At 57.1% G+C, this 57,191-nt stretch carries 53 protein-coding genes, 1 pseudogene and 1 riboswitch (1 of these 55 running past the window's edge); of the genes and pseudogenes, 26 read left to right on the top strand and 28 right to left on the bottom strand.

Going from position 1 to position 57,191, the window contains the following annotated elements; all coding sequences use genetic code 11:
* The 3 genes in view from EPE01S_RS14850 to bglX are tightly spaced (at most 50 nt apart) and all read right to left on the bottom strand, a layout consistent with a single transcriptional unit that may run on beyond the window.
* Positions 1–227: the 5' portion of a lysozyme inhibitor LprI family protein gene (locus EPE01S_RS14850; protein ID WP_245006688.1), read on the bottom strand. Its footprint begins 187 nt before the window's first position; 227 of the gene's 414 nt are visible here — the first part of the coding sequence; it begins with the start codon at positions 225–227; the stop codon falls past the left edge of the window.
* 28 nt (positions 228–255) lie between these two features.
* Positions 256–1,122, bottom strand: coding sequence for an oxygenase MpaB family protein (locus EPE01S_RS14845; protein WP_062746545.1), 867 nt, complete (start codon positions 1,120–1,122; stop codon positions 256–258).
* Positions 1,123–1,172: 50 nt separating this feature from the next.
* The gene (bglX, locus tag EPE01S_RS14840; RefSeq protein ID WP_062746543.1) at positions 1,173–3,470 is read right to left on the bottom strand and encodes a beta-glucosidase BglX; all 2,298 of its coding nucleotides are present in this window, start codon (positions 3,468–3,470) and stop codon (positions 1,173–1,175) included.
* A 188-nt stretch (positions 3,471–3,658) separates the two neighbouring features.
* On the opposite strand from bglX, the gene dld reads away from it, so the two are divergent.
* The gene (dld, locus tag EPE01S_RS14835; protein WP_062746541.1) at positions 3,659–5,380 is read left to right on the top strand and encodes a D-lactate dehydrogenase; all 1,722 of its coding nucleotides are present in this window, start codon (positions 3,659–3,661) and stop codon (positions 5,378–5,380) included.
* Positions 5,381–5,425: 45 nt separating this feature from the next.
* On the opposite strand, the gene EPE01S_RS14830 is transcribed toward dld, so the two are convergent.
* The gene (locus EPE01S_RS14830; protein ID WP_062746539.1) at positions 5,426–7,858 is read right to left on the bottom strand and encodes a DUF3772 domain-containing protein; all 2,433 of its coding nucleotides are present in this window, start codon (positions 7,856–7,858) and stop codon (positions 5,426–5,428) included.
* 187 nt (positions 7,859–8,045) lie between these two features.
* On the opposite strand from EPE01S_RS14830, the gene EPE01S_RS14825 reads away from it, so the two are divergent.
* Positions 8,046–8,561, top strand: coding sequence for a GNAT family N-acetyltransferase (locus EPE01S_RS14825; RefSeq protein ID WP_062746537.1), 516 nt, complete (start codon positions 8,046–8,048; stop codon positions 8,559–8,561).
* 53 nt (positions 8,562–8,614) lie between these two features.
* Here EPE01S_RS14825 and pbpG read toward each other — a convergent pair whose 3' ends face one another.
* Both pbpG and EPE01S_RS14815 read right to left on the bottom strand, forming a co-directional pair.
* A complete protein-coding gene (gene pbpG / locus EPE01S_RS14820) occupies positions 8,615–9,565 on the bottom strand; it encodes a D-alanyl-D-alanine endopeptidase (RefSeq protein WP_062746535.1) in 951 nt (316 codons plus the stop codon).
* Positions 9,566–9,732: 167 nt separating this feature from the next.
* On the bottom strand, positions 9,733–10,320 hold the full coding sequence (locus tag EPE01S_RS14815; protein ID WP_062746533.1) for a Yip1 family protein: 588 nt from the start codon (positions 10,318–10,320) through the stop codon (positions 9,733–9,735).
* Between the two features lie 223 nt (positions 10,321–10,543).
* Between EPE01S_RS14815 and EPE01S_RS14810 the strand changes: the two genes are divergently transcribed.
* Positions 10,544–11,113: a DedA family protein gene (locus EPE01S_RS14810; protein ID WP_062746531.1), complete on the top strand. Its 570-nt coding sequence runs from the start codon at positions 10,544–10,546 to the stop codon at positions 11,111–11,113.
* 26 nt (positions 11,114–11,139) lie between these two features.
* Here EPE01S_RS14810 and EPE01S_RS14805 read toward each other — a convergent pair whose 3' ends face one another.
* Positions 11,140–11,784, bottom strand: a complete 645-nt coding sequence (locus EPE01S_RS14805; RefSeq protein ID WP_062746529.1) for a DUF1028 domain-containing protein — start codon at positions 11,782–11,784, stop codon at positions 11,140–11,142.
* Between the two features lie 149 nt (positions 11,785–11,933).
* Here EPE01S_RS14805 and EPE01S_RS14800 point away from each other — a divergent pair, with 149 nt between their 5' ends.
* The 7 genes from EPE01S_RS14800 (at position 11,934) to EPE01S_RS14770 (ending at position 21,042) form a co-directional block, all read left to right on the top strand.
* Positions 11,934–13,505, top strand: a complete 1,572-nt coding sequence (locus tag EPE01S_RS14800) for an ABC transporter substrate-binding protein (RefSeq protein WP_062746527.1) — start codon at positions 11,934–11,936, stop codon at positions 13,503–13,505.
* A 15-nt stretch (positions 13,506–13,520) separates the two neighbouring features.
* Complete coding sequence (locus tag EPE01S_RS14795; protein ID WP_062746525.1) at positions 13,521–14,468, top strand: ABC transporter permease; 948 nt, start codon at positions 13,521–13,523, stop codon at positions 14,466–14,468.
* On the top strand, positions 14,465–16,234 hold the full coding sequence (locus tag EPE01S_RS14790; RefSeq protein ID WP_062746522.1) for a dipeptide/oligopeptide/nickel ABC transporter permease/ATP-binding protein: 1,770 nt from the start codon (positions 14,465–14,467) through the stop codon (positions 16,232–16,234). The genes EPE01S_RS14795 and EPE01S_RS14790 overlap by 4 nt, the downstream gene beginning before the upstream one ends.
* Entirely contained in the window at positions 16,231–17,046 is an 816-nt protein-coding gene (locus EPE01S_RS14785; RefSeq protein ID WP_062746520.1) for an ATP-binding cassette domain-containing protein, read from the top strand. Before EPE01S_RS14790 ends, EPE01S_RS14785 begins: the two co-directional genes overlap by 4 nt.
* Positions 17,047–17,059: 13 nt before the next feature.
* Positions 17,060–17,827 carry a FadR/GntR family transcriptional regulator gene (locus EPE01S_RS14780; protein ID WP_062746518.1) on the top strand — a complete coding sequence of 256 codons (768 nt, stop codon included), beginning with the start codon at positions 17,060–17,062 and terminating at the stop codon, positions 17,825–17,827.
* A gap of 40 nt (positions 17,828–17,867) precedes the next feature.
* Positions 17,868–19,688 (top strand): glycoside hydrolase family 15 protein, encoded by a 1,821-nt coding sequence (locus EPE01S_RS14775; protein WP_062746516.1) that lies wholly within the window; start codon positions 17,868–17,870, stop codon positions 19,686–19,688.
* 181 nt (positions 19,689–19,869) lie between these two features.
* Positions 19,870–21,042 (top strand): L,D-transpeptidase family protein, encoded by a 1,173-nt coding sequence (locus EPE01S_RS14770; protein ID WP_062746513.1) that lies wholly within the window; start codon positions 19,870–19,872, stop codon positions 21,040–21,042.
* 371 nt (positions 21,043–21,413) lie between these two features.
* Here EPE01S_RS14770 and EPE01S_RS14765 read toward each other — a convergent pair whose 3' ends face one another.
* On the bottom strand, positions 21,414–22,442 hold the full coding sequence (locus tag EPE01S_RS14765; RefSeq protein ID WP_062746510.1) for a CorA family divalent cation transporter: 1,029 nt from the start codon (positions 22,440–22,442) through the stop codon (positions 21,414–21,416).
* A gap of 194 nt (positions 22,443–22,636) precedes the next feature.
* Between EPE01S_RS14765 and EPE01S_RS14755 the strand changes: the two genes are divergently transcribed.
* The 3 genes from EPE01S_RS14755 (at position 22,637) to EPE01S_RS14745 (ending at position 26,074) form a co-directional block, all read left to right on the top strand.
* A complete protein-coding gene (locus EPE01S_RS14755) occupies positions 22,637–24,238 on the top strand; it encodes an inorganic phosphate transporter (RefSeq protein WP_062746505.1) in 1,602 nt (533 codons plus the stop codon).
* A 14-nt stretch (positions 24,239–24,252) separates the two neighbouring features.
* Positions 24,253–25,170: a polyphosphate kinase 2 gene (gene ppk2 / locus EPE01S_RS14750; protein WP_062746503.1), complete on the top strand. Its 918-nt coding sequence runs from the start codon at positions 24,253–24,255 to the stop codon at positions 25,168–25,170.
* Positions 25,171–25,327: 157 nt separating this feature from the next.
* Positions 25,328–26,074, top strand: coding sequence for an SDR family NAD(P)-dependent oxidoreductase (locus EPE01S_RS14745; protein ID WP_062746500.1), 747 nt, complete (start codon positions 25,328–25,330; stop codon positions 26,072–26,074).
* Positions 26,075–26,104: 30 nt separating this feature from the next.
* Here EPE01S_RS14745 and dusC read toward each other — a convergent pair whose 3' ends face one another.
* Both dusC and rhlE read right to left on the bottom strand, forming a co-directional pair.
* A complete protein-coding gene (gene dusC, locus EPE01S_RS14740; RefSeq protein ID WP_062746498.1) occupies positions 26,105–27,049 on the bottom strand; it encodes a tRNA dihydrouridine(16) synthase DusC in 945 nt (314 codons plus the stop codon).
* A gap of 55 nt (positions 27,050–27,104) precedes the next feature.
* Complete coding sequence (gene rhlE, locus EPE01S_RS14735) at positions 27,105–28,544, bottom strand: ATP-dependent RNA helicase RhlE (RefSeq protein WP_062746496.1); 1,440 nt, start codon at positions 28,542–28,544, stop codon at positions 27,105–27,107.
* 271 nt (positions 28,545–28,815) lie between these two features.
* Between rhlE and EPE01S_RS14730 the strand changes: the two genes are divergently transcribed.
* The gene (locus EPE01S_RS14730) at positions 28,816–29,955 is read left to right on the top strand and encodes an MFS transporter (RefSeq protein ID WP_062746494.1); all 1,140 of its coding nucleotides are present in this window, start codon (positions 28,816–28,818) and stop codon (positions 29,953–29,955) included.
* 33 nt (positions 29,956–29,988) lie between these two features.
* On the opposite strand, the gene EPE01S_RS14725 is transcribed toward EPE01S_RS14730, so the two are convergent.
* Complete coding sequence (locus EPE01S_RS14725) at positions 29,989–30,378, bottom strand: YbhQ family protein (protein ID WP_062746492.1); 390 nt, start codon at positions 30,376–30,378, stop codon at positions 29,989–29,991.
* A 182-nt stretch (positions 30,379–30,560) separates the two neighbouring features.
* Here EPE01S_RS14725 and EPE01S_RS14720 point away from each other — a divergent pair, with 182 nt between their 5' ends.
* From EPE01S_RS14720 to EPE01S_RS14710, 3 genes are read left to right on the top strand one after another with little or no spacing between them, the layout of a single operon-like run.
* Positions 30,561–31,322, top strand: a complete 762-nt coding sequence (locus EPE01S_RS14720) for an endonuclease/exonuclease/phosphatase family protein (protein WP_062746490.1) — start codon at positions 30,561–30,563, stop codon at positions 31,320–31,322.
* Complete coding sequence (gene clsB / locus EPE01S_RS14715; protein ID WP_062746487.1) at positions 31,319–32,563, top strand: cardiolipin synthase ClsB; 1,245 nt, start codon at positions 31,319–31,321, stop codon at positions 32,561–32,563. Before EPE01S_RS14720 ends, clsB begins: the two co-directional genes overlap by 4 nt.
* Positions 32,563–33,513 (top strand): lysylphosphatidylglycerol synthase domain-containing protein, encoded by a 951-nt coding sequence (locus tag EPE01S_RS14710; protein WP_062746485.1) that lies wholly within the window; start codon positions 32,563–32,565, stop codon positions 33,511–33,513. Before clsB ends, EPE01S_RS14710 begins: the two co-directional genes overlap by 1 nt.
* A gap of 76 nt (positions 33,514–33,589) precedes the next feature.
* On the opposite strand, the gene EPE01S_RS14705 is transcribed toward EPE01S_RS14710, so the two are convergent.
* Positions 33,590–34,300, bottom strand: a complete 711-nt coding sequence (locus EPE01S_RS14705) for a Bax inhibitor-1/YccA family protein (RefSeq protein WP_062746483.1) — start codon at positions 34,298–34,300, stop codon at positions 33,590–33,592.
* A gap of 248 nt (positions 34,301–34,548) precedes the next feature.
* On the opposite strand from EPE01S_RS14705, the gene EPE01S_RS14700 reads away from it, so the two are divergent.
* Positions 34,549–36,495 carry a methyl-accepting chemotaxis protein gene (locus EPE01S_RS14700; RefSeq protein WP_062746481.1) on the top strand — a complete coding sequence of 649 codons (1,947 nt, stop codon included), beginning with the start codon at positions 34,549–34,551 and terminating at the stop codon, positions 36,493–36,495.
* Positions 36,496–36,586: 91 nt separating this feature from the next.
* Here the strand turns inward: EPE01S_RS14700 and EPE01S_RS14695 are convergent, their stop codons facing one another.
* From EPE01S_RS14695 to moaA, 6 genes are all read right to left on the bottom strand, one after another.
* The gene (locus EPE01S_RS14695; RefSeq protein ID WP_062746478.1) at positions 36,587–37,675 is read right to left on the bottom strand and encodes a DUF1615 domain-containing protein; all 1,089 of its coding nucleotides are present in this window, start codon (positions 37,673–37,675) and stop codon (positions 36,587–36,589) included.
* 35 nt (positions 37,676–37,710) lie between these two features.
* On the bottom strand, positions 37,711–38,169 hold the full coding sequence (moaE, locus tag EPE01S_RS14690) for a molybdopterin synthase catalytic subunit MoaE (protein ID WP_062746476.1): 459 nt from the start codon (positions 38,167–38,169) through the stop codon (positions 37,711–37,713).
* Between the two features lies 1 nt (position 38,170).
* Entirely contained in the window at positions 38,171–38,416 is a 246-nt protein-coding gene (gene moaD / locus EPE01S_RS14685) for a molybdopterin synthase sulfur carrier subunit (RefSeq protein WP_062746474.1), read from the bottom strand.
* Entirely contained in the window at positions 38,409–38,894 is a 486-nt protein-coding gene (gene moaC, locus EPE01S_RS14680; protein WP_062746471.1) for a cyclic pyranopterin monophosphate synthase MoaC, read from the bottom strand. Before moaC ends, moaD begins: the two co-directional genes overlap by 8 nt.
* Complete coding sequence (moaB, locus tag EPE01S_RS14675; protein ID WP_062746469.1) at positions 38,895–39,410, bottom strand: molybdenum cofactor biosynthesis protein B; 516 nt, start codon at positions 39,408–39,410, stop codon at positions 38,895–38,897.
* A 14-nt stretch (positions 39,411–39,424) separates the two neighbouring features.
* Positions 39,425–40,411 (bottom strand): GTP 3',8-cyclase MoaA, encoded by a 987-nt coding sequence (gene moaA, locus EPE01S_RS14670; protein ID WP_062746735.1) that lies wholly within the window; start codon positions 40,409–40,411, stop codon positions 39,425–39,427.
* Positions 40,402–40,537, bottom strand: a riboswitch (molybdenum cofactor riboswitch). It overlaps the preceding gene by 10 nt.
* Before the next feature lie 165 nt (positions 40,538–40,702).
* Between moaA and EPE01S_RS14665 the strand changes: the two genes are divergently transcribed.
* Complete coding sequence (locus EPE01S_RS14665) at positions 40,703–41,611, top strand: gluconeogenesis factor YvcK family protein (RefSeq protein WP_062746733.1); 909 nt, start codon at positions 40,703–40,705, stop codon at positions 41,609–41,611.
* Between the two features lie 110 nt (positions 41,612–41,721).
* Here EPE01S_RS14665 and uvrB read toward each other — a convergent pair whose 3' ends face one another.
* A complete protein-coding gene (gene uvrB / locus EPE01S_RS14660) occupies positions 41,722–43,746 on the bottom strand; it encodes an excinuclease ABC subunit UvrB (RefSeq protein WP_062746467.1) in 2,025 nt (674 codons plus the stop codon).
* Between the two features lie 912 nt (positions 43,747–44,658).
* Here uvrB and EPE01S_RS14655 point away from each other — a divergent pair.
* The gene (locus tag EPE01S_RS14655) at positions 44,659–45,375 is read left to right on the top strand and encodes an ABC transporter ATP-binding protein (protein WP_062746465.1); all 717 of its coding nucleotides are present in this window, start codon (positions 44,659–44,661) and stop codon (positions 45,373–45,375) included.
* Positions 45,376–45,452: 77 nt separating this feature from the next.
* Here the strand turns inward: EPE01S_RS14655 and bioD are convergent, their stop codons facing one another.
* The 4 genes from bioD to bioB are packed head-to-tail and all read right to left on the bottom strand — an operon-like array spanning position 45,453 to position 49,035.
* Positions 45,453–46,121, bottom strand: coding sequence for a dethiobiotin synthase (bioD, locus tag EPE01S_RS14650; RefSeq protein ID WP_062746463.1), 669 nt, complete (start codon positions 46,119–46,121; stop codon positions 45,453–45,455).
* Positions 46,114–46,869 carry a malonyl-ACP O-methyltransferase BioC gene (gene bioC, locus EPE01S_RS14645; RefSeq protein ID WP_062746462.1) on the bottom strand — a complete coding sequence of 252 codons (756 nt, stop codon included), beginning with the start codon at positions 46,867–46,869 and terminating at the stop codon, positions 46,114–46,116. Before bioC ends, bioD begins: the two co-directional genes overlap by 8 nt.
* Positions 46,850–48,004 (bottom strand): 8-amino-7-oxononanoate synthase, encoded by a 1,155-nt coding sequence (gene bioF, locus EPE01S_RS14640; protein ID WP_062746460.1) that lies wholly within the window; start codon positions 48,002–48,004, stop codon positions 46,850–46,852. The genes bioC and bioF overlap by 20 nt, the downstream gene beginning before the upstream one ends.
* Positions 48,004–49,035, bottom strand: coding sequence for a biotin synthase BioB (gene bioB, locus EPE01S_RS14635; RefSeq protein WP_062746458.1), 1,032 nt, complete (start codon positions 49,033–49,035; stop codon positions 48,004–48,006). The genes bioF and bioB overlap by 1 nt, the downstream gene beginning before the upstream one ends.
* 89 nt (positions 49,036–49,124) lie before the next feature.
* Between bioB and bioA the strand changes: the two genes are divergently transcribed.
* From bioA to EPE01S_RS14615, 4 genes are all read left to right on the top strand, one after another.
* Positions 49,125–50,417 carry an adenosylmethionine--8-amino-7-oxononanoate transaminase gene (gene bioA / locus EPE01S_RS14630; RefSeq protein WP_062746456.1) on the top strand — a complete coding sequence of 431 codons (1,293 nt, stop codon included), beginning with the start codon at positions 49,125–49,127 and terminating at the stop codon, positions 50,415–50,417.
* Between the two features lie 86 nt (positions 50,418–50,503).
* Positions 50,504–51,550, top strand: a complete 1,047-nt coding sequence (gene curA, locus EPE01S_RS14625; RefSeq protein WP_062746454.1) for an NADPH-dependent curcumin/dihydrocurcumin reductase — start codon at positions 50,504–50,506, stop codon at positions 51,548–51,550.
* The gene (locus EPE01S_RS14620; RefSeq protein ID WP_062746452.1) at positions 51,547–52,227 is read left to right on the top strand and encodes a type 1 glutamine amidotransferase domain-containing protein; all 681 of its coding nucleotides are present in this window, start codon (positions 51,547–51,549) and stop codon (positions 52,225–52,227) included. Before curA ends, EPE01S_RS14620 begins: the two co-directional genes overlap by 4 nt.
* 56 nt (positions 52,228–52,283) lie before the next feature.
* Entirely contained in the window at positions 52,284–52,760 is a 477-nt protein-coding gene (locus EPE01S_RS14615; RefSeq protein ID WP_062746450.1) for a kinase inhibitor, read from the top strand.
* Positions 52,761–52,854: 94 nt separating this feature from the next.
* On the opposite strand, the gene pgl is transcribed toward EPE01S_RS14615, so the two are convergent.
* A complete protein-coding gene (gene pgl, locus EPE01S_RS14610; RefSeq protein ID WP_062746448.1) occupies positions 52,855–53,847 on the bottom strand; it encodes a 6-phosphogluconolactonase in 993 nt (330 codons plus the stop codon).
* A gap of 147 nt (positions 53,848–53,994) precedes the next feature.
* Between pgl and EPE01S_RS14605 the strand changes: the two are divergent.
* Positions 53,995–54,204: pseudogene (locus EPE01S_RS14605) on the top strand (HAD-IIB family hydrolase); the annotation flags it as partial.
* 166 nt (positions 54,205–54,370) lie between these two features.
* A complete protein-coding gene (locus tag EPE01S_RS14600; RefSeq protein WP_062746443.1) occupies positions 54,371–55,213 on the top strand; it encodes a pyridoxal phosphatase in 843 nt (280 codons plus the stop codon).
* A gap of 61 nt (positions 55,214–55,274) precedes the next feature.
* Here the strand turns inward: EPE01S_RS14600 and EPE01S_RS14595 are convergent, their stop codons facing one another.
* From EPE01S_RS14595 to EPE01S_RS23645, 4 genes are all read right to left on the bottom strand, one after another.
* Complete coding sequence (locus EPE01S_RS14595; RefSeq protein ID WP_157076021.1) at positions 55,275–56,081, bottom strand: hypothetical protein; 807 nt, start codon at positions 56,079–56,081, stop codon at positions 55,275–55,277.
* Positions 56,082–56,100: 19 nt separating this feature from the next.
* Positions 56,101–56,391, bottom strand: a complete 291-nt coding sequence (locus EPE01S_RS14590; protein WP_062746439.1) for a hypothetical protein — start codon at positions 56,389–56,391, stop codon at positions 56,101–56,103.
* On the bottom strand, positions 56,388–56,717 hold the full coding sequence (locus EPE01S_RS14585; RefSeq protein ID WP_062746437.1) for a hypothetical protein: 330 nt from the start codon (positions 56,715–56,717) through the stop codon (positions 56,388–56,390). The genes EPE01S_RS14590 and EPE01S_RS14585 overlap by 4 nt, the downstream gene beginning before the upstream one ends.
* Before the next feature lies 1 nt (position 56,718).
* On the bottom strand, positions 56,719–57,191 hold a 473-nt coding region (locus EPE01S_RS23645; RefSeq protein ID WP_062746436.1), incomplete at its 5' end, for a hypothetical protein.

The following is a 57,191-nucleotide window of genomic DNA, read 5'->3' as shown; positions in this document are numbered from 1 at the left end:
GCCGCCTGCGCCGCGGGCGACTGCCCGGCCAGCAACTGCTTATACTGGTTGTTCAGCTCACTGTCCCAGGCGGTGTTTGCCGCCTCATAGCACTGCAGATTCTCAAGCGTACTGACCGCCTGCTGCTGGCAGCGCTCCAGCTGCGTGTCCAGATCCTGCCGTAACCGTTCTGCACCGCTGGCCGTTGCGGCGATCAGCAGCAGCGCACCGGCAAAAAGAATTTTCATGATCATCTCCTTCGTCGTCAGTACACACTTATCGCCCTACCCGCGTCATTGCCCGCTGATACGCGCCGCGTGAAATTGCCCAGCGCAGCATTCTGGCGATGATGGCAATACGCAGCCGTATCAGCCGTCGCCGCAGCGGGGAAAAGTGCAGGCCAAACGCCTGTAGCGCCCAGTCCGGCAGCAGCTCGATACCGGCGACCAGCATCGCATTCATCGCCGGTCGCGCCTGCCAGGAGGGCGCGGGTGCATTCAGCAACAGCGACAGAACCTCCTGGGTGCGCTCATCGCACCGCAGCTGCGGCCGCATCGCCGTCAGGTACGTCTCCACTGCCGCCACGCTGTCCGGCACCTGTTCAGCCCCCAGCGCTTCGGCCACTAACGCCGCCTCAGCGTAGTAACGGTTCTGCTCTGCCAGACTCAACTGCGGATTTTTATAGCGCAGATGAGCTGCGAGGAAACAGCGCGTTTCTGCTACGTGTACCCAGGTCAGCAGCTGCGGATCGCTGGCAGCATAAGGCTGACCCCGTGCGTCCACGCCGGTGACGCGCAGGTGAATACGTTTCACCCGCGCGATCAGCGTATGGGCATCTGCGGTATTACCAAAGGTGGTGACGGCGATAAACTGGCTGGTCCGGCGCAGCCGTCCCATCATATCGTCGCGGAAGGTGGAGTGGTCCCAGACCCCGGCCAGTGCCAGGGGATGTTGCATCTGTAACAGGAGTGCGGCGATCCCACCGCATAACATGGACGGGAAATCACCGTGTACCCGCCATATCACGCTGTCAGGGCCATAAAGGCCTGGGTCACCCGGGGGTTGTGACAGATCAAACTCGTTCAGTGACAGCCCGTTTAAACGAAAAACCTGCTGCTGAATTCTGTCGCGTAAACTGACCATTCTTTTCGCCTGGTAAAACAGAACGGGCGGGGCAGCCCCCGCCCTGGGGTTTACAGATAATCAAACTCAGCGTTGACGGTCCGGGCAGAATCCAGCCCGATCATCACGCTAAATTTACCCGGCTCGGCCACCTGCTGCATTCTGGCATTCCAGAATTTCAGCGCGCTGACGTCGATCGGGAAGGTGACCGTCCGGGATTCGCCCGCCTTCAGCATAATGCGCTTAAAGCCCTTCAGCTCTTTCACCGGGCGGCTGATACTCGCCACCTCATCACGCAGATAAAGCTGAACCACCGTCGCCCCATCGCGCTTACCGCTGTTCGTGACGGTGACGCTGGCGTTCACTGTTCCGTTACGCGGCATCGTGGCAGATGACATCTTAACCGGGGAGAGGGTGAACTGCGTATAGCTCAGTCCGTAGCCGAACGGGAACAGTGGGCCATTTGCCTCATCGAAGTAGTGAGACGTGTACTTATTCGGGTTTTCGAAGTTATACGGACGGCCGGTATTCAGGTGGTTATAGTAGATCGGGATCTGACCCACCGAGCGTGGGAAGGACATCGGCAGCTTACCGGACGGATTGTAGTCACCGAACAGCACATCGGCGATGGCGTTACCGCCCTCGGTACCGCTGTACCAGCTTTCCAGCATCGCATCCGCCTGCTGCGTTTCATGGGTCAGCGTCAGCGCACGCGCGTTCATCAGCACCATCACCAGCGGTTTGCCGGTCGCCTTAATGGCATCAATCAGCTTCAGCTGGCTCTCCGGCAGCGTCAGATCGCTGCGGCTGGAGGCTTCATGCGCCATACCGCGTGCTTCACCAATGGCCAGCACCACCACATCCGCTTTCTTCGCGGTTTCAACGGCTTCATCCAGCATCTGTTGCGGCGATCGTGTATCCACGGTCATCGCTTTTTCATACAGATTGATAAAGTCCTGAATGCCTTTATCGTCGGTGACGTTGGCCCCTTTGGTGTACAGCAGCGTCGCCTTACCGGCAGTGGCATTTTTCATCCCCTGCAGCAGGGTCACGGACTGGGCGGCCACACCCGCAGCAGACCAGCTGCCCATAATATCAATCTGGCTGTCAGCCAGCGGGCCGATCAGCGCCACCGTGCCGGATTTTTTCAGCGGCAGCGTCTCCAGACGGTTTTTTAACAGCACCATACTTTTACGCGCCACATCCCGCGCTTCGGCACGATGCAGGCGGTTTTCCGCATTAGTATCTGCCGGATCGCTGCTGGCGGGCCCCAGATGGCTGTACGGGTCATTAAACAGGCCCATATCGTATTTAACGTTCAGTACGTGGCGCGCGGCGTCATCGATCTCTTTTTCACTGACCTGGCCACTTTTAACCAGCCCGGGCAGGTACTTGCTGTAGTACTCGTCGCTCATACTCATGTCGATGCCGGATTTCAGCGCAATACGCACGGCATCCTGCGGGTCGCTCGCCACGCCGTGTTTGATCAGCTCTTTGATCGCGCCATGATCGCTGATGGTGATGCCTTTAAAACCCCAGTCATCACGCAATACATCTTTTAACAGCCAGCTGTCGGCACTGGCCGGGACACCATTCAGTGAGTTCAGCGCCACCATCACCCCACCACTTCCGGCGTCCAGCGCCGCTTTATACGGCGGAAGATAGTCCTGGAACAGGCGCTGTGGGCTCATATCCACGGTATTGTAATCACGCCCGCCTTCAACCGCCCCATAGGCGGCGTAATGCTTGACGCTGGTCATCACCGAGTAGCGATCGGCCGGGCTTTTACCCTGCATGGCCTGCACCATGGTGCGGCCCATCACGGACGTCAGGTAAGTGTCTTCCCCGAAGCCCTCCGAGCCGCGTCCCCAGCGCGGTTCCCGGGTCACATCGACCATCGGTGCCCAGGTCATATTTAACCCATCATCGGCGGCCTCATAAGCGGCAATACGGCCCACTTGCGCCACGGCATCGGTGTCCCAGCTGGAGGCCAGCGCCAGCGGAATGGGGAACTGAGTGCGCTGACCATGGATCACATCATAGGCAAAGAACAGCGGGATTTTCAGACGGCTGAGCTGCATGACCTGATCCTGCATCTCACGGATATCATGACGGGTCACGGTATTGAAAATCGCGCCCACCTGCCCCTGCTGGATCATATCGCGGATCGCGGATTTGGGATTATCCGGCCCGACGCTGATCAGCCTCAACTGGCCAATCTTTTCATCCAGGGTCATTTTTTTCAGCAGGTCGGTGACAAAAGCGTCGCGTGCCTGCGGTGTGAGTGAGTGCGGGCCGATCAGATCGTCGGCAAATACTGGCTGAATCGCCAGCGTAACGGCAAGGCTGACAGAGCAAATCCATTTCATCAGAGGGTTTTCTCTCAAGTGACTGTGGCGTATCTATTATTTTACTGCCGGTAACACATGGCAGCAGTGTGTCATACCTTGAGAATAGCAGCTAGTTTTCAGGTGATGAATCACAGAGGTCTCAGACGAGACTTTATTGCCAGACAGTGAGTGCTACAGTAGAGCGGTGATACTGACAAGGACATGACATGCACACTTCCCAACACGCTGGACAAAAACTGATTGCTGAACTGGGCCGCATCGTTGGCCGCAACCATCTGCTCACGGACCCCGAAAAAACAGAGCGCTATCGCAAGGGCTTCCGATCGGGCGAAGGCGATGCGCTGGCCGTGGTGTTCCCCGGAACGTTACTGGAGCAGTGGCGCATACTGCAGGCTTGTGTTGCCGCGGATGTGATCATCCTGATGCAGGCGGCCAATACCGGACTGACCGAAGGCTCAACGCCGAACGGGAATGACTACCCGCGTGATATTGTGATTATCAGCACCCTGCGCATGGATAAAATCCAGCTGCTTGATGAAGGGAAACAAGTGCTGGCCTTCCCCGGCAGCACCCTGTATCAGTTAGAAAAAGCCCTGAAACCCCTGGGCCGCGAACCCCATTCGGTGATTGGTTCTTCCTGTATCGGTGCGTCCGTGCTCGGCGGCATCTGTAATAACTCCGGAGGTTCGCTGGTGAAACGCGGCCCGGCCTACACCGAAATGGCGCTTTACGCGCAGATAGATGCCAGCGGTACGCTGCGGCTGGTTAACCACCTCGGCATCAACCTGGGGTCAACCCCGGAGCAAATCCTGGGTAAGCTGGATGATGACAGCTGGCAGCAGAGCGACGTGCTGCACGACCAGCGCCACGCCTCCGACCCGGATTATGCCGTACGGGTACGCGATGTTGATGCCGACACGCCGTCACGTTTTAATGCAGATGCGCGCCGGCTGTTTGAAGCCTCCGGCTGTGCCGGTAAGCTCGCCCTGTTTGCGGTACGTCTGGATACGTTTGCCAGCGAAAGTGCCCAGCAGGTCTTCTATATTGGTACCAATGATACGGCGGTGCTCGATCGGCTGCGCCGCCATATGCTGGCCAGTTTTACCCATCTGCCGGTGGCCGGCGAATACATGCATCGTGATATTTTTGATATCGCGGAAACCTACGGCAAAGACACCTTTGTGATGATCGACAAGCTTGGCACCGACAAGATGCCGCTGTTCTTCACGCTGAAGGGGCGCGCAGATGCGCTGCTGGCGCGGATCAAATGGCTGAAACCCCACTTCAGCGACCGGATGCTGCAAAAAATCGCCGCGCTGCTGCCCTCCCACCTGCCGCCGCGCATGAAGCAGTACCGCGATCGTTTTGAACACCATCTGATGCTGAAAATGTCCGGCGAAGGCGTGGCCGAAGCGCGGGCCTATCTGCAGGAATTCTTCAAAGATGCCGACGGCGGGTACTTTGAATGTGAAGGAAAAGAAGGCGCACACGCGTTTCTGCACCGCTTTGCCGCCGCCGGGGCCGCCGTGCGTTACCACGCCGTGCATCATGAAGCAGTGGAAGATATTCTGGCGCTGGATATTGCGCTGCGCCGTAACGATCGCGACTGGTTCGAAAAGCTGCCGCCAGAGTTTGACGATGCCCTGACCCACCGCCTCTATTACGGCCACTTCCTGTGCCACGTATTCCACCAGGACTATATTGTGAAAAAAGGGGTGGATGCGCACGCGCTGAAAGAGAAGATGCTGGAAATTCTGCATGCCCGCGGCGCGGAGTATCCGGCAGAGCATAACGTTGGCCATCTGTATCAGGCCAAACCGCAGCTGAAGGCTTTTTACCAGCAGCTTGACCCGACTAATACGTTTAATCCTGGCATTGGAAAAACCACACGGGCGAAGCACTGGGGTGAGTGCGGGTGCGATAAATAGCCGTAGAAGAGGGCGACCGGAAAAAGGGTCGCCCCCTACGGGGGATTACTCCTCCGGCGCGTCCTTCAGTACCATCTGGCCGTTTTTACGCTCGATGATCATGGTCTGCGGCGCAGAGAGCATCACCCCTTCTTTGCGCAGTCGGGTGAGGATATCAAACAGCAGATCGCTTTTTGCGCCGCCCACCTGACGCGGGCTGGCCACATTCCCCGTCACCGACAGTACGATGCCGGTTGAGGTCAGATCCTTGAACGTGACCGAGGGCTCCGGATTCTCCAGAATACGTTCGTTCTCGTTATACACTTCCAGCAACAGCTGACGCACCTGCTGCGGGTCAATATCCAGCGGGAAGGTCAGCGTAATGGTGGCCACCCCCTGCGCATTGCCCATCGTGGCGTTGCGCACGTTCTGAGAGATCAGCTGCGAGTTCGGCACAATCACGGTGGATTTATCACTGAGCTGAATTTCGGTGGCGCGCACGTTAATACGGCGGATATCCCCTTCAATGCCGCTGATGCTCACCAGGTCACCCACTTTGACCGGGCGCTCCGTCAGCAGGATCAGGCCGGAAATAAAGTTCTTCACAATCTCCTGTAAGCCGAAACCGATACCGACCGACAGGGCGCTGACGATCCACGCCAGCTTGTTCCACTGCAGACCCATAATCGACAGTGTCATCAGGATCACCAGCACAAATCCAATATTGCTGAACAGCGTGAGCAGCGACAGCCGCATCCCTTTGTCCATGGTGGTTTTGGGCAGGAAATCATGCTCCAGCCAGCGTTTCACCGAACGCAGCACCCAGATGCCGACCACCATGCAGATCAGCGCATTGACCATATGCGCAGGCACGATATTCAGGGATTCAAGCCCTTTGCCGCCCCAGAATTCAATCGCTTTCTGCACCAGCTCAATCGGCGTCGAACTGCCGAAGGTGCCATTAAGCAGCGCCATCGCGGCCGCCAGTACAAGGAACGTCTTGCCAATGGCACCAAGCACCGCCGCCACCTGCCCCAGATGCCGCTCGTCGATATTCAGTGAGGTCTGAATACGCTTGCCGGAAGCATTGTTGGTGGAGAACAGGCTTTCGCAGCCGTCCGCTACCAGCTGGCTGCAGATGTAGAATGAACCAAAGACAATTCCCATCCAGATCAGCTCATAGCTGAGGAAGCGCGCCAGGGTGATATAACCAATCAGCAGCGCGATCATGATCGCCACGCCAATCAGCGTCAGCGCCATCTGAATCAGCCCTACCAGCGTGGATTTGGCCTCGGGTGGGTTACCCGCCTGGAGCATACGCCGGCGCACGCGATTGGTTCGCATGCTGATTGACAGCGCCGTGGCACCGATCAGCAGCGCCGTCATGCCGTTGGCAAAAATCGTCGTGCCGACGCTGGTGCTGGCGCTGCTGTTAAAGGTCTCTACCGTCTGGAAAATAAACACCAGGGCGGCGGTGAGCGGTGGATAGGGCTTTAAAGCCAATGCCACTTCATTGGAAATATTGGGCAGACGCCATGAGGGCCGACGGGTGGAGAGGAACGCCCGCCCTAATCCGGCGATCAGACCGCAGAACACACTCAGCCCGACCAGCTTATCGGCAAAATCACGGACGTCATCAATCACCTGATCGTGACGGGTAAAGGCCTGGTCGAGGAAATTAAATGCCAGCACCACCGCGGCCAGGGTGGTCACTGCCGTGGCGGCCGCCAGGAAACTACGGCGCAGACGCCCTTCGGGCAGATGATGGATCCCCACCCAGGCGAGAAACTCCTCCAGATAGCGGCGACCCAGCGTGGCGACCAGCCCGGCGGCCAGCACCCACATAATGGTGCCAAAACGCCAGCCTGACTCCCACGACAGTGCGGCGGTGGAAGTCAGTTCATCAATAAAATCGCTGATTTTAACGCTGTCATCGCTTTGCGTGTTATACAGCGGCGCCCAGAAGCGCGGGCCAAGAATACTGCCCGCGTTCAGTGCCAGCTGAGTTTTCAGCGCATCACGACGCAGGGTAACGATCTGCGCGGAAAGATTAATGGCCCCGCTCTTTATGGCTTCCGCCTGCTTGATCTGGGCATCCATTTTCCCCTTCTGGTTTTCCAGCTTATTTCTTTTGCTGGTCACCTCCGCGGTCTCTTTCACTCCGCTGTTGGCCTGCGGAGCCGGGCCAAGCACGGCCAGCTGGGCCTGCAACTGGGCACGCTGGGGAACAATACCCTGCATCAGCGTATCCGCATCGCCAGACAGCTCCAGCGCCAGTTCGTTGAGCGCCATCAGCTTGCTGTCGTTGGTTTCACCGGAAACCTGCTGTTTGATCTTGTCCAGCACCTTCTGCATTTTCGGCAGTTCAACGGCAGCATTGACCTTTGGAGGGGCATCGGTTTGCTGTGCGTCATCGCCCTCCGCAGCCATAACCAGCTGGGGCGATAGCGTCACGAGCGCCAGCAGACAAACGCGAAGAAAAGTTAACAAGCCAGACATGTGCAGGTTCCTGATACTAAGGCAGCGCCGGGCGGCGCCTGACAATTGCCGGCTAGTTTATGCTTTTGCCCTGGCCGGCACTATAGGATTTGTGATGTAAAAATGAGGTCGTTATCATAAGAATATTCTATGACTATCGTCGACGGTGAGTATGGCAAATTAAGAAGAAAATACGCATGGAGCAAACATGTCTCTTCCCCACGCTGACCTGACGGTCCGCGACGCCGTCCTCGCCGATATCGACGCCCTCACCCGTATTTATGCCTGGCATGTCCTGCACGGCTGCGGTTCCTTTGAAGAAACGCCGCCTGATGCGGCAGAAATGGCCGATCGCTATCGAAAAGTCGCTTCATTCGATCTGCCGTGGCTGGTAGCAGAGAGGGACGGCCAGGTGGTGGGATATTGCTACGCCACCCAGTATCGCCCCCGTCCGGCTTATCGCTTTACCGTCGAAGACTCGGTTTATATTGATGCCGATCAGGGCGGACGAGGCATCGGCACCGCACTGCTCGCCGCGCTGATTAGCCGCTGTCAGCAGGGGCCGTACCGGCAGATGCTGGCCATTATCGGCAATGGTGAGCGTAATGCCGGCTCACTTAACCTGCATAAGAAAATGGGCTTTGAGATCGTCGGCAACTTTCGCGCCGTGGGTTTCAAACACGGTGAATGGCGCGATACGTTATTGATGCAGCGGGCGCTATAACCGGGGCTATCGGGGGCGAGTGTAAAAAGGATCGCCCCCGACAGGAGCGCAGGTCACTCTACCGCGCTGTCATCGACCACACGGTTACCTGCCAGCTGTGAGGCTTTTTGCTTTTTATAACTCAAAGCTGCAGGCGGAACCGGGGAAATTTTACCGGTTTCAATCCACTTACGCAGGCGATTTGCGTCAGCAAAATGTGTGTATTTACCAAAGGCATCCAACACGACCAGGGACACCGGGCGGTGATTGATCACCGTACGCATCACCAGGCAGTGACCCGCTTCATCGGTATAACCGGTTTTCGTCAGCTGAATATTCCAGTCAGGCCGATACACCAGATGGTTGGTGTTACGGAACGGCAGGGTGTAGTTCGGATTACGGAACGTCGCCATATCTTCATGGGTGGTGCTCAGTTCACCCAGCAGCGGATAGCGTTTCGAGGCAATCAGCAGTTTGCTCAGATCGCGCGCCGTGGAGACGTTTTTAATCGACAGCCCGGTGGGTTCCACGTAGTGCGTATTACTCATGCCCAGCGCGCGCGCTTTGGCGTTCATGGCGCGAATAAATGCATCATAGCCACCCGGATAGTGGTGCGCCAGGCTGGCCGCTGCGCGGTTTTCCGAGGACATCAGCGCCAGCAGCATCATATTCTTGCGGCTGATCTCACTGTTAAGGCGCACGCGGGAATAAACACCGCGCATCTCCGGGGTATGACTGATATCAACCGCCAGCATTTCATCCATCGGCAAATGGGCATCCAGCGTCACCATCACCGTCATCAGCTTGGTGATCGAGGCGATCGGCCGCACCAGATCGGGGTGGCTGGCGTAGATCACCTTCTGGGTATTCAGGTCGACAATCATTGCACTGCCGGAGGCAATTTCAGGCTGGGCAGCGGTCGTGACAACGGCCGGTTGGGTACGCGCAACGGCCTGATTCAGCATGCCCTGAGCAGAGAACAGCAGAACCACACTTAATAAAGACAAACGAATTTTTGCAGGCATCGTAAACTTCAAGGCTGATAGTGGAGGGTGTGGAGGCCACACACCGCTTCCCGCGTCATTACGGGGGCTGGCGTACGCATAATACGTCGGATGTTAAGGATTTTCCTACAGGTTATTCGTTTCCGGGCGTTACCAACAGACCGCCGGTTTCCCGGCGGTACAGGCGGTCAGAAAAGCTGATAGCCATAGCCCCAGATCACCACGGTCATCGCCAGTAACACTTCAAACACCAGGATGCCAATGGCCAGCGTAGAGCCGGAAAGCCGCAGACTCTCTTCACGGTCAATACTCAGAAACAGCGGGATACCGACATACAGCAGATAGCCGGTGTAGGCCAGCGCCAGCGCGCCGACCAGTACACAGAGCCACACCAGCGGATAGAGTGCCACCAGCCCGCTGATAAACAGCGGCGTGGCCACATAGCCGGCAAACACCCGACAGCGCGCGAGCGAGGGTCGCTGCGGGTAGTCCCGCGCCATCCACCAGATAACCCTCCCCATCACCGCCACCCCCAGCAGGATCAGGGCGTAAAACAGCACCGCCAGGGAAAAAGCGGTGGTCAGTGACAGGGGGATAGTGCGTTCAATCCCAATATCCCAGCCGACCTGTGTGGTGCCGATAAAGGCGCAGAGCACCGGGATCAGCGCCATCAGCAGGACGTGGTGAGTGTAATGGTGCGAGAGCGTTTCATTCTCTTGCTTAATGTCGCGCATCTCCCGACCCGGATGCGCAAGCAGTCCCCAGACATGGTTCATAGCGTCACTCCTCTGTACGACGGACCGCCAGCAGGCACTGTTCAGGGCGGCATCTCTTCAAGTATAAGCGGCTCTGAATAGTTTGTTTTTTAACCCGTGATGAAATGTATTAAGCACTTCATTACATGCAAAAAATAAAGCGTCTGACAGCACTGAGGCTGCAAGATTTGTTAAAAGGGTTAGACTTAGCGGCACAAATACACTGAGGAGTACCGGTTTTCTGATGGATGTGAATGCGCTGATTTCCCAGTATGGCTACTGGGCATTATTTATTGGCTGTCTGGCTGAAGGCGAAACCTTTACCCTGCTGGGCGGTGTCGCTGCCCATGAGGGGCTGCTGCGCTATGGCTGGGTGGTGCTGGTGGCGATGTGCGGCGGAATTTTGGGTGATACAGCCCTGTTCTTTATTGGCCGCCGCTACGGGGAACCGATCCTCCATCGGTTCCGGAAACATCAGCAGCAGATCGATCGTGCTAACCGCTTAATCCGCAAACGCCCGGTTCTGTTCGTCATCGGCGTACGTTTTATGTACGGACTGCGCATTGTCGGGCCAATTATCATTGGTGCCAGCAGGCTGTCGCCGCGTAAGTTTTTACTGTTTAACCTGGTCGGCGCGGCGCTGTGGGCGGTCATTTTTGTCACCCTCGGCTATCTGGGCGGCCGGGTGATTGCCCCCTGGCTGCATCAGCTCGATCATCACCTGAAGCATCTGTTCTGGCTGCTGCTGGCGGTGGTCGTCGTGTGGGGAGTCCGCTGGGCGGTGAAACACCGCAACAAAACGCATAAACAGTAAAGATTAGCGACGCGGGATCAGGGAGATCAACCGCTCCCCGGCAGGTGCCGGAAAAAGTCCGCATAGGCCGGTGCCCTGACCTGTTCAAGCACTTCCGCCAGCTGTGTCAGCGGGGCATCCGACCAGTCAACGCGCAGATCAATCTCCGCATAAGGCCGTGTGTCCCACACTTTCAGCGCCGCAGAGCGGATGCCCCGCTCATCCCCTCCGGCCTGCTGCGCTGCGTTTAGCGCCGCCAGCATCCGATCGGCCAGCGGCAGGCTGGCGGCGCGTTCAAACGCCGTCTGCATGGATACCAGCACGCGATCGCCTGCCAGCATATTGCCCGCTACGGCCAGTTGCCCCCCCGCCACGCTGCTGAACCAGGCCCCGCACAGGCTGCCGCTCCAGTGCGCTGTTGCCCCGGCGTTATCAACGATCAGCAACTGCCGCCGCTCGCGCGCCTCATCTTCTTTCAGCAACAGGTGCAGCGTCTGCTCCGCACTCAGTCCCGCCGTCAGCAGCTCCAGACCGCGAATACCGTACAGCGGATTCGTCAGGGCCTGAGTTGCGATTGCCCCGGTGCGGGCCCGGCCGTGGATCACCAGCGCCCCTACCGCCGGGCCGCCCGTAGCAGCGGCCGCCGCCAGCGCGCCGCTCTGCGCATCGCGTGCCACAATGGAAAAGGTCATTGCACCCTCCTTCTGTCAGGCAGATCAAATTTATATGGATAAATTATTGCACTTAACCCTATTTATACGCATAAATAACAAACAGGACAAACTTTGTTCATCCGCATGTCACACTGGTGCGGTGATCGCTCTGCTTAACGAGGACCGCTATGTTCAAATCGCTACGCACCGGGTTGCACTGTCTTACCGCCTGCCTTGCCCTGCTGACGCTGGCCCCCCAGGCCGGGGCTGAGTCGCCTCCCGGCGTGCTGGTCGTAGGCCAGGTGGCCGAACCGCAGTCGCTTGATCCTCAGGTGGCGACCGCCGCTAACGATTCACGCATTCTGGTGAATATTTACGATGGTCTGGTCCGTAATGCCCCCGGCTCACTCACCATTGAGCCGGCACTGGCCAGCCGCTGGGACATCAGCCCGGACGGGCGGCGTTATACCTTTCACCTGCGTGAAGGCGTGACCTTCCAGGATGGCACGCCGTTTAACGCCGGCGCGGTGAAATTTACTTTTGAACGGATGCTCAATAAGCAACATCCGTACTATCACACCGGCCCGTTTCCGCTGAGCTTCTTCTTCTCCTCCATCGATACCATCACCACGCCGGATGCGCAGACGGTAGTCTTTACGCTGAAGCAGCCTTTTGCTCCGCTGCTTTCCAATCTTGCCACGCCCGCCGGGCTGATTGTCTCCCCGGCCGCCGTGAAAAAATATGATAAAGACGTGGGCCGCCATCCGGTTGGCACCGGGGCCTTCCGTTTTGATGAATGGCAGGCGAATCAGCGCGTCGTCCTGACCGCGAATAAAGATTACTGGGACGGTGCGCCAAAGCTGGAAGCCGTGGTATTCCGTCCGATCACCGACGGCAACACCCGCACCGCAGAGATGCTCTCAGGGGGGATTGATGCCATGGTCGAGGTGCCACCGGATACGGTGAACACCTTTGCCGGTAATCCCCAGTTTCAGCTCCACCAGGCCGTCGGTCCGCACGTCTGGTTTCTGCTGCTGAACACCCGCGAAAAGCCGTTTAACGATAAACGCGTCCGCCAGGCGGTGAACTACGCGGTCAACAAGCAGGCGCTGGTCGACAACGTGTTGCAGGGGTCCGCGCAGGTGGCCGACGGCCCTATCCCGTCAGCGTTTACATGGGCCGCGAACAAAGACGTCAGTCCTTATCCGTATGACCCGGCCAAAGCCCGCGCGCTGCTGAAGGAAGCCGGAGCCGAAGGCGCCACGCTGAACTTCTTTGTCACCGAGGGCGGATCAGGCATGCTGGATCCGGTGCCGATGGCAACGGCCATTCAGGCCGATCTGAAAGCCGTGGGGCTGAACGTGAAGATCCAGACCTGGGAATGGAACACCTACCTGGCGAAAGTGAACGCCGGGCTGACGCCGCAGACCCAGATGGCAGAGATGGCGTGGATGACTAACGACCCGGATACGCTGCCCTTCCTGACGCTGCGACGCGACGCCTGGCCGGATAAGGGCGGCTTCAACTCGGGTTACTACAGCAACCCGCAGGTCGACACCCTGCTGGATGAAGCCCGCAGTACCAGCGATCAGCAGAAGCGTGGAGCACTGTATCGCCAGGTGCAGGCCATCGTTCACGACGACGCCCCCTGGCTGTTTGTCGCCAACTGGAAACAGAACGCCGTCACCACCCGCCAGGTGCAGAACTTTGCCCTGCAACCCAACTTCAACCTGATCCTGCATCAGGTCAGTAAACCCTGACGGAGGAGGCCTGCTATGTGGAGCTTTTTATTACGGCGTCTGATCGGGGTGATCCCGGTAATAATCGGGCTGTCGCTGATTGTTTTTCTGTTGATGGCGATGATCCCCGGCAACCCGGCACAGGCGCTGCTGGGGGCCTTTGCCACCCCGGAAAACGTCGCCCGCGTCAGCGCCGAGCTGGGTCTGGATAAACCGCTATGGCAGCAGTATTTTATCTGGGTTAACAACCTGCTGCACGGCGATTTCGGACGCTCCTACGTGCTGAATCGCCCGGTGATTGATGAAGTACTGGAGCGTCTGAACGCCACGCTGCTGCTCGGCGGCTGCGCCCTGCTGTTAAGCGTTGTTTTCGGCCTGCTGGCGGGAGTGACCTCCGCCGTACGTCAGTTTGGCTGGGGCGACAGAATCATCACCCTGCTGGTGCTGATCGGCATTTCGCTGCCCTCTTTTCTCATCGGCCTGCTGATGATTATGCTGTTTGCCGTCAGCCTGCGCTGGTTCCCGGCCTCCGGGATGTTCGCCATTTACGGCGGCGGCGATGTGCTGGATCTGCTGCATCATCTGACCCTGCCCGCCATCACCCTGGCCATTGTCGCGACCGGGGTGATCGCGCGCCTGACACGTACCGCAATGCTGGAAGTCCTGCGCCAGGACTATATCCGCACCGCCCGTGCCAAAGGCGTCAGCGAGCGCCGGGTGATCTGGCGTCACGCCTTTCGCGTGGCTCTGGTGTCGGTGATCCCGGCCATTGGCATTCAGGCCGGGTTTGTGCTCGGCGGGGCGGTGTATATCGAAACCGTGTTTCAGTGGCCGGGCCTGGGGGCCATGCTGGTTAAAGCGGTCTCCACGCGCGATCTGCTGCTGGTGCAGGGCGGCGTGCTGGTGGCGGCCATTGCCTACGTACTGATTAATCTGCTGACCGACATCGTTCAGGCCTGTCTTGACCCGAGGGTAAAATCATGACTGTTAACACCTCCCCTCCCGCACGACGCACCGGCTGGTCGCTGTTGCTGCATAACCGCCTGGCGGCGCTGGGACTGCTGCTGCTGATTGTCACCATCACGGCAGCGCTGCTCGCGCCACTGCTGCCGCTGCCGGACCCGGATGCCACCGATCTGCTTAAACGGCTGGCGCCGCCGCTGACGCCGGGTCATCTGCTGGGCACGGATGCACTGGGACGCGATATGCTGTCTCGCCTGTTGTGGGGTACGCGGGTGTCGGTGGCCGTCGGCCTGAGCGCCACCCTGCTGGCGGCGGTGTGTGGCACGCTGATCGGGCTGATTGCCGGTTACGCCGCCGGGCGCACCGACAATATTTTGATGCGGTTGATCGATATGATCATGGCCTTCCCGTATATATTACTGGCTCTGGCGATCGTCGCCGTCCTCGGCCCGGGGCTGCTGAATGCGCTGTATGCCATTGCACTGGTCAATATTCCTTTCTTTGCCCGCAACGTGCGTGGCCTGACCCTCGGCCTGCGCGAACGCGACTTTATTCAGGCAGCCAGGCTGTCCGGTAAAAACCACACCCAGATCCTGTTAACGGAAGTGCTGCCTAACGTCCTGCCGCTGATTGTCGTCACCCTCTCTACCACTATCGGCTGGATGATTCTGGAAACCGCCGGGCTGTCATTTCTCGGCCTGGGAACCCAGCCACCGGATGCAGATTTAGGATCGATGCTTGGCCAGGGGCGCAGCCAGCTGTTTATCGCTCCCCACGTCGCCCTGGTGCCGGGGGTAATGATCTTCCTGCTGGTGATTGGCTTTAACCTGCTTGGCGACGGCGTGCGCGATCTGCTGGATCCGCGCCTGAAGTCCGGCGCCCTGCTGCGTTCGCAGGCCATGACCACCGTCGACCGCGCGCAGATCCCGGCACGTGCCCACCCGGAGGCGCTGCTGGAAGTGGCCGGTTTACAGGTGGCCTTCAGCCGGGGTCAGCAACGCGTCCCGACGGTAAAAGGCATCAGCTTCCATTTACACGCCGGCGAGTGTCTCGGCCTGATCGGTGAGAGCGGTTCCGGAAAAAGCGTCAGTGCGCTGGCGATTATGGGGCTGGTTGCCTCCCCGCCCGGCGTGATCACCGGCGGTAGCATCTGGCTGGGCAACGAAGAGCTGCTGTCGCTCTCACCGGCGGCCATACAACAGCGGCGCGGCGTACGGGTGGCCTATATATTCCAGGATCCGCTGACATCACTGCACCCGCAGATGCGCATCGGCCAGCAGCTGGTTGAGGCGATCCAGTGCCACCAGCCGCTGAGTGCGGCGGCGGCACGCGCTAAGGCGATTACGCTGCTGGAAGATACCGGTATTCAGCACGCCGCAGAGCGCTTTGATGCCTGGCCGCATCAGCTTTCCGGCGGCCAGCGCCAGCGTGTCGGGATTGCCATCGCCCTGGCTAACGATCCGCAGGTGATTATTGCCGACGAACCGACCACCGCGCTGGACGTGACGGTACAGGCACGCATTCTGGCGCTGCTGAACGATCTGCGCCACAAACGCGGGCTGGCGCTGCTGTTTATCACCCATGACTTTGCTGTGGTCAGCGAGATGTGCGATCGGGTCGCGGTGATGCGTCATGGGGAAATCGTGGAAAGCGGCAGTACCGCCTCGGTACTGCAGGCTCCGCGCCACGACTACACGCGGCGGCTGATTGCCAGCGTGCCGCAGCGCGGCCAGGGCCGGGCCTTCCTGCAACAGATCCGTCAGCTGCACGCGCGGGAGACATCATGAAAAAAGTGATTGAAATACACGATCTGAAGAAAACCTATCACGGCCACGGTGGCTGGTGGCAGCGCAGTGCCTCCGTCGATGCCGTAAAGGGCATCAGCCTGGACCTCTGGCAGGGGGAAACGCTTGCGGTGGTGGGGGAAAGCGGCAGCGGCAAAAGCACCCTGGCACGGATGCTGGTCGGGCTGGAGTCTCCGACTTCAGGCAGCCTGACCCTGCAGGGCGAGGATGCCCGTGTTCTGGCGCAGCGCGGCGTCCAGGCCTTTGGCAAAACCATCCAGTATGTGTTTCAGGACCCGGTGGCCTCACTGAATCCGCGCAAAACGATTCAGCAGATCCTCAGCGTCCCGCTGCAGCGCCTGTGCGGCTATCGGGCCAGTGCCTGTCTGCCTCGTCTGCAGCAACTCCTGACGGCGGTCAATATGCCTCACGACGCCCTGCACTGCTATCCGCACGAGTTTTCCGGCGGTCAGGCCCAGCGGCTGGCCATTGCCCGCGCACTGGCCGCAGAAGCCCGGATCCTGGTGCTGGATGAGCCCGTCAGCGCACTTGATGTCTCCGTACAGGCGCAGGTTCTACTGCTGCTGGAGGATCTCAAACAGCAGTTTGGCCTTTCTTACCTTTTTATCAGTCACGATCTGGCGGTGGTGGAATCGATTGCCGACCGCGTGGCGGTGATGAATTCTGGTACTATTGTGGAGTGCGCCGCCACACAAACGCTGTTCAGTGCCCCCGCGCATGAATACAGCCGTCAGCTGCTGGCCAGCGCGCCAGCCTGGCAGGCCACGCCGCCAGGCGTTCAGCCCACTTTCTGATATACAGGTGACCATGTCCTCAGTCTCCACGCCGCCCGATGCGGTAAAGCGTAAGCGAACCGACACCATTATCGATGCCATTAAGCAGAGCATTGTTGATGATAATCTGCTCCCCGGCGATCGTCTGCCGCAGGAGAAGGATCTGATGACCCGCTTTTCTGCCGGAAAGAGTACCGTACGCGAGGCGTTGAAAGCGCTGGAAGCACAGGGGCTGATCCGCACGCGTACCGGCCCCGGCGGCGGTGCGTTTATCGACAGTATGCCGGAAGCCCGCGCCATGAGCCTGCTGTCAAACTATCTGTTTACCCGGGAACTGAGCATCAGCCATATCTATGCACTGCGTAAAACGCTGGAGCCCCAGGTGGCGGTCAGCGCCATCGGGCAGATTGACGAAGCCGGTTTTCAACATCTGCATCAGCTGATCCGCGTCTACGATCATGCGCCCGCCAGTGAGCAGGAGCGCTGGGATCAGCGCATGGCGGAGCTGGACTTTCACAGCGTGGTCGCCAGTTATTCCGCAAATCCGCTGCTGGCCTTCTTCTGCCGCTTCCTCCAGCGGCTGCTGAAAGATCTGGCGGTGTGCAAAGATATCTATCAGCAGCCGCAGCCGGTCGATCGCCGCCAGGGGATTGAGTATCAGTATCAGCTGATTGATGCGCTGCGCCGACAGGATGCCCCTGCCGTGGAGCGCATTATGCGTGACCACATGCACCACGCTGAACAGGCGATGCTGACCCTGCAGGCTACGCTGGAAGAACGTTTTTTACGTGACGATAGCTGACTTTACGCTTCGCTTTCTCTGGGGCCGCTATAGTTAAACGATGAATACGATAAAACGACACATAGAAGACCACGGTGTCATTGGCGATTTGCGCACCTGCGCACTGATCGCTACTGACGGTTCCCTCGACTATTTCTGCTGGCCCAACCTCGACAGTCCCTCCATTTTCACTGCCCTGCTCGACAGTGATGATGCCGGGATTTTCAGCCTCAGCCCGGACTGGCCAGATGCCCGCCGGATGCAGATCTACCTGCCCGATACCGCCATCCTGCAAACCCGCTGGCTGGACGATCAGGGGGTGGTGGAAGTCACCGACTATATGCCGGTATGCCAGCGGGAAGATCGCCTGCCGCGCATCATTCGCCGCATTAAGGTTGTCCACGGCACCGCCACCCTTAATCTGCGCTGCGCCCCGGTTCATGATTATGCCCGGGCGGCCACCACGGCCACCCTGCATGACGGGGCGGTAACCTTCCACGCTGACGGCCAGCCCACGCTGCGACTGACGGGCGGGGCTGATTTCGGGCTGGATAAGGCGGCAGCGGTGGCACAATTTACCCTGACGGCCGGCGAGTCGCGCGAGTTTATCTTCGGCGCGGATGAAGATCACCACCTGGATCATGCTAACGAAAACAGCAGTGACACCTGTTTTGATGCCACACTGGCTTACTGGCGGCACTGGAGCGCACAGAGCAGCTATCAGGGCCGCTGGCGGGAAATGGTGACTCGCTCGGCAATCACGCTGAAGCTGCTGACCTCATGGCAACACGGCTCCATCGCAGCAGCCGCGACGTTCGGCCTGCCGGAAGAGCTGGGGGGAGAACGCAACTGGGACTACCGCGCTTCGTGGATCCGCGATGCCTCCTTCAGCATGTATGCCCTGATGCGCCTGGGCTATGTGGACGAGGCGAAGCACTTCACTCACTGGGTGGCGCGCTGCGTGGAGAACAGTCACAGCGACGTGGAAAAACTCCAGATAATGTACCGCCTTGACGGTGGAACAGAGCTGCATGAGAGTGAGCTGCTTAATCTGTCCGGTTATGCCGGTTCCCTGCCGGTGCGCATTGGTAATGATGCATGGCACCAGTCACAGCTGGATATCTACGGCGAACTGATGGATGCCATCTACCTGGCAAATAAATACGGGGAAGCCATTTCCCAGCGCGGCTGGAACCACGTCAGCAGGATGATTGATTACGTTGCTGAACACTGGAACCAGACCGATGCCGGCATCTGGGAGATGCGCGGTGAACCCCAGCATTTTCTCCACTCGCGGCTGATGTGCTGGGTGGCGATGGATCGGGCACTCAGGCTGGGGGAAAAGCGCTCACTGTCGATGCCTGCCGAGCGCTGGGCCGCTGCCCGCGATGCGATCCGCACCGATATCTGGCAGAACTTCTGGCACAAAAATGGCCACTTTGTCGCGACACGCCACGGTGAATTTGTCGATGCCTCCATGCTGCTGATGCCGCTGGTACGTTTCGTCGGCGCGACCGATCCCGACTGGCTGGCGACGCTGGACGTCATTAAAGACAAGCTGGTCAGTGATGGCATGGTGCGGCGCTATAACGTGAGTGAAACCCCGGCTGACGGGCTTCAGGGCGAAGAAGGCGCGTTTGCCGCCTGCTCGTTCTGGTACGTAGAGTGTCTTGCCCGTGCGGGTCGGCTTGATGAAGCACACTTTGAGTTTGAGAAACTGCTAAATTACGCCAATCATGTCGGCCTGTACGCTGAAGAGTTTGACAGCCGGGGACATGCGCTGGGTAATACGCCACAGGCGTTAACCCACCTGGCGCTGATCAGTACCGCTTTCTTCCTTGACCGTAAACTCAGCGGAAAAGATCCACTGTGGCAACCCTGATACCCGCATTTTGCATCGCTGAAAGGGTGGCATTGCAGACAATTTATCGTAAAGATAGTTCAACAGGGAAAATGCTGGTTTCTTCTGGGACCATTATGCACATATAATGTGCAGCCGGTCACAGTTGGCCAGTATTGGGTCGTTTATCAACAGTCTACATGGCGCTACACCTGAAATTACTATGAAAAAGAACATTCGTGCGTTCGTCACCCTGATTCTGGCGGCAGCGGCTTTCAGCCACTCTGCCTTCGCTGTGGTTTACCCGCTTCCGGCCGCGAACAGTCGCCTGATTGGGGAAAATCTGGAAATTACCATCCCGCAGGATAGCAAACTTCCTCTGGAAGCATTCGCGGCTCAGTACCAGATGGGTCTGAGCAACGTGATGGAAGCTAACCCTGGCGTTGACGTCTATCTGCCCAAAGCCGGCAGTAAACTGATCATCCCTCAGCAGTTGATCCTGCCCGACGCCCCGCGCGAAGGTATCGTGATCAACAGCGCGGAGATGCGTCTGTATTACTATCCGAAAGGCACCAAAACCGTTGTGGTTCTGCCCATCGGCATCGGTGAGCTGGGGAGAGATACGCCGGTGAACTGGACGACGACGGTTCAGCGTAAAAAAGATGGCCCGACCTGGACGCCAACCAAAAAAATGCATGAAGAGTACGCGGCACGCGGCGAATCCATGCCGGCGGTGTTCCCGGCTGGCCCGGATAACCCGATGGGTCTTTATGCCCTGTATATCGGTCGCCTGTATGCCATTCATGGTACCAATGCCAACTTCGGTATCGGCCTGCGTGTGAGTCACGGCTGCGTCCGCCTGCGTGCGGATGACATCAAATGGCTGTTCGATAACGTGCCGGTGGGAACGCGCGTGCAGTTTATTGACCAGCCGGTGAAAGCCTCGGTAGAGCCAGACGGCTCACGCTACGTGGAGATTCATAATCCGCTGTCGCAGACCGAAGAGCAGTTTGCTTCACGCGAGCCGGTGCCGCTGACATTGACTTCTGCCGTCAATAAAGTGGTTTCTGATGCCAGCGTGAACACCACGGCCATGGAAGACGCGTTGAAATCCCGTTCTGGTATGCCGGTGAAGGTGAATGGTACTGACAACCAGCCTGCTGCTCCGGTGGTTGTGCCTGAGCAGGCAGATGCGCTGCCTGCAGAAACCCCTGCCGCTCCGGCTACGCCAGAAAGTGGCGATGCCGCTGCGCCTGTCACGCCGGCCGCCCCGGAAAATACGGACACTGCGACGCCTGCGGCACCAGCCGCTGCGCCTGCCGGGGCAGAGACCTCAGCGCAGAACGCACCGACACTGACGCAACCCGGCCCGATTTACAGCACGCCGAAATCCTGATCTCCTGCTGTCGATTGCTCAACCCCTGCCCCTCACGGTGCAGGGGTTTTTTATTACCGTAATGCGCTGTCTTTCAGAAAAAGATGACAAGCATAATATCTGCCAAAATAATGAAATTTTATTATTAATGCTATTTATCGAAACCGATAACACGCGATATCGGGCAAGTTATCCAAATAACACAGCATTAAATGCTTCTCAAAACCGGACGCATTGGACTACCCTTGTCCTCGTGTTAGCACTCTCTTGCTAACGCTCTCGACAACAAATAGGTCTTAGAAAATATCCATTGTTTTCACTACTGTTTACTGGCTAAGTTGCCACTCACCAGTATTCCACCCGGGGGAGGTGATAAACCTTTCCCCGTTTTTTTACTCCCTGTCGCGACGACGCAGTACCAGCCAGGCAGCGACAGCGGTAAAAATTGTCACTAACACCACCAGCAGTAAAAATCCGTGCGGATTCGTTGCCAGCGGCACGCCCCCTACGTTCATGCCAAAGAAGCCGGCAACGAGGTTAATGGGTAGCGCCAGCACGGTGATCAGCGTCAGGGTAAACAGGGTACGGTTGCTCTGCTCCAGCTGTTGGGCAGCAATCTCTTCCTGCAGCAGGCGTATACGTTCCGTCAGCCCGTTAAGATCGTTCAGCACCACGGTAAACTCCTCGGTGAACTGGCGCAGTTCCTGGACAACATGCTGATGAAGCCAGCCGGGCGGCCGGTTAATCAGACGAAACAGCGCCGCCGGTTCGGGTGCCAGCAGGCGCTGAAAGCGCAGCAGCGTGCGGCGCAGACGCCCGAGCTCACTGCGGTTACTTTTAATATGCTGCCCGAGCAGCCGCTCTTCTATCTGATCCACGTACTGGTTAGACTGCCGCACTATCAGCGCCAGCACCTCTTCCTGTTCCGCCAGCAGCTGGGTCAGCAGGCCGGTGGAGGAGCGCAGCCCCAACGTATCCAGCTTGGCAACAAGCCGCTCAACCAGGCGCAGCGGCTTAAAACGGGCGCTCACCACCAGCCCGTCGCGACACCAGATCCACAGCGTGGCGCTTTCATCGCTGGTTTCACGGGCGTTAAAGGCCACATCATTCAGCACCGCCATCAGGGCATCGTTCTGCGGTTCAATGCGGGTACTGTGCGACCCCTGCTGGATCTCATCAAAAAAATCATCATCCACGTCGAAATGCGTTTTCAGCCAGCGTGCCGCCGCCGCGTGGTTAAGATTGACGTGCAGCCAGAGAAAACTGCCCTCCTCTGGGCCTCCGCTCCACGCTTCACAGGACTGCTGTACCGTCAGGCTTTCCGGTGCCAGACCATCGGTAAAACGGTAGCCGTAAATCAGGCCCGACACATCGTCACTAAAGTCAGGTTTTTGCCGGAGTAACGGCAGGTGTTGCGTCATCGTTTTTTCCGGTATGAGCACGTTATCGCGATGCTCCTATCCTGCCGCAGCCTGATGACCGTTTTGTTACCAGCCGCACCGCGTTTAAAAATATCCCGCAACGACGTCATTGTTCTGTCACATAACCTGCGTATCACCGAGTGTGGTTATCCCCTGTCCGACTTCTGCCGCTTAGCCGATGCCAGTGAGGTTATATGAGTGATAATGCCGCCCTGCAACGAGGCCAGCCCGCCCGCCCCGTTTATCCTGAAACCAGCCGTCGTTCGGTGATCATTTTTCTGCTGCTGTTAATCCTCGGTATCGCCTTTGCCGGGGTCAATCTGTTTAACGATGTCAGCGACTCCGGCGCAACCTTTACCAGCTATGTGCCTTTTTTGTTACTGGGTATGGCGCTGCTGATCGCGCTCGGCTTTGAGTTCGTCAACGGCTTTCACGATACCGCCAACGCTGTGGCTACCGTGATTTATACCCACTCGATGCCCCCGGGACTGGCGGTGGTGTGGTCCGGTTTCTTCAACTTTCTTGGCGTGCTGCTCTCCAGCGGCGTGGTCGCCTTCGGCATTATTTCCCTGCTCCCGGTGGAGCTGATCCTGCAGGCCGGAACCGGGGGCGGTTTTGCCATGGTCTACGCCCTGCTCTTTTCCGCGATTATCTGGAATCTGGGGACCTGGTGGTTCGGTCTGCCCGCCTCATCATCGCATACGTTAATCGGGTCGATCATCGGCGTGGGGGTGGCGAACGCCCTGATCCATGGTCGTACCGGCACCAGCGGTGTGGACTGGGGCCAGGCGCTGAAAGTCGGCTATGCGCTGGTTCTGTCGCCGGTTATCGGTTTTGTCTGTGCCGCCGCGCTGCTGCTGTTAATGAAAAAAGTGCTTAAAAATCGGGCGCTGTACACGGCACCTGAGGGTAACAAACCGCCCCCGGGCTGGATCCGCGGGCTGCTGATCCTCACCTGCACCGGGGTCTCCTTTGCCCATGGTTCAAACGACGGGCAGAAAGGCATGGGCTTGATTATGCTGATCCTGGTCGGCACGATGCCGATCGCTTACGCCCTGAACCGGTCGATTCCGGCAGACCACATTCCTCAGGTGGCTGCACTGGCAACGGTCACGCAGCAGGAGCTGCGCGCGCTGACGCCGGATCAGACTTCCAGTATTTCCCCGCGTGAGGTGCTGACGGAATATGTGCGCACCGGGACCCTCGTTCCCGCCGTGCTCCCGGCACTGGCAGATTTAACCGGCCGCATCGGCCAGCAAATTCGCCAGTACGGCGCGGTGGATAAGATCCCGGCGCAGGCAGTATCCAATACCCGTAATGATATGTACCTGACCTCAGAAGCCATTAAGCATCTTAAAAGCGACGAAAAGGTGCAAATCCCTGAGCAGACCCGACACAACCTGGATGCGTTCAGGGGCGAGCTGGACAATGCCACCCGCTACATCCCGTGGTGGGTGAAGGTGGTGGTGGCGATAGCCCTCGGGCTCGGCACCATGGTCGGCTGGCGGCGTATTGTCACCACTGTCGGTGAAAAAATTGGTAAGACTCACCTGACCTATGCACAGGGGGCCAGTGCAGAACTGGTGGCGATGACCACCATTGGCGCGGCCGATATCTTTGGTCTGCCGGTTTCGACCACGCATGTCCTCTCCTCCGGCGTGGCGGGGACGATGGCGGCTAACCGATCCGGCCTGCAGATGTCCACGCTGCGCAACCTGATGATGGCCTGGATACTGACCCTGCCCGTTTCCATTTTACTTTCGGCCAGCCTGTACTGGCTGTTTACCCATTTCTAACCGGGAGATGATGTATGGCTATGCAAGGTAACGATTTCTCATCTGAGACCTTTCACCACCGCTTACTGCAGGATTTTTACGACAGCTACGATGAAGAGCTGGAAATGGAGCTGGACGACCTGCGCTTCGGCAGTGAAGAGAAAATGGAGCCGGACGAAAAAGCCTGGCGTAAGCACTATTTCCGCGAACTGCTGCGGCTGCAGGGCGAGCTGGTGAAAATGCAGGACTGGGTGATGCGCACCGGTCACCGCATGGTCATTATCTTTGAAGGCCGCGATGCCGCAGGCAAAGGCGGGGTGATAAAACGCATCACCCAGCGCCTGAATCCGCGCACCTGTCGCGTTGCCGCCCTGCCCGCCCCGAACGATCGCGAGCGTACCCAGTGGTACTTCCAGCGCTATATTGCTCATCTGCCGGCGGCGGGTGAAATGGTGCTGTTCGACCGCAGCTGGTACAACCGCGCGGGGGTGGAACGGGTGATGGGTTTCTGCAACGAGCAGGAGGTGGAAGAATTTTTCCGCAGCGTGCCGGAGTTTGAAAGAATGCTGACGCGCAGCGGCATTCAGATCGTCAAATACTGGTTTTCCATCACCGACGAAGAGCAGGAGCTGCGTTTTCTCAGCCGCATTCACGACCCGCTTAAGCAGTGGAAACTCAGTCCGATGGATCTGGAGAGCCGCCGCCGCTGGGAAGAGTACACCGAGGCCAAAGAGGTGATGCTGTCGCGCACCCACATTGACGAAGCGCCATGGTGGGTGGTTCAGGGCGTGGACAAGAAAAAGGCCCGTCTGAACTGCATCAGTCATTTACTGCGCCAGGTGCCGTATGAGGACAGTGAAATAAAACCGATTACCCTGCCCGTACGCGAACGCAGCGAGGACTATCACCGCGCCCCGGTACCCAACGAGATGATCGTGCCGGAAGTCTATTAACCCTGGCGGGGCAACGCACGGTTGCCCCTTTTTACAGGTCGCAGCGGCTTGAAAAGTGATGGTCTTCCTACAGAAAAATACCTTACGCAGTCGATGCCAAACGGCGGGAGAGGATTCTGATTAGTGTGATGAGGTCATCACACAGGGAGAACCCACCATGAGATTTCATAATAAGGTTGCTATTGTCACCGGCGGGGCCAGCGGTATTGGTGCCGCAACCGTCACCCGCCTTGCCAATGAAGGTGCCAGCGTAGTGATTGCCGACCTCAATGACAAAGCGGGCCAGGCCTTCGCTCATCAGCTGACCGGGCAGGGATACAGCGTGCTGTTTGTTCATACCGACGTCACCGACCCGGCGCACAATGTGCAACTGATCGAAAAGACAGTGGCCCACTTTCACCGGCTGGATCTGGTGTTTGCTAATGCCGGCATCGACATCGACGCCCCGGCAGATCGTCTGGCGGTGGAACACTGGCAAAAAACCATTGATGTGAATCTGACCGGCGTCTTTCTGCTGAACCAGGCGGCTATCCGTTACTGGCTGGGGCAGCAGCAAACGGGGATCATCGTCAACTGTGGTTCGATTCACAGCTGGGTAGGCAGACACGGACTGACCGCTTACAGTGCGGCAAAAGGAGGCGTCCGGCTGCTGACCAAAACCTTGTCCAGCGACTACGCGGCGCACGGGATCCGCATCAATGCGGTGTGTCCCGGCTATATTGACACGCCGCTGCTGGAGAATCAGAGCGCAGAGGAAAAAAAGATCCTGCAGAAACGGCATGCTATTGGTCGCTTTGGCCGGCCGGAAGAAGTGGCCAGCGTGGTCGCGTTTCTGTTCAGCAACGACGCGTCATTTGTTAGCGGCGCGGCGCTTCTGGTGGACGGAGGCTATGTCGCGCAGTGATGCGCCAGGTGGGTTGACCGGGCAATCAGGTCAACCCTGCCCCTCGATTGCGCTAATCACCTGCGCAATCTCTGCCGAGGTTTGCTGCATCCTGACCTGCATAAACAGATCGGTCGCTTCGCTGTACTCTTTACGCAGATACCCCAGCCACTGTTTGATGCGCGCCATATGGTACAGACCGGTATCGCCCTGCTTCTCAAGCCTGACGTATTTTTGCAGCAGTTGCACCACCTGCGGCCACGGCATTCGCGCTTCGTTATATTTAATTACCCGGCTGAGGTTAGGCACATTGAGTGCCCCGCGTCCGATCATCACCGCGTCACAGCCCGTCGCCGCCATGCAGTCCTGTGCGCTCTGCCAGTCCCAGATCTCGCCGTTGGCGATCACCGGAATGGACAGCCGCTGACGAATATCGCCTATCGCCGCCCAGTTGATGGCCTCCGCACGGTAGCCGTCCGCTTTCGTACGGCCGTGTACGGCGAGCTCTGTCGCGCCGGCCTGCTGCACCGCATCGGCAATTTCAAACTGACGTGCGCCAGAATCCCAGCCCAGACGAATTTTCACCGTCACCGGCAGGTGAGCAGGCACCGCCGCACGCATGGCCTTCGCGCCCTGATAAATCAGTTCGGGGTCTTTTAACAGCGTGGCACCGCCGCCGCTGCCGTTAACGGTTTTCGACGGACAGCCACAGTTGAGATCTACGCCCCAGGAGCCAAGCTCCACGGCACGGGCAGCATTCTCCGCCAGCCACTGCGGATACTGACCCAGCAGCTGGATACGCACGCGGGTACCTGACGGCGTGCGGCTGTCATGATCAAGTTCGGGGCAGAGACGCTGAAAACATTTCACCGGCAGGAGTGCATCCACCACCCGCAGAAATTCGGTAATACAGAGGTCGTAGTCGTTAACGTCGGTCAGCAGTTCACGCACCAGCGAATCGAGAACGCCTTCCATCGGGGCAAGTAATACGCGCATGGTAAACCTGTGGAGAGTGAAAAACAGGGGGAGGCGGGCGCCTCCCCCCGATCAATTAGCCGTTGTTACTTGGCGTAGAACGGCGCGGACGGGTTTTGTTGACGCGCGGTGCGCCAGCGTTGCCGCCTTCAGGACGGGCACCGCGTGCGGCACCGGTGCTGCTGCCGTTGGCATTGCCCTGACGACGTTCGCCGCTGTTGCCGCCACCGCCGTTACCGCTACGGTTGCCGCTGGCGCTGCGATCGCCGCTGCTGTTGCTACGCTGGCCTGGTGCGCCGCGACCGCGTCCACCGCCGCCACCGGCACCGCCACGCTGCTGCTGGCGACCGTTAACGATCGGTTCCGCTTTGATGCTCGGGTCGGGCTCATAGCCTTCAATCGCCATACGTGGGATTTCACGCTTCAGCACACGCTCGATATCACGCAGCAGCTTCAGCTCATCGACACAGACCAGCGACAGCGCTTCACCTACCGCCGCCGCACGACCGGTACGCCCGATACGGTGAACATAGTCTTCCGGTACGTTTGGCAGCTCGTAGTTAACCACGTGTGGCAATTCTTCAATGTCGATACCACGGGCGGCGATATCGGTCGCCACCAGCACACGAATTTTGCCTTCTTTAAAGTCGCTCAGTGCGCGGGTACGTGCACCCTGGCTCTTATTACCGTGGATCGCTGCGGCAGTAATGCCGTCTTTGTTCAGCTGTTCGGCCAGATGGTTAGCGCCGTGTTTGGTGCGGGTAAAGACCAGCACCTGCTGCCAGTTATCACGACCAATCAGGAAGGATAACAGCTCACGCTTACGCTTTTTATCCACCATATGCACATGCTGCGTCACCTGCTCAGAAGCGGTGTTGCGGCGGGCCACGGAAACCTGCTCCGGGTTGTGCAGCAGTTTTTCCGCCAGGATTTTGATCTCATCAGAGAAAGTGGCGGAGAACAGCAGGTTCTGACGCTTAGCCGGCAGTTTTGCCAGCACGCGACGGATATCGTGGATGAAGCCCATATCCAGCATACGGTCGGCTTCATCAAGGACCAGGATTTCAACCTGTGACAGGTCGAGTGCATTCTGGTGCTCAAGATCCAGCAGGCGACCCGGGGTCGCGACCAGTACATCCACACCGCCACGCAGCTTCATCATCTGCGGGTTGATGCTGACGCCACCAAAGACGACCAGCGAACGCATATCCAGATACTTACTGTATTCCTGCACGTTTTCGCCCACCTGAGCCGCCAGTTCGCGGGTCGGGGTCAAAATCAGTGCGCGCACCGGGCGACGGCCCTTCGGGTGCGGGTTGTTGCTGCTTAACAGCTGCAGCAGTGGCAGAGTAAAGCCTGCCGTTTTACCGGTACCGGTCTGAGCGCTGGCCATCAGGTCGCGGCCTGCCAGTACGACCGGAATGGCCTGACGCTGGATTGGCGTCGGCTCGTTGTAGCCCTGTTCTGCAACAGCGCGCAAAATATCGGCATTAAGGCCGAGAGAATCAAATGACATAAAGTTGACTGACTCCGGATCCGCCCTGACCGCATAGCGGTGTAGTTTCCAGGGGGAGAGTTGACGCCAGGATTACGCCTGACGCTTGAATGAGAGCACAAACCACGGTGCGGAAGCTCGGGATTATAACAGATCCGCCAGCAACACAGGGAGTTATTCTTATCGGGTTATCCGAAAATGCGCTACAGGCTGTAACAACACACAAAGGATCACTTGCCGCTATGCACAACGAATTAACATAAAGACACATTTTGTCATAAAAGGATTGTCCATGAGGCTGTTACTTCCCCTGCTCGCCCTGTTGTTGTTGGGACTGAATCTGCGGCCAGTGCTCGCCCTGCCCGGCCCGCTGCTTGCGGCCATCCAGCAGGACACACTGTTAACCAGCAGCGCGGCCGGTTTACTCAGTATGCTGCCGGTGATGGCCATGGGGCTGTGCGCGCTGGCGGGCAGCTATTTACAGCGCTGGCCGGGAACCTTTCGCGGCGTGCTGCTGGGGGCTGTGATTATTGCCGGTGCCTGCGCGCTGCGCGGCATCTGGTGGCAGCCCGCCGGACTGATTGCCACTGCCCTGCTGGCAGGCATCGGTATTGCGCTGGTGCAGGCCCTGCTGCCCGGCTGGATCAAGCAGCATTATCCGCAGCACAGCAGCCGTCTGATGGGGCTGTACACTACCGCGATCATGGGCGGGGCCGCACTGGCGGCGGCCAGCGCAGCCCCGCTGGCGCTGGCGATTAGCTGGCAGAGTACCCTCGCTCTGTGGGGGCTTCCTGCCCTGTTGGCAGCGGTAATGTGGTATTGCTGCGGGCAGACAAGTGCTCCGCGTCAGACCACGACGGCCCCGGCCCCGCTCCACCGGCGCGCCTGGCTGCTGATGTTTTACTTCGGTATTGGCACCGGGGCCTATACGCTGGTGCTGGCCTGGCTGCCGCCGTTCTTCGTGCAGCAGGGCTGGTCACCCCAGCACAGCGGCTATCTGCTGGCCGGACTGACGCTGACCGAGGTGGTTGCCGGACTGCTGGTGGCGACGCTGATCCCACGCTTTCACGACCGCCGGCGCCTGTTACTGCCGGTTCTCGGGCTGCTGCTGGCCGGACTGATTTGCCTGATGCTGGCCCCTTCCACTCTGGCGCTGCTGGCGATACTCCTGCTGGGGCTGGGCATCGGCGCACTGTTTCCGCTGTCGCTGATTGTGACTCTCGATCAGGCTGAGACGCCGCAGCAGGCGGGAAAACTGATGGGGTTTGTCCAGGGGGGAGGCTATATGATTGCCAGCCTGATGCCGCTGCTGGCAGGCGTGATCCGCCAGATGCTGGGCGATTTACAGCAGGCGTTTAGCGTGATGGCGGCAGGCGTGGTGGTGTTGCTAATCATGACGCTGTGGCTGAAACCACAGGGAGAGAATGAATAAACGAACGGGCCACCGAAGTGGCCCGTTGAAGGTTTAGCGTGGACGCTGGCTTGGCTGCGTCCGCTCTTTCACCAGCAGTGACACCAGCGCAGGACCTGCCAGCATCACGACACCCGCCACACACAGCAGCAGGTTGTTATGGACAACCCGTGACAACACCAGCAGCACCAGCATCGCGGCACCAAAATAGTACGTGGTGGTCACGTCTTCCAGGAAATCGCCAATACGCCGCAGGCGCGGCATACGCTGGGTCAGTAACATCGCGGCAAATACGCTGGCATACATCGCCAGTAAAATCATGCTGACCTGCAGCAGGGCCTGATGTTTCCACCCCCACACCAGCGCGGCGATCAGCAGCAGGTGCAGTGCGATATGTACGCAGGTTTGTCCAGTGACAATCTGAATACGATTAGACCATTTCATGCTTTTCTCCCGGCATCTTCAACAGAGGATGCCCAAGCGGGTTACTGACCGGTGTCAGTAACAACTTTCCTCAGACTAACGTAGTTTTCGGAATATGCTGCAAATTAACGCATATCTCGCCACACTTTTGTGACAAAGACTACACTTTATCCTTCATTAATTCTGAAGGTAGTGTCATTAGTATGTCACAAAAAACGCAAGGATTTTCATTTAAAGTCCTGACGATAAACACACATATGGGTTTCAACGCCTTCAACCGCCGCTTTATTCTGCCTGAACTGCGCGATGCGGTGCGGGCCACCGGTGCGGATATTGTGCTGTTGCAGGAGGTGATGGGTAGTCATGCTCTGCACGAACTGAAGGTGGAAAACTGGCCTGAAACCCCCCATTACGAATTTCTGGCAGATACCATGTGGGAAGATTTTGCCTATGGACGTAACGCAGTCTATCCGGAGGGACATCACGGGAATGCTGTGCTGTCACGCCTGCCGATCGTCGATTATCACAACCGGGATATCTCGGTTGAGGGTACGGAAAAACGCGGGATTTTACACTGCCAGATACAGGTGCCAGACTCTGCAGTCATACTGCATATTTTCTGCGTGCATCTTGGCCTGCGCGAAGCCCATCGCCAGCAGCAGCTGAAAAAAATGTGCCAGCTGGTTAACGCGCTGCCGAAAGATGCCCCCGTGGTGATTGCAGGTGATTTTAATGACTGGCGACAAAAGGCTAATGCGATCCTCAAGCGCGAAGCCGGAATGGAAGAGGTGTTCAGCCGTAAAAATGGCCGCCCGGCGCGCACCTTCCCTGCCCGCTTTCCGCTGCTGCGTCTTGACCGCATTTATGTCCGTAACGCGGGGATCAGTCACCCGCAAACCATTCCGTTACGGCCCTGGTCGCACCTGTCCGACCATGCGCCGCTTGCCGTGGAGATCCACTTATGAATATGGAATGGCGTGAAGGCAACCACATCAAACTGCTGGAAAATGGCGAAGAGTTCTTCCCCCGGGTGTTCGGCGCAATCCGTCGTGCAGAGCACAGTCTGCTGCTGGAAACGTTTATCCTGTTTAATGATGACGTCGGCCAGGCGCTTCATGCAGAGCTGCTGGCTGCCGCAGAGCGCGGGGTAAAAATTGAAATGATGGTGGACGGCTACGGTTCACCAGACCTGCCGGACGACTTTGTTCACAGTCTGACGACGCGGGGCGTACGGTTTATCTATTACGACCCGCGCCCCCCGCTGATGGGGATGCGCACCAACCTCTTTCGTCGTCTGCATCGCAAAATTGTGGTCATCGACGGCGTGATAGCCTTTGTCGGCGGGATTAACTACTCCGCCGAGCACAATGCCAGCTATGGCCCGGAGGCCAAGCAGGACTATGCGGTGGAAGTGAAGGGCCCCATCGTCGATGACCTCGCCCAGTACGTGCAGCAGCAGATGGGCAGTGAGCAAAAACTGCGGCACTGGTGGGATCACCGTTCACACCGTCCGGCGCGAAATAACAAGCCGGGCGATGCGCAGGCGCTGCTGGTCTGGCGCGATAACGATCAACACCGTGACGATATCGAACAGCACTACATCGAAATGCTGAAAACGGCGAAGCGGGACGTGATCATCGCCAACGCCTACTTCTTCCCCGGCTACCGCCTGCTGCGCGAGATGCGTCAGGCCGCTCGCCGTGGCGTACGCGTGCGGCTTATCGTGCAGGGTAAGCCGGACATGCCGATTGTCAAAGTGGGGGCGGAGCTGTTGTACAACTACCTGGTCGAAGGCGGGGTGGAGGTTTATGAATACTGCCGCCGTCCCCTGCATGCCAAAATTGCGGTACAGGATGCGCAGTGGTCGACTGTCGGCTCCAGTAATCTTGACCCCCTGAGCCTGTCGCTGAATCTGGAGGCCAATCTGATCATCCACGATCGTGATTTCAATCAGCAGATACGCGACAACCTGGAAGGCCTGCTGTCTGCAGACTGCCAGCGAGTCCTGGAAAGCCAGCTTCCGAAGCGGAACTGGTGGCAGTTAAGCAAAAATATTGTGGTGTTCCATTTCCTGCGCCACTTCCCGGCCATCGCCGGGTGGCTGCCTGCGCACACGCCGAGGCTTACCCAGGTGCCGACCCCGGTTCAGCCGGAGATGGAAACCCAGGATCGTATTGAAACCGAAAACGGCGAGGCAAAATCCTGATGGCCAACTCTTCTTTACTGTGGAAACGCACTCGCAAAGTCCTGACCGGATTGTTCTTCCTCGCCGTCATTGTGCTGCTGGTGGTCTATGCGCGCCAGGTGAACTGGGGCGACGTATGGGACGTGGTGATCAATTACAACCGCGTGGCTATTTTTGGATCGGTGGCGCTGGTGGTGGTCAGCTACCTGACCTATGGCCTGTATGACCTGATTGGCCGCGCCTACTGCGGGCACAAACTGGAAAAACGCCAGGTGATGCTGGTGTCCTTCATCTGCTACGCCTTCAATCTGACGCTCAGTACCTGGGTGGGCGGCGTGGCGATGCGCTATCGCCTTTACTCCCGGCTGGGGCTGGAGGGCAGCACGATCACCCGCATCTTTTCACTGAGTATTGCCACTAACTGGCTGGGGTATGTGCTGGTCGCCGGCGTGGTCTTCAGCGCAGGGATGGTCAGCGTGCCCGGTGGCTGGTTTATTGGCGCAGGCACCTTACGTATTACGGGCATCGCCCTGCTGGCCTTTGTTGTGGTTTATCTGGCGCTGTGTGCGTTTTCCCGACGCCGTCACTGGACCATCAAAGGGCAGAAACTTGCGCTGCCGTCGCTGCGTATGGCGCTGATTCAGTTTGCCGTATCCAGCGCTAACTGGCTGGTGATGGGGGCCATCATCTGGCTGCTGCTGATGCAGAAAGTCGACTTCCCTCAGGTGCTGGGGGTGCTGCTGATCAGCAGTATCGCAGGCGTGATTATTCATATCCCTGCCGGGATTGGCGTGCTGGAAGCGGTGTTCCTTGCCCTGTTACAGGGGGAGCCCATTTCGCACGGGGCGATCATTGCGGCACTACTGGCCTATCGCGTGCTCTATTTTATTGCCCCTCTCCTGCTGGCACTGGTGCTGTACCTGTGGCTGGAAAGCCGGGCGAAGTCACTACGGGCAAAAAATCTGGCATAAAAAAGGGGCGACCCGGAAATGAAGGTCGCCCCTGGCCGCACGAATACAGGGGGCCGTGTTCCGGCCCCCTGCTTCGTTAACGACGGTTACCGAAAATACGCAGCAGCATCAGGAACAGGTTAATGAAGTCAAGGTACAGCGTCAGCGCCCCCATAATCGAGAAGCGACGCAGATTTTCTTTGTCCTCAACGTCAATCCCCTCACCAATGTTTTTCAGCTTCTGGGTGTCATAAGCCGTCAGACCTACAAACACCACCACCCCGATATAGGTCACTGCCCACATCAGCGCGGTACTTTTCAGCCAGATATTAACCAGCGAAGCCAACACAATCCCAATCAGCGCCATAAACAGCATGCTGCCCATGCCGCTCAGGTCACGTTTGGTGGTGTAACCCCACAGGCTCATCGCCCCGAACATGCCGCCGGTCACCAGGAAGGTGCTGGCAATGGATGAATAGGTGTAAACCAGGAAAATACTGGCCATCGTCAACCCGGTCAGCGCCGAGTAGAGCATAAACAACCCGGTGGCCACGGCCCCGCTGAGCTTATGCACCATCCCCGACAGGACGAAAACCAGCCCCAGTTGCACAATGATCAGACCAAAGAAGGTGATGCGATTGGCAAAGACCAGTTCCATCACCTGCGGCGTATTGGCCGCAAACCAGGAAACAAAGGCCGTCAGCAGCAGACCACAGGTCATCCAGCCGTAAACCTGCGCCATATAAACAGACAGGCCGGTGCTGGCACGCTGCACGATTGAATCACTTGGACGTGGATATCGGTCCATGATGCTCCCCTTAAAAGGTGAATGAAAAAAACGGTGATATCTTTGCAAGTCTGGCACAGAGTCCCCTGCCAGCGCCAGCCTAATGCAGCCCTCTTTTTTCACATGTTGCCTGCCCATTGAAGATGCGAAGAAATAAATCCACGGTGGATAAAGATTGTGCATTTGTTGCCGATAGATCGCTCACAGGGAAGATTTTGTTACAGGAAGTCACAAAGCGATCACATTATTGTTCTATCGGGGGAAGTCAGATGCAAAGTCAGTCGGTTCCAAAAAAGAAAATGAGTACCCGTACGCTGATGCTGCTGACCGGGGTGCTGACGATCACCCTCGGTTTCAGTATAACCATCGGCCTGCTCAGCTGGCAGTCGAGCCAGCAGCAGAGGAAGCTGGCGGAAGATTATCTCGGGCAGATTGCCCAGAGCCAGGCGCTGGCTGTGCAGAATGAGCTGGACTATGCGCGCACCGTTGCCACCTCGATGGGACAAAGCCTGGTGGCCCTTCGCGCTTCCGGCATCACTGACCGTGCCGCCGCAGAGCAGCAGATGATCTACTCCCTGAAACTGAACCCTGACTACCTGTCTATGTCCGTGGTCTTTGAACCGGATGCCTTTGACGGCCGTGATGCCGAGTTCGCCAGCCAGCCGGGTTCACCGCCTGCAGGACGCTTTGCCCGTTTCGTTGACCGTGATCAGGCCGGTAATTACAAAGCCCACTTAATGGGTTCTTTCCTGACGCCGGGCCAGGGGGATTACTACCTGGTGCCGCGCAAACTTGAACGTGACACGCTGGCCGAACCCTACAGCTATGCCTATAACGGTGTTCCTACCCTGCTGACCTCCGTCTCTGCGGTGATTATTGATGACGGAAAGCTTAAAGCAGTGACCACCTCCGATATCTCACTGGCCTCGCTGCAACAGCGCGTCAGTAAAATCAAACCCTGGGAAGGCAGCGGCTACGCAATGCTGATTTCCACCGGCGGGAAAGTCGTCTCCAGCCCGGTGAAAGAGGATGCCGGTAAGCAGTACAAAGGCGAGACCGACGGATTCAGCAGCAAAATGATCCAGCGCTTCGATCCGGTACTGGGAGAAGAGGTACTGCAGACCTGGCGTCCGATCACCATCGGCAACAGCCAGACCTCCTGGTATCTCAGTATCGTTGCCCCGGTGGATCTGGTGATGGCCGCCGCTAACCGCCAGCTGATGTATGCGCTGATCATGATGGTGGTCAGTATTATCGTCGTCTGCGGTGTACTGGGCCTGATCTTCAGCCGTAAAGTGGCCAAGCCGATTGGCGGCGAACCGCGCCAGGCTGCCGATATCGCGCTGGCCGTGGCCGAAGGTGACCTGAGCGCCAGTATTCCGGTGAAGCACAATGATCAGCAGAGTATTTTCTTTGCCATGCACACCATGCAGCATCAGCTGCGCAATATGGTCGGTGAAATTATCTCGGCCAGCGACTCGGTTCGTCAGGGTGCAGAAGAGATTGCCAGCGGCAACCTTGATCTGGCCTCCCGCACTGAACAGCAGGCGGCCGCGCTGGAAGAGACCGCAGCCAGTATGGAACAGCTGACGGCCACGGTTAAACACAATGCCGATAACGCCCATCAGGCCACCGCGCTGACCGAAAATGCCACCGACATTGCCCAGCGCGGTGAACAGCTGGTGTCACAAGTGGTGCAGATCATGCAGCAGATCGATGAAAGTTCGCAGAAGATCGGCGCTATCACCAGCATCATTAACAGCATTGCATTTCAGACCAATATTCTGGCGCTGAACGCCGCCGTAGAAGCTGCCCGTGCCGGGGAACAGGGCCGTGGGTTTGCCGTGGTTGCGGCAGAAGTCCGCAATCTGGCCCAGCGCAGCGCCAGTGCGGTAAAAGATATTTCAGCGTTGATCAGTGAATCCACCCAGCGTGTCGATCACGGCGTCACGCTGGTGCAGAGTGCCGGTAAGACCATGCAGGAGATGACGCAGGCGGTGAATTCAGTGAAAACCATTATCGGTGAGATTGTTCATGCTTCCGATGAGCAGTCACAGGGTATTGGCCAGGTCACCGTGGCGGTGAACCAGATGGATGGTGCCACCCAGCAGAACTCCGCGCTGGTGCAGCAGATGTCTGCTGCTGCTGCATCGCTGGAAGATCAGGCGAAGACGCTGGCGCAGACAGTACAGATTTTCAAACTGCAAACGGTATAGAGCTTCTGCATGATCAGGGCTGACCCGACATAAGGTCAGCCCCAGCATCCCAGCCTGACTGCTGGGGCCGGGCATATTCTGGTCAGCGTGATTAATTACGCTGCAGACAACTCTGATAGCGGCTGTTCACGCGTTGGGCAAACCATGCGGTGGTCAGGTTGCGCGTAATCTTCGGACTTTCCAGCTTGATCCCCGGTAGCACTGCTCGCGGCAGCTTTTTCCCGGCATCTTCATCGGCCAGGGCAAAAACAGACTGCCACAGATCGGTTTTCTCGAAGTCGATACTCTCCCCTTTCTCCAATGCGCGGCGGATCGCCCGGTCGCTGTAATCCAGCTGCCTGATCGTGCGCACGGCCTTTTCAGTCGAACCTGCGCTGTCCGATCCGTAGTTAATCAGGTCACCGTCCAGCGCCAGCTTAATGCCGCTCAGGCGCGAAACGGCCGCCTGAAATGCTGCATTGCGGCTGGCATACCAGCCGGCATTGAAGTCAGCAAAACGATACAACGGCGAGGGATAGTTCGTCGGATAGCCGAGCAGATGTCGGGTGCCAAACCACAGGCCACCCCGGCGGGAAAACACTTCACGCCGCAGGGATCCTTCAACCTGGTACGGGTAGCCTTTGGCATTAGCCTCGGCAAACGCGATGCTGACCTGCATCGGCCCGCCAGTATGGATCGGATTCAGATTGCCAAACAGCTTCTGACCCATCGGCACCATATCAATGAAGTCATCAAATACTGCGCTCAGCTCTTTCTCACTTTTGACGTGATCCAGCCGGTACGCATAGCTCTTACCATTCGGCGAGTTGATCATCAGCGCGGTGCGCACCAGGAACGACGGGATATGCAGCTGCGCGGCGCGGCGGTCAATTTCGGCCCAGGCTATCCTGGGCAGGCCCGGCACCGTGGCGTCTGCGCTGAAGTTGGACTCCTGTGCGGTCACCGCAATCACCGCACACAGATTGCTGGCATCAGGGGAAATAGCCTGGCTGTTAAAGGCGACGTAGATATCACGCGCCCAGCCTTCACGATCGTTGACGCCGGAGGGCAGCAGGCGGGATATCCGGGCTTTAACATCGGCCGGTCGTGCGGTGGCGGCCGTCTCTGAGGTCTTATTGCTGCAGCCCGCCAGCGCCAGCAGCGCCAGCGGCAGAAGAGCCGGTCTGAAGAAAAAGCGCATGTCGCTCCTTAAGCCTGCGAAAATTGAAAGGGGCGTTATTTCCAGCGATCCGCAGCCTGGCGATCGCTGTCGCGCGAGTCAACCCAGCGGTCGCCTTCGGGCGTCGCTTCCTGTTTCCAGAACGGCGCGCGCGTCTTTAACTGATCCATAATAAATTCCGCCGCACTGAATGCAGCGCCGCGATGTGCGCCGCTGACCCCGACCAGGACAATTTCATCCCCGGGAAAAAGCTCGCCAATGCGGTGAACCACCGTCATGCGCTGCACCGGCCAGCGCTGACGCGCTTCATCAACAATCTCCGCCAGCGCTTTTTCGGTCATGCCCGGATAGTGCTCCAGCCTCAGCGCACGGACGTTATCGCCCAGATTATGATTGCGCACCTTACCGGTAAAGGTCACCACCGCACCGTCAAGGTCAGAGGCGGCCAGCCACTGATACTCGTCGCTCATGCTGAAGGGGGCACAGCCCACGCGAATACGGGTCTGCTCGTCCATATCAGCCTCCCGTGACCGGCGGGAAGAAGGCGACTTCATCCCCGGCCTGAAGCGGATGCTGCAGGCATACCAGCGTCTGATTAACTGCGGCGAGCAGCTTACCCGACTCCAGCGCCAGCGCCCAGCGCTCCCCCTGCTGCGCCAGGTGGTTGCGCAGCGCTTCCACATCTGGATAGTTCGCAGGTATTGTCAGATGATCGGTGCCAACCAGCTCACGCACCTGGGCAAAAAACAGCACATTAATCATGGTGCACCGCCTCGAAATCGCCGGATTTTCCACCACTTTTACTCAGCAGGCGGCACTGTTCGATGGTGATATCTTTCTGCACGGCTTTGCACATATCGTAGATGGTCAGCGCCGCCACCGAGGCAGCCGTCAGCGCTTCCATCTCCACGCCCGTTTTCCCGGTCAGACGACAGAGTGAGACGATCCGTACACGCTGGTGTTCCGGCTCGGCGCTCAGGGACACTTCCACCTTACTCAGCATCAATGGATGGCACAGCGGGATCAGCTCCCAGGTACGTTTAGCGGCCTGGATACCGGCGATCCGGGCAGTGGCAAACACATCCCCTTTGTGATGGCTGCCGTCGATGATCATCTGCAGCGTGTCAGGGTGCATCACCACAAAAGCCTCTGCCCGTGCTTCGCGCACGGTATCCTGTTTGGCGGAAACATCCACCATATGCGCCTCTCCGGCAGCATTAATATGCGTTAATTTAGACATTTATAATTTCTTCACGTGCGAGACAAAATGACAGGGGCGGGTACGGGCATCCAACTGGTCCTGGATGATGCGCTCCCAGGCCAGCTGGCAGCCCCCGGTGGAGCCTGGCATGGCAAAAATCAGCGTTTCATTTGCCAGGCCCGCCACTGCACGGGACTGCAGGGTTGACGTGCCGATATCTTCGTAGGAGATCATGCGGAACAGCTCGCCAAACCCCTCTATTTCTCGGTCGAACAGCGGCAGCAGCGCTTCCGGCGTACAGTTTTTTTCGTTAAACCCGGTGCCGCCATTAATCAGCACCACCTGAACGTCACTACTGGCTATCCAGCGGGACACCACGGCACGGATGCGGTAACGGTTATCAGCGACAATGGCCCGATCCACCGCGTGGTGCCCCGCTTCCGTCAGCGCTTCGCGCAGGTAGTCACCGGAGCTGTCAGTTTCAGCGGTATGGCGATCGGAGACAGTTAACACCGCAACGTTAAGAGGGAGAAAATCCGTTGTACCTTTGCCCATAAAAACTCCTTAGCTTAACCGCCGATAAATGAAAGGTTTTGGGTAATACCGGTATGACCCTGATGCAGAAAGTGCGTCTCTTTTTTGGTCGTCAGGCTGCCGGCAATCCGCGCCTGCAGCTCCGCCTGCTGACTGTCATCAGCCAGAAGATCGCGCAGTGGCACGCCGCCGTCACCAAACAGGCAGAGATGCAGTTGACCGGTGGCAGAGACACGAAGGCGGTTACAGCTGGCGCAAAAATCTTTTTCATAGGGCATGATCAGGCCAATTTCACCCTGATAATCGGCATGACGAAACACCTGCGCGGGGCCATCGCTGCGCGCGCGCTGCTGCTGCACCCAGCCCTGGCGCAGCAGCTGGTCGCGGATCACCTGGCCGGAGACATGGTGACGACGAAACAGCGATCCGCCATCGCCGGTTTCCATCAGCTCAATAAAGCGCAGCTGGACAGGACGGTCGCGCACCCAGGCAAGGAACGTATCAAGACTATGGTGATTAACATCCCGCATCAGCACGGTATTGACTTTCACCTGACTGAAACCGGCATCAAAAGCCGCATCGATACCGCGCATCACCTCATCAAATTTATTCTGCCCGGTAATGGCATGAAACTGACGCGCGTCAAGGCTGTCGACACTGACGTTCAGCGCCGTCAGGCCGGCGGCCCGCCACTTGCCGATATCCCGCTGCAGGCGGTAACCATTGGTGGTAAGGGCTATCTGGCGAATCGAGGGGTTGTCGCGGACGGCCGCGATGATATCGGTGAAATCACGTCGCATTGAGGGCTCGCCGCCGGTGAGGCGCACTTTTTCCGTTCCCGCTGCCGCAAAGGCACGAGTGACACGACGGATCTCATCCAGTGAAAGGAAGCTTTTGTTCTGCGCGCCCTGGGGTTTATAGCCGTCAGGCAGGCAGTATGTGCAGCGGAAATTGCACACGTCAGTAATCGACAGACGCAGGTAGTAGAACCTGCGCGCGAAGTTATCAGTAAATTGTGGCACCTGTGACACCTTTCCAGATAGGGAGATGCAGTCATTTCTTTCTGCACCCTGGCAACTCAGAGGTTGCGGCCAGGACACCATATCCCAAAGGACCCAGGTGTCAGGGCTTAAGTGTGACTTGCCGGACATCGGCAAATCGTGATGGGCAAATGTTAGCGCTATTATTCCGTCGTTACCAGTAAGGTTTTTCGCTATATATTATGATATATAACGTATTTTCCCGGCCTTTTCCCGCAGGAATAGCGTAAAATAAACGGCATAAACAGTGGCCGAACATAACAAATGGATATTATGCGAAATCGCACCTTAGCTGACCTCGACCGCGTGGTGGCATTAGGCGGAGGACACGGCCTGGGCCGTGTGATGTCTGCCCTCTCGCCTCTGGGTTCCCGTCTGACCGGGATTGTCACTACCACTGATAATGGTGGCTCCACCGGGCGTATCCGCCGTTCGGAAGGGGGGATCGCCTGGGGCGATATGCGCAACTGTCTGAACCAGTTGATTGCCGAACCCAGCGTGGCGTCAGCCATGTTTGAGTATCGCTTTGCCGGCAACGGCGAACTGGCCGGGCATAATCTGGGCAATCTGATGCTGAAAGCCCTCGATCACCTCAGCGTCCGCCCTTTTGAGGCGATTAATCTGATCCGTAATCTCCTGAAGGTGGATGCGTTTCTGATCCCGATGTCCGAGCAACCGGTCGACCTGGTGGCGCTGGATAACGAAGGCCATCTGGTGTACGGCGAAACTGAAATTGACCAGCTGACGCAGCCACCGCAGGAGCTGATGCTCTCACCCAAGGTCAGCGCCACGCGTGAAGCGGTGGAGGCAATTGGTGAAGCAGATCTGATCCTGATTGGGCCCGGCAGTTTTTATACCAGCCTGATGCCGGTTCTGCTGCTGCCGGAGATTGCTCAGGCCATGCGCCGGACGCCGGCCACCATGGTATTCATTGGCAATCTGGGTAAAGAACTCAGCCCGGCGGCGGCAACACTGACGGTTCCTGATAAGCTGGCGATGATGGAGAAGGCGATAGGCAAACGGGTCATTGATGCGCTGGTGCTGGGGCCGAAAGTGGACAGCAGCCAGATTGACGGGCGGCTGATTATTCAGGAGCCGCTGGAGGCCGGGGATATTCCTTATCGTCACGACCGACAGCTGCTGCGCCTGGCGCTGGAGCACGCCGTTCAGGCCATGGTGTGACCGGCTGCCAGCCGTTATGCTGCGGCTTGGGTGAGCGGTAAAAGGGTCTCCCGGCAAAAAAACAAAAGACAAACAGACGGGCCGATCGTTTTTACGATCGGCCCTTGGTATTATGACGCGGCAATAAACAGCTCACGTACCTGATGCAGCTGGTCGCGAACCTGGGCTGCTTCTTCAAACTCCAGGTTTTGCGCATGTTTCTGCATCTGCGCCTCCAGCTGATGGATGCGTTTTTGCAGCCCCTGTGGCGAGAGGTCAACATAGGCCGGATCGTCCTCAACAATGCTGCGTCCTTTCATACTGCGCACTTTCGCTTTGTTTTTCGCCAGCCCCTGCCCTAACTCCAGAATATCAGCAATCTTCTTGTTGAGGCCCTGCGGCACAATACCGTGCTCCAGGTTGTACTGCTCCTGCTTTTCACGGCGGCGTTCCGTCTCACTGATGGCGCGCGCCATAGACGGGGTGATTTTGTCACCGTAAAGAATCGCCTTTCCGTTGAGATTACGTGCTGCACGCCCGATGGTCTGGATCAGCGAGCGCTCTGAACGCAGGAAGCCCTCTTTATCCGCATCGAGGATCGCCACCAGCGAGACCTCGGGCATATCCAGCCCTTCACGCAGTAAGTTGATCCCCACCAGCACGTCAAATTCACCCAGACGCAGGTCGCGGATAATTTCCACGCGCTCAACGGTGTCGATATCCGAGTGCAGGTAGCGCACACGTTCACCGTGCTCTTCCAGATATTCCGTCAGGTCTTCGGCCATACGCTTGGTCAGCACCGTCACCAGCACGCGCTCGTTAATCACCACGCGTTTGCGGATTTCCGACAGCAGGTCGTCAACCTGGGTTCCAACGGGACGGACTTCGATTGTCGGATCCAGCAGGCCGGTAGGTCGTACCACCTGATCCACCACGTCCCCGCCCGACTTCTCCAGCTCATAGTTACCGGGTGTGGCCGAGACATAAATCGTCTGCGGGGCCAGCCCCTCAAACTCTTCAAACTTCATCGGACGGTTATCCAGCGCGGATGGCAGGCGGAAGCCGTACTCCACCAGCGTCTCTTTACGCGCCCGGTCCCCGCGATACATCCCGCCGATCTGCGGAATGGTGACGTGGGATTCGTCAATCACCAGCAGGCCATCGGCGGGCAGGTAGTCGAACAGGGTTGGCGGTGCTTCACCCGGCCCGCGACCAGACAGATAGCGGGAGTAGTTTTCGATACCGGAGCAGTAGCCCAGCTCGTTCATCATCTCCAGATCAAACTGGGTACGCTGACTGAGGCGCTGCTCTTCCAGCAGCTTATTGTTGGCCAGCAGCACCTGCTTGCGCTCTGCCAGCTCGACTTTGATCTCCTCCATCGCCTGCAGGATACGCTCACGCGGCGTCACATAGTGCGTTTTCGGATAGATGGTATAACGCGGGATCACGGAGTCAATCTGGCCGGTCAGCGGGTCAAAGATAGACAGGCGCTCCACTTCCTCATCAAACAGCTCCACGCGCAGCGCATAGTCGTCGGACTCTGCCGGGAAAATATCGATAACCTCACCGCGCACGCGGAAGGTGCCGCGCTGGAAGGCCTGATCATTACGGGTATATTGCAGCTCTGCCAGTCGGCGGAGGATTGCGCGCTGGTCAATGACCATCCCGCGCGTCAGATGCAGCATCATCTTCAGGTAGAGGTCAGGATCGCCCAGACCATAGATTGCCGAAACCGAGGCCACCACAATGACATCGCGTCGTTCCAGCAGGGCTTTGGTCGCTGACAGTCGCATCTGCTCAATATGTTCGTTTACCGAGGCGTCTTTCTCGATAAAAGTGTCCGAACTGGGCACATAGGCTTCAGGCTGGTAATAATCGTAATAAGAGACAAAGTACTCAACGGCATTATCAGGAAAGAATTCCTTCATTTCGCCGTACAACTGGGCCGCCAGCGTCTTGTTCGGTGCCAGTACCATCGTAGGACGGTTAAGGTCGGCAATCACATTGGCCACGGTGAACGTTTTACCCGATCCGGTTACGCCCAGCAGTGTCTGGTGCGCCAGCCCGTCTTCCAGCCCCTCTTCAAGACGGCGGATGGCTTCCGGCTGGTCGCCAGAAGGTTTGAAATCGGAGTTGAGTTTAAAGACTTTGCTCATTAACAGGCTACCTGATGAAGATGTGCGCGAACCGGACTCTAATTCTACTCTGCCGTGACGATTTTGCCAGAAAAAAAGACTGGATAAATTCACAGTTGTTTTTCATACTGTTTCACGTAACAGCATAGCCGCACTTTTGCTGCTCGTTGCGCAAACGTATGCGGTCAGTGCCGGAATGGCTTATCCCCAGACAGTTTTTTTTTTTAACATTTGTCAATAGCGTCCCGGCAAAAGCCAGGCGGGATGATGGGCGAAAACTCCACTGTATTGATTTTAAGTAACCTGTTGATTTTAATATTTATTAATCAAAAGCCGAGTTTCGCAGCAACCCGAGCCTAAGCCGCGTCCGCTCTCGCCTTGCGCAGGTTTTCAGATGCTAATGCACAAGGTTATCCACAGGAATAGTGGATAACTGTTTTCAGCGCCTGACCTGTCTGATATGTATAAATCGTCCCCATGCGTTCCTCCGCCCGCCAAATATTTTTTTTTCCTTTTTTTTTGCCGCGATCGCGGCCGTTTTCCAGGCAGAAAGCCAGACTTATACACCGTATTTCTGGCGGTCAGCCACGCTCCCGCTTCCCGGACGGGCCCGGCCCCGATCGGGCGACAGACCGTTGCACCATCACCGCCCAGGCAACAGCACTACCCCGGTGCAGAACGACCCCTTACCGCCTTGAATGTTTAGCAACGCTGACCTTTTCTCGCCGTGAAGGCGATCGCGGTCTGTCTTTCTGGCCTTTATCCGAACTGGCCTGCTATTTGCAAGATTAGCGTTACCGCCTCACCTGTCAGGACACCAGAGCGAGGCACCTAAAGCCGCGGGCGTGATATTCACGCCGGACTGTTTGCCAGACGACACAGAGCGTAAGCAATACAGATGCGATCGATAACTGTCTGGAGGGAGAGTGTCAGATGCTCAGTTTACGTTCTGTTAATCAGTTTTACGGGCAAAACCATATTTTGTGGGATGTCGATCTGGATCTGCAGCCCGGCTCCTGTACCGGTATTATCGGTCGTCAGGGCATGGGAAAAACCACCCTGGTCAACTGCATTATGGGGCACCTGCCCATTAACAGCGGGTCGATGATCTGGCAGGACGATAACGGCCCGCCGCAGGATCTGCTGTTGCAGCCCATGGAGCAGCGTGCCTCGCTGGGGATTGGTTATGTGCCGCAGGGCCGCCATATTTTCTCGCAGATGACCATTGAAGAGAACCTGCAAATCGCCCTGCTGGCGGGGGCTGGTATGGCACGTCATCGGGCCATACCGCCAATGGTTTACGATCTCTTTCCGCTGCTGTATTCCCTGCGCCATCAGCGCAGCGGCGAACTGCCGATTGACCAGCAGCAGCAGTTAGCGCTGGCGCGTGCGCTGGTGCTGCAACCGAAACTGCTGATTCTGGATGAGCCGACGGAGGGGATGTCACCGTGGCTGGAGGAGGAGATGGGTAATCTGATCCATCGTCTGAATCACGACTTCGGCATGACCATTCTGCTCCTGGAGCAGCGTCTGTCGTTTATCCGTCGGGTGGCAGACTATTTCCTGCTGCTGCATCGCGGACGTAACGTCGCTCACGGCACGGTGGCCCAGTTGGATGACAGCATGGTCAACACGTGGCTGACGGTGTGATGACAGCGCTTAGAACGGGAAAGAAGAGGGAGGGCGACCGGATAAATGGTCGCCCCGACAAGTTCATACCGGACGTATCAGGGTAAGGTGATAAAGCGCCCCACGTCGGTAAAATTGCGCCCGTACAGATGCGGGATCTCCCCCAACAGCGGCGCGTCAAGGCGCCGGATCAGCGTCTCCAGATATTCCTGATGCCGTTTTCCCGGCGGCTGGATGCCGTTGGCAATCCAGCCGGCCAGCGGCAGCCCCGCCACCTTTATCGCCTGAGCGGTGAGCAGTGCATGATTGATACACCCCAGTTTTATCCCCACTACCAGAATGACCGGTAGCTGCTCCTGCTGCACCCAGTCGGCAAACGTCAGCGTGGCAGAGAGCGGGGTAAACCATCCGCCCGCCCCCTCGGTCAGTACCCAGTCAGCCTGCTGTGAAATCACCTCAAGGCCCGCTGACAGCTGCATGGTGGTGATGGGCCGGTGCTCTTCTGCACTGATGATATGCGGCGAAGTCGGCTCAAGAAATGCCAGCGGATTGACCATCGCATAAGGCAGCCTGACCGCACTGAAGTGCTGTAAGGCCAGGGCATCCTCATTGCGGATCCCGTCCGGGGTCATTTCACTGCCGGAGGCAACCGGCTTATAGCCCGCACAGCGATAGCCCGCCGCCTGCGCTGCCTGTAACAGCGCACAGCTGGCGACGGTTTTCCCCACTTCCGTATCCGTTCCGGTAACAAACCAGCGTTTACTCACGTTCCATAACTCCTGAAACCAGTTGATAACTCAGCAGACAACCGCGTGCATCACGCGGCCAGCTGGCTTCCAGCCGCTGCAGATGGCCCCGACTCAGTCCCTGCCCACCACGCCCCTGGTGCAGATGGGTCGCGCCGATCCCTTTTAATGACCGCAGCAGGCTGAGCACGTCCGGAAACGCCAGCGTCAGCGTGTAGGGCGTCAGGGTCAGATTCATCCCAGCCCCCGCCTGTTCCAACTGCTGAAGCCGGGCAAACTGGTTGACCGGCGCGCGTTCACCCAGCGGCCAGGCGTACTGAACCTCCCTCAGGGAGCCGTCGAGCAGCGTGGAGAACAGCACCTGCCCGCCGGGGCGGGTTACGCGCCACAGCTCTTTCAGTGCCTGAGGCAAGTCGCTGCACCACTGGATCGCCAGATTGCTCCAGCAGCGATCGAAGCTGGCCGCGGCAAACGGCAGTGCCTCAATATCCCCGGGCTGATAGCAGTCAGCGGCCTGGCTGAGTGCCGCCTGCTGCAGCATTTTTTCTGACAGGTCAAGTGCGGTAACGTGGTGCCCGGTGCTGCGCCAGCGCTGGCTGAACCAGCCGGTACCGCAGCCTGCATCCAGCACCCGCAGCGCCTGGCCGGGGCGGGCCAGGGCCAGCAGATGCTCTCCACACTGCCGCTGAAGGTCAGCATGGCGGTTATAGCTTTGCGCCGCACGGCCAAAGGCCGCAGCCACGGCCTGTTTATCGACCATCTGCAGCATACAGTGCCTCCAGAAGCTGATCGATGTCATCCCGGGAATGGGCCGCACTGAGGGTGATGCGCAGCCGTGAAGTGCCGGGCGGTACGGTGGGCGGCCGGATAGCATTCACCCAGCAGCCACGTTCGCGCAGTTGCTGTGACAGCCGCAGCGCAGCCTGCTCCTCTCCGACAATCAGAGGCTGAATCGCACTGTCCGACGCCGAAAGCGACCAGGCCCCCCCTTCCGCATGCTGACGAAAGTAGCGGATATTGTCCGCCAGCGTCCTGCGGAGATCGTCCCCCTGGCGGACAGCTCGCAGCGCAGCATGAATGGCGCAGACCTGCGCCGGAGGCATGGCAGTGCTGTAAATCAGATGGCGGGCAAACTGCAGCAGATACTCAGCCGTGTCGTCATTGCACAGCAATGCCGCCCCGCTCACGCCGAAGGCTTTGCCAAAGGTGACGATCAGCAGCTCCGCTTTCACGCCCTGCTGCCAGCCACTTCCGCGCCCCTGCTCACCGCAGACGCCGACACCGTGAGCGTCATCCACCAGCAGCCAGCTTCCGCTGCGTTGTGACAGTGCATGCAGCGCCGCCAGCGGTGCGCGGTCACCGTCCATGCTGAAGATCCCTTCTGTCACCACCAGCGTTTCGCCCGGGGTGTCGCCGGCCAGCAGCGTTGCCAGCGCACCGGGCTGATTATGGGCGAAGCGACGCAGCGTGGCCGGACTGAGGCTGGCCGCCTCCAGCAGCGAGGCATGACAGAGCTTATCGGCGAAGATTCGATCGTTTTTTGCCAGCATTGCCGCGATCACCGCCTGATTAGCCGAAAATCCTGACATAAACAGCAGGCCGCGATCGTAGCCAAGCCAGTCGGCCAGTTCCTCCTCCAGGGCAGCCTGCGGCGCCCGGTAGCCGGTAACATGCGTCGATCCCCCCGCGCCGACGCCGTAACGTTCCGCCCCCTGCTGCCAGGCGCTGACGATGCCGGGGTCATGGCTCAGTCCGAGATAGTCGTTCGCGGAGAAGTTGAGATAGTCCACCCCGGCCACCTGCAGACGGCGCGCATCGCCCTGCTGGCTGGCGTGGCGCTGTCGATACTGACCGCGCTGGTGTCTGGCGGTCAGGGCCTGCGTCAGGCGTTGTGACCAGCTCATTACACCGCCGCGTTATAAAACAGATCGGTATCGGCCTGCATCAGCTGCGCTGTCAGCGCCTGCTGCTGCTCGTTATCACCGCTGTCGGTCACGCTGTCCTGTGGGTTGAGACCCAGCTTACGGAACAGCACCCGATCTTTGTCTTCTTCCGGATTCGGCGTCGTCAGCAGTTTGCAGCCGTAAAAAATCGAGTTAGCCCCGGCCATAAAACACATCGCCTGAGTCTGCTCACTCATCTGTTCGCGCCCGGCAGAGAGCCGCACGTGGGAGCGCGGCATCATAATGCGCGCCACCGCGATGGTGCGGATAAAGTCGAACGGGTCGACATCGTCATTATCCGCCAGCGGAGTGCCTTTCACTTTGACCAGCATATTAATCGGCACGCTTTCCGGCGGAGTCGGCAGGTTGGCCAGCTGCACCAGCAGCCCGGCACGGTCGCTGACCGTTTCGCCCAGCCCGACAATGCCACCGGAGCAGACTTTGATACCGGCGTCACGCACCTGCCCGAGGGTGTCCAGCCGCTCCTGATAGCTGCGGGTAGTGATAATACTGCCGTAAAACTCCGGCGAGGTATCAAGGTTGTGGTTGTAGAAATCCAGTCCGGCCTGCGCCAGGCGCTGCGCCTGCTGCTGGCTGAGGGTGCCGAGGGTCATGCAGGTTTCCATGCCCATCGCTTTGACGCCCTGCACCATCTGTTCCAGATAAGGCATATCGCGCTCATGGGGGTTTTTCCATGCGGCCCCCATGCAGAAGCGCCCGGACCCGGCGGCTTTGGCTTTACGCGCCGAACTGAGCACCTCCTCCACCTCCATCAGGCGCTCCGACTCCAGCCCGGTTTTGTAACGGGCGCTTTGCGGACAATATTTGCAGTCTTCCGGGCAGGCCCCGGTTTTAATCGACAGCAGCGTACTGACCTGCACCTGGCGCGGGTCAAAATGCTGACGATGCGTCTGCTGGGCTTCAAACATCAGTTCGAGAAAAGGCTTATCAAACAGCGCCTGTGCCTGAGAGAGGGTCCAACGTGTTGCCATTGCTTGCTCCAAAAAAGTCTGTCATTTGTCTTCACGGCCTGGTTATACTTGTAAACTAAATTTTTTATTTTTGGTTTACAAGTGATTTTATGACCCCAGACGATCTTGCCTTTGACCGTGACCATATCTGGCACCCCTACACGTCCATGAGCCAGCCGCTGCCCTGTTATCCGGTGGTGGCCGCCGCCGGCACGTCGCTTCAGCTGGCGGACGGTCGGGAGCTGGTCGACGGCATGTCCTCCTGGTGGGCCGCGATCCACGGCTATAACCATCCGCGTCTTAACCGGGCGCTGCAGACCCAGATGGCGCAGATGTCTCACGTGATGTTTGGCGGGATCACCCATCCGGCCGCCGTGTCGCTGTGCCGCCGTCTGGTCGCGATGACGCCCGCCCCGCTGTCGTGCGTGTTCCTTGCGGATTCGGGATCGGTGGCGGTCGAAGTGGCGATGAAAATGGCGCTGCAGTACTGGCAGGCAAAAGGGGAAAAGCGTCAGCGCTTTCTCACCCTGCGTAACGGTTATCACGGGGATACCTTTGCCGCCATGTCGGTATGCGACCCGCAGAACAGCATGCACAGCCTGTATCAGGGCTACCTGCCGGAGCACCTGTTCGTTCCCGCTCCGCCGCGTATTGACCAGCCATGGCAGGAGCAGGACGCCGACGCCCTCGAACAGGCCATAGCGACCCATCATCACCAGCTGGCGGCGGTGATCCTCGAACCCATCGTGCAGGGAGCGGGCGGAATGCGCTTTTATCACCCGCGCTATCTCCGTCGGGTGCGTGAGCTGTGCGATCATTACCAGCTGCTGCTGATCGCCGATGAAATTGCCACCGGCTTTGGCCGCACCGGTAAACTGTTTGCCTGTGAACATGCGGCTATCAGCCCGGACATCCTCTGCGTGGGCAAGGCGCTGACCGGGGGCACAATGACCCTGTCGGCCACCCTGACGACCCGGCAGGTGGCCGAGACCATCAGCAATGGCGAAGCAGGCTGCTTTATGCACGGGCCGACGTTTATGGGTAACCCGCTGGCCTGCGCCGTGGCGTCGGAAAGCCTGGCCATGCTGCAGGAAAATCACTGGCCGGCGCAGGTCAGCGCCATTGAGCATCAGCTCAGTGCCGCGCTTCTGCCGTTGCGTGACAGCCCGGAGGTGGCTGATGTGCGCGTGCTGGGCGCGATTGGGGTGGTGGAGACCCACCGACCGGTGAATATGGCGGCGATGCAGCAGTTCTTTGTGCAACAGGGCGTGTGGATCCGCCCCTTTGGCCGGCTGATCTATCTGATGCCTCCGTATGTGATCTCACCCGGGGCGCTGGCCCGGTTAACGGACGCGGTCGCCGCCGCCGTAGCACATCCTGCCCTGTTTAATTATCTGAAATAAAGGCACCCTCCAGGCAGCCATCTCTGTGATGGGCTAGACTTTTACCAGGTTTTTTTGCGGCTTACTGCCGCATATCAGGAGATAACATGCCACAAGATAAACATACCAATCGTCGGCTGTTGCTGGCATCGCGCCCGCACGGTGCGCCGACCCCAGCCAATTTCCACCTGGAATCCCAGCACGTTCCCACCCCTTCGCAGGGCGAGGTACTCCTGCGCACCGTCTGGCTGTCGCTGGACCCGTACATGCGCGGACGGATGAGCGATGCCCCTTCTTACGTCCCGCCCGTTGCCGTCAATGAGGTGATGTGTGGTGGTACGGTGTCGATAGTAGAACGTTCAGAGCATCCTGACTTCGCCGCAGGCGACTGGGTGCTGGGCTACAGCGGCTGGCAGGATTTTGCCCTGTCCACCGGTGAAGACCTGGTGAAACTCAGCGGCCCGGTGCTGAAGCATCCTTCATGGGCGCTGGGTATGCTCGGTATGCCGGGCTTCACGGCCTATATGGGGCTGCTGGACATCGGTAACCCGCAGGCCGGGGAAACCGTCGTGGTGGCGGCCGCCACCGGAGCCGTGGGCTCGCTTGTCGGCCAGATTGCCAAACTGAAGGGCTGTCATGTTGTCGGGATCGCCGGGGGTGCGGAGAAATGCCGTTATGCCGAAGAAGTGCTGGGCTTCGACCGCTGCCTCGACCACCGCGATGACAACCTGGCTGAACAGCTTGCCCGCCACTGTGCCGATGGCATCGACATCTACTTCGAAAGCGTGGGAGGCAAAGTGTTTAATGCCGTCCTGCCGCTGATGAATACCAAAGGACGTATTCCGGTCTGTGGGCTAATCGCCGACTATAACAGCACCGGCGCAAGCGACGGTCCGGATCGCCTGCCGCAGCTGCAGAGTGCCATCCTGCGCAAACGCCTGCGCGTGGAAGGCTTTATTATTAATCAGGATTACGGCCACCGCTTTGATGAGTTCTTCCGTCAGATGAGCAAGTGGGTCGCTGAAGATCGTCTGGTCTTCCGCGAAGATATTATCGATGGTCTGGATAATGCACCGGAAGCCTTCATCGGCATGCTGCAGGGCAAAAACTTTGGCAAGCTCGTGGTTCGCGTGGCAGGAGATAAACCGCAATGAAACTGTTAATGGTACTGACATCACACGACAAGCTGGGCGATACCGGCCATAAAACCGGATTCTGGCTGGAAGAGTTTGCTGCACCCTATTATGTCTTCCGCGATGCGGGGATTTCGGTGGTGCTGGCTTCCCCTGCCGGAGGGCAGCCGCCGCTTGACCCGGTCAGCGATGCGCCCGATGCGCAAACCAGCGATACCGAGCGTTTTCGCAATGACATTGCCGCGCAGCAGGCGCTGGCCAATACTCAGCGGCTGGATGCAATCGACCCCGGCGAATTTGACGCCGTATTTTATCCCGGTGGTCACGGGCCGCTGTGGGATCTGGCCGAAGACCTGACCAGTATTCAGCTGATCGAAACGCTGTTCGCCAACGGTAAGCCCGTCGGCACCGTCTGCCACGCTCCCGGCGTGCTGCGTCACGCGAAAAAGCCGGACGGCACGCCGCTGGTCGCCGGCAAACGTGTCACCGGTTTTACCAACAGTGAAGAAGAGGCCGTTGGCCTGACGGATGTGGTACCTTTCCTGGTGGAAGACGAGCTGAAGAAGCTGGGCGGTCAGTTTGAGCGCACCGATGACTGGGGTGTGTACGTACTGACCGATGGCCATCTGGTTACCGGACAAAACCCGGCCTCTTCCGCTGCCGCAGCCGAAGAGCTGCTGAAGTTACTTCACCAATAACAGGGTGCTCACCCCGGCTGCGGGGTGACATCACATCTGAAGGTTAAGGAGATGGAATGAAGCTAGTCAGCCAGGATTTCAACGACGGCGATAAATTACCGGAACGCCAGGTGCTGAATGCCATGGGTTACCAGGGGGAAAATCTGTCGCCACATCTGGCCTGGGACGAGGTGCCTGCAGGGACGAAAAGTTTTGTCGTCACCTGCTACGATCCTGACGCGCCAACCGGTTCCGGCTGGTGGCACTGGGTGGTGGCTAACCTGCCCGCTGACACGCGGGAGCTGGCGGCGGGTGCCGGTTCCGGCAAAGCGGATCTGCCGGCCGGTTCAGTACAGACCCGTACCGATTTTGGCAGCGCGGGCTACGGCGGCGCGGCACCGCCGAAGGGCGAATCTCACCGCTATATTTTCACCGTTCACGCGATAGATACTGATCGTCTTGAAGTGGATGAGAACGCCAGTGGTGCGATGGTGGGCTTTAACGTTCATTTCCATTCGCTGGGCAGTGCTTCCATAACGGCGATGTATTCATAAATCAGAGCGACCTGCAGGGCGACGAGGAAAGCAGGTCGCCCTGCAGCTGATGTCACTTTCGCCGCAAGGCTGACCTTCTGTTTCGCCCGGCCTCTTAATCCAGCGCGTGGATCACGACCCACATTGGCCCCTGCCCTACAGCATACCGCGCCAGCGGCTGCAACAGACCGCGATCGGCGGTGATTTTATACACTTCAATATGATGTGATTTCTGTCCGGCGGCCACCAGGTACTGCCCGCGGTTATCAATATTAAAGCCGCGCGGCTGGGTTTCTGTTGGCTGATGCCCTTCCACGGTCAGGGTGGCGCCATCCGCGCTGATGCTGAACGTGGTAATGATGCTGGCGGTGCGATCGCAGCTGTACAGATGGCGGCCATCTGGCGTGATATGAATATCAGCCGCCCAGCGGGTATCACTGAATCCTTCCGGCATCATATCCAGGCTCTGCACTTTCTCCACGTCACCTTTGCTTAAGTCCCAGACGTCAACGGTACTGTCCAGTTCGTTAACGCAGTAGACGTAACGCTGATTCGGGTGGAACGCCATATGACGCGGACCCGCCCCGGGCTTCGTTTTCAGTTCAGACTGTGCACACGGCGTCAGTTCACCGCTGTCAGACAGGCTGAACAGCGCAATACGGTCCTGCTTCAGCGCCGGAACAAACAGCGTCTGGTTCGTCAGGTCGATGTTCGCAGAATGACAGCCATCCAGACCGCTCACGGTCTGCACGGGCGCCCCCGGCAGGCCATCGGCACCGATCGGGCTGACGCTGACGAAAGCATCGTTGTAGGAACCGACGAAAATAAAGCGGCCCTCACGATCGGTCGAGATGTGCGTCGGGCTGCCTGCCAGGGGCGCATGACCGGCTTCTTTCAGTTTGCCGTCAGCCTCAATGCGGTAGGCAACGATGCGGAAATCCGGGCGAACACCCACGTAAAGAAACTTCTTGTCCGGGCTGACCACCATGGGCTGTACCTGGCCAGGCGCATCAACAACCTGTAGCAGCGTCAGTGCGCCCGCATCATTCATCTGCCAGGCGTGGATCTGATGGCTCTCAGGGCTGGCGGTATAAACAACTTGTTTCATGAATGCTCCTTGTTCTGAACGGAAAATCGGTGAGTGGTAAAGTATTCACCACCGTCGTCGGACTTACTTGCCATCTGTACCGTCAGTTTTGTGGCTGACGTCACAAGGTGTACACTTATTGACTTCTTTTGAGCCACGGGAACTGTTATGAGCTATCGCATCATCGCCCTCGATCTGGACGGCACGCTGTTAACCCCTACCAAAACCATTCTGCCAGAATCACTGGAAGCCCTCAAAAAAGCGCAGCAGGCTGGCATAAAAATCCTGATCGTGACCGGACGCCATCATGTGGCCATCCATCCTTTTTATCAGGCACTGGCGCTGGATACACCTGCAATCTGCTGTAATGGCACTTATTTGAATAGAGGCTACAGTATATAAACAAAAAGCCTAAAACTACATTGAATTCATTCTGTTGCTTACCCTGCTCACCTAACTTTTACCACTACGTGGTAAGTTTGAAGTAGGCATTAAGCGGTGTACTATCGGAAAAACTCATCATTTAATGACGGCGAAACAAGATATGAACTATCAGGTAGTAGCTCTTGATCTAGACGGTACTTTGTTAACCCCAGAGAAAAAAATCCTTCCTGAATCACTAAGTGCAATAAAAAAAGTACGTGAATCTGGAGCAAAAGTTATCATTGTTACCGGACGTCACTTTGTTGCAATCCATCCTTTCTATCAAGCACTTGAGTTAGATACACCTGCAATATGTTGCAATGGTGCATTACTCTACGATTATCAAGGAAAGAAGGTGCTTGCGTCTGATCCATTGCAACCGAACCAAGCGACTCAATTAATTGATCTGCTTGATAGTTACAATGTTCATAGTTTGATGTACGCCGACGATGCCATGATTTATCAGGAACCAACGGGCCATATTATCCGTACAGAAAATTGGGCAAGATCTTTACCAGAATCACAGCGTCCGGTATTTCGAAAAGTCGATTCGCTAAGAGAAGCAGCAAGGAATGTCGATAATATTTGGAAGTTTGCACTTACTGGTAACGATATAGTTAAATTGCAAGAATTCACTGAAGTTGTTGAGCGTGAGCTTGGCCTCGCTTGTGAATGGTCTTGGCATGATCAGGTTGATATTGCTCAAAGTGGAAACAGTAAAGGAAAACGATTAGCACAATGGGTTGAATCTCAGGGTTTATCTATGAGTCAGGTTATCGCTTTTGGTGATAACTATAATGATTTAAGTATGCTAGAAAGTGCAGGTCTTGGTGTTGCGATGGGTAATGCATCTGACAAGATTAAAGAAAGTGTTGATTTGGTAATCGGTAATAATACAGAACCTAGTATTGCTGAGTTATTGGAAAAACATTTTAAAAATGTACCTGCACAAAACACCCTGTAATTTTTTGTGGCTTATCTTTAAAATAAAATCCCCACCTAAAATTCTAGGTGGGTATTGTAAATTACATCTGACGCGGAGTGATTAACTGGAAAATGTCCTCATGACGATTCAAAAGTACTTTCATTGAGTTAAGCGACTGAGATCTTATAGTCATCATTTTATCAACTAAACTTTTTACTTCAATGTATCTTTCCGAACTCATGAAAAATTCGTTTAACGCACGTCGTGCTTGCTCGATGTCAGCATCATTTTTCGAATATAATATCTTTGGAAAATCATTACTCCTATGAATAGTCATATTTTTTGTTTTTAGAAAATCATTAAAAACATGATCTAATTCAAAGCGTAATAAATAAAGATTATCTAAATCTTTATCTAAAGCTAGAAACTCTCTTAATTTATCTTCACATAGATCCCACCGAAAAAAAACCAACCTTTCAATAACTCTATGAATTTCAGTAATTGCATCCCTTAATTCATCCAAGTCGTTGTAAATTGAATTGATACTAGCATAAAAATTAATGGCTCTTTTATCATCAAAGAAATTTTCGTGAAAGGGATTGGGTAGCTGGTGTTCTAATGTTGAGGGTAAAAACCCAAACATTACATTATTATATTTTTCAAATGCATCATATTTTAATTGTATGCCCTCCTCCAAAGCCCTACCCTCTGTAAGTGATTGCTTCCAATTTCTAGCTAAGTAAAAACCTTTGACACCTACTATTGTCAACGCCGCGTTGAATGCTAATGATAACCAATCAGTTATTTTCACATCTTTATGTGAACTTGGAAACGCTAATGAAATGCAAAATAAAAATATTAAAAAAACCATAAAAGCGAAGAAGTAGTCTTTTACATTAAATTTCACGTACATACCTATAGATGAATTAATTACCATCAATCAAGATTACCAAAATCTTCCAAACATCTGCAAGTGGTATCGTAGGAAGTATTACCCCGCATAGAGCTAGGATAGGAATCACAACGTAGTTATAAAACACGATGAACGTTAGTACATAGCCTAATGCTTGCCGCCATGTAAACCCCTTCTTCGTTTCCTCTAAAGTAATTTCGTTTTGTTGCTCTGAGTTCTTAGCTACTAACTTATCTTTACTTTCTTGCTTCTTAGTAAAGAACGTTGTAGCCGTTTTAAATAAATCGATAAGAATACTTATCATACATTCTCCTGTATCTGACATACACAGGAATAGACGCGATGACCCTTAAAGATGTGATTGTAAGAATATAGTACCTTTACTTCTGTCTTCTCTTTACTTAGCTCAACGGTCAATACATCGTCCTCATTTACACGAGGTGTATTATCATGATTGAAGCTATACACTACTAATTTACCATGTTCATCATCTACTTTCTTTTTGATAAGCTTATTTCCAGATAGTGCTTTATCATATGGTATGGTAACACTTACTGGCTTGATAGCATGAAATGAAAAATCTTCTAGTACAGAATGATCGTAACATGGGAATTGTTCTAAGTTGTTCATCTTAATTTCTCCATCGGTAATCAAAGCCACCCCGTAAATTCCTTAATTGTTGTATTACTCTTTTCTCGGTTTCATCGTAGTAGTCAAACAATGGTCTTCTTCCTACTGAACCGTAATAGCCAATTACTCTCTTTTCACGTGCCAGTTTTGGATTACGCTTAGCAGATTTCTTTGTAGTATCGATTAAGTACGTGTTACCGCTCTTGCTCTTTACCTTTTTATATTTATTGTTCTTAGACCTGGAACGAAGCTGTGTGATGTTGCCTTGCTTAGTCAGAGGTGCGTTCTTGTATGGAATAATTTTAGATTCTATAGTTGCTGCACTTTGAGGATCTAGGATGTACTTCAGGTAGGATGTTTGGTTAGATTTTAGGATAATCTGATTAACTGACTCAAATTCACTAATCTTCTTGAAATTGAAAAACATACTTTTAGTAGTGAATGGAACTGCACCGCCAGCTACATCAGTATTGA

Origin of the sequence: Erwinia persicina NBRC 102418, from assembly GCF_001571305.1 — a bacterium.
GTDB lineage: Bacteria > Pseudomonadota > Gammaproteobacteria > Enterobacterales > Enterobacteriaceae > Erwinia > Erwinia persicina.
The sequence above is the reverse complement of the archived record's forward strand: the minus strand, read 5'-3'. Positions and strand labels throughout refer to the sequence as shown.

Bases quoted from the DNA above. Each gene is read 5' to 3' on its own strand.
- EPE01S_RS14780 (WP_062746518.1), top strand. From the start codon at position 17,060: ATGTCCTCAGTCTCCACGCCGCCCGATGCGGTAAAGCGTAAGCGAACC.
- EPE01S_RS14615 (WP_062746450.1), top strand. From the start codon at position 52,284: ATGAAGCTAGTCAGCCAGGATTTCAACGACGGCGATAAATTACCGGAA.
- rhlE (WP_062746496.1), bottom strand. From the start codon at position 28,544: ATGTCATTTGATTCTCTCGGCCTTAATGCCGATATTTTGCGCGCTGTT.
- EPE01S_RS14705 (WP_062746483.1), bottom strand. From the start codon at position 34,300: ATGGACCGATATCCACGTCCAAGTGATTCAATCGTGCAGCGTGCCAGC.
- EPE01S_RS14585 (WP_062746437.1), bottom strand. From the start codon at position 56,717: ATGAACAACTTAGAACAATTCCCATGTTACGATCATTCTGTACTAGAA.
- EPE01S_RS14770 (WP_062746513.1), top strand. From the start codon at position 19,870: ATGAAAAAGAACATTCGTGCGTTCGTCACCCTGATTCTGGCGGCAGCG.
- EPE01S_RS14710 (WP_062746485.1), top strand. From the start codon at position 32,563: ATGGCCAACTCTTCTTTACTGTGGAAACGCACTCGCAAAGTCCTGACC.
- clsB (WP_062746487.1), top strand. From the start codon at position 31,319: ATGAATATGGAATGGCGTGAAGGCAACCACATCAAACTGCTGGAAAAT.
- moaD (WP_062746474.1), bottom strand. From the start codon at position 38,416: ATGATTAATGTGCTGTTTTTTGCCCAGGTGCGTGAGCTGGTTGGCACC.
- EPE01S_RS14825 (WP_062746537.1), top strand. From the start codon at position 8,046: ATGTCTCTTCCCCACGCTGACCTGACGGTCCGCGACGCCGTCCTCGCC.
- moaE (WP_062746476.1), bottom strand. From the start codon at position 38,169: ATGGACGAGCAGACCCGTATTCGCGTGGGCTGTGCCCCCTTCAGCATG.
- dld (WP_062746541.1), top strand. From the start codon at position 3,659: ATGCACACTTCCCAACACGCTGGACAAAAACTGATTGCTGAACTGGGC.
- bioC (WP_062746462.1), bottom strand. From the start codon at position 46,869: ATGCTGCAGATGGTCGATAAACAGGCCGTGGCTGCGGCCTTTGGCCGT.
- bglX (WP_062746543.1), bottom strand. From the start codon at position 3,470: ATGAAATGGATTTGCTCTGTCAGCCTTGCCGTTACGCTGGCGATTCAG.
- EPE01S_RS14765 (WP_062746510.1), bottom strand. From the start codon at position 22,442: ATGACGCAACACCTGCCGTTACTCCGGCAAAAACCTGACTTTAGTGAC.
- EPE01S_RS14800 (WP_062746527.1), top strand. From the start codon at position 11,934: ATGTTCAAATCGCTACGCACCGGGTTGCACTGTCTTACCGCCTGCCTT.
- EPE01S_RS14600 (WP_062746443.1), top strand. From the start codon at position 54,371: ATGAACTATCAGGTAGTAGCTCTTGATCTAGACGGTACTTTGTTAACC.
- EPE01S_RS14785 (WP_062746520.1), top strand. From the start codon at position 16,231: ATGAAAAAAGTGATTGAAATACACGATCTGAAGAAAACCTATCACGGC.
- curA (WP_062746454.1), top strand. From the start codon at position 50,504: ATGCCACAAGATAAACATACCAATCGTCGGCTGTTGCTGGCATCGCGC.
- pgl (WP_062746448.1), bottom strand. From the start codon at position 53,847: ATGAAACAAGTTGTTTATACCGCCAGCCCTGAGAGCCATCAGATCCAC.
- moaC (WP_062746471.1), bottom strand. From the start codon at position 38,894: ATGTCTAAATTAACGCATATTAATGCTGCCGGAGAGGCGCATATGGTG.
- EPE01S_RS14665 (WP_062746733.1), top strand. From the start codon at position 40,703: ATGCGAAATCGCACCTTAGCTGACCTCGACCGCGTGGTGGCATTAGGC.
- EPE01S_RS14755 (WP_062746505.1), top strand. From the start codon at position 22,637: ATGAGTGATAATGCCGCCCTGCAACGAGGCCAGCCCGCCCGCCCCGTT.
- EPE01S_RS14655 (WP_062746465.1), top strand. From the start codon at position 44,659: ATGCTCAGTTTACGTTCTGTTAATCAGTTTTACGGGCAAAACCATATT.
- ppk2 (WP_062746503.1), top strand. From the start codon at position 24,253: ATGGCTATGCAAGGTAACGATTTCTCATCTGAGACCTTTCACCACCGC.
- EPE01S_RS14795 (WP_062746525.1), top strand. From the start codon at position 13,521: ATGTGGAGCTTTTTATTACGGCGTCTGATCGGGGTGATCCCGGTAATA.
- EPE01S_RS14775 (WP_062746516.1), top strand. From the start codon at position 17,868: ATGAATACGATAAAACGACACATAGAAGACCACGGTGTCATTGGCGAT.
- EPE01S_RS14815 (WP_062746533.1), bottom strand. From the start codon at position 10,320: ATGAACCATGTCTGGGGACTGCTTGCGCATCCGGGTCGGGAGATGCGC.
- EPE01S_RS14720 (WP_062746490.1), top strand. From the start codon at position 30,561: ATGTCACAAAAAACGCAAGGATTTTCATTTAAAGTCCTGACGATAAAC.
- pbpG (WP_062746535.1), bottom strand. From the start codon at position 9,565: ATGCCTGCAAAAATTCGTTTGTCTTTATTAAGTGTGGTTCTGCTGTTC.
- bioF (WP_062746460.1), bottom strand. From the start codon at position 48,004: ATGAGCTGGTCACAACGCCTGACGCAGGCCCTGACCGCCAGACACCAG.
- EPE01S_RS14725 (WP_062746492.1), bottom strand. From the start codon at position 30,378: ATGAAATGGTCTAATCGTATTCAGATTGTCACTGGACAAACCTGCGTA.
- EPE01S_RS14790 (WP_062746522.1), top strand. From the start codon at position 14,465: ATGACTGTTAACACCTCCCCTCCCGCACGACGCACCGGCTGGTCGCTG.
- EPE01S_RS14830 (WP_062746539.1), bottom strand. From the start codon at position 7,858: ATGTCTGGCTTGTTAACTTTTCTTCGCGTTTGTCTGCTGGCGCTCGTG.
- EPE01S_RS14810 (WP_062746531.1), top strand. From the start codon at position 10,544: ATGGATGTGAATGCGCTGATTTCCCAGTATGGCTACTGGGCATTATTT.
- dusC (WP_062746498.1), bottom strand. From the start codon at position 27,049: ATGCGCGTATTACTTGCCCCGATGGAAGGCGTTCTCGATTCGCTGGTG.
- EPE01S_RS14700 (WP_062746481.1), top strand. From the start codon at position 34,549: ATGCAAAGTCAGTCGGTTCCAAAAAAGAAAATGAGTACCCGTACGCTG.
- EPE01S_RS14620 (WP_062746452.1), top strand. From the start codon at position 51,547: ATGAAACTGTTAATGGTACTGACATCACACGACAAGCTGGGCGATACC.
- EPE01S_RS14805 (WP_062746529.1), bottom strand. From the start codon at position 11,784: ATGACCTTTTCCATTGTGGCACGCGATGCGCAGAGCGGCGCGCTGGCG.
- bioB (WP_062746458.1), bottom strand. From the start codon at position 49,035: ATGGCAACACGTTGGACCCTCTCTCAGGCACAGGCGCTGTTTGATAAG.
- uvrB (WP_062746467.1), bottom strand. From the start codon at position 43,746: ATGAGCAAAGTCTTTAAACTCAACTCCGATTTCAAACCTTCTGGCGAC.
- bioA (WP_062746456.1), top strand. From the start codon at position 49,125: ATGACCCCAGACGATCTTGCCTTTGACCGTGACCATATCTGGCACCCC.
- EPE01S_RS14730 (WP_062746494.1), top strand. From the start codon at position 28,816: ATGAGGCTGTTACTTCCCCTGCTCGCCCTGTTGTTGTTGGGACTGAAT.
- EPE01S_RS14695 (WP_062746478.1), bottom strand. From the start codon at position 37,675: ATGCGCTTTTTCTTCAGACCGGCTCTTCTGCCGCTGGCGCTGCTGGCG.
- EPE01S_RS14845 (WP_062746545.1), bottom strand. From the start codon at position 1,122: ATGGTCAGTTTACGCGACAGAATTCAGCAGCAGGTTTTTCGTTTAAAC.
- EPE01S_RS14590 (WP_062746439.1), bottom strand. From the start codon at position 56,391: ATGATAAGTATTCTTATCGATTTATTTAAAACGGCTACAACGTTCTTT.
- EPE01S_RS14745 (WP_062746500.1), top strand. From the start codon at position 25,328: ATGAGATTTCATAATAAGGTTGCTATTGTCACCGGCGGGGCCAGCGGT.
- moaB (WP_062746469.1), bottom strand. From the start codon at position 39,410: ATGGGCAAAGGTACAACGGATTTTCTCCCTCTTAACGTTGCGGTGTTA.